At 51.2% G+C, this 57,671-nt stretch carries 50 protein-coding genes and 1 tRNA gene (1 of these 51 running past the window's edge); 23 read left to right on the top strand and 28 right to left on the bottom strand.

What is annotated here, in order from left to right:
• The 4 genes from AC1RVX_RS13760 to AC1RVX_RS13745 all read right to left on the bottom strand — a co-directional run.
• A protein-coding gene (locus tag AC1RVX_RS13760) for a DUF4347 domain-containing protein (RefSeq protein WP_493217171.1) crosses the window boundary here: on the bottom strand, nucleotides 1-6,461 show its 5' portion. 2,977 nt of this gene lie to the left of the window's left edge; the window shows 6,461 of its 9,438 coding nt (coding positions 1-6,461); its start codon is at nucleotides 6,459-6,461; the stop codon falls past the left edge of the window.
• 150 nt (nucleotides 6,462-6,611) lie between these two features.
• Nucleotides 6,612-7,457 (bottom strand): sulfotransferase, encoded by an 846-nt coding sequence (locus tag AC1RVX_RS13755; RefSeq protein ID WP_493217170.1) that lies wholly within the window; start codon nucleotides 7,455-7,457, stop codon nucleotides 6,612-6,614.
• Nucleotides 7,454-8,026, bottom strand: coding sequence for an adenylyl-sulfate kinase (gene cysC / locus AC1RVX_RS13750; protein ID WP_493217169.1), 573 nt, complete (start codon nucleotides 8,024-8,026; stop codon nucleotides 7,454-7,456). Before cysC ends, AC1RVX_RS13755 begins: the two co-directional genes overlap by 4 nt.
• Before the next feature lie 300 nt (nucleotides 8,027-8,326).
• Nucleotides 8,327-8,656, bottom strand: a complete 330-nt coding sequence (locus AC1RVX_RS13745) for a DUF6916 family protein (RefSeq protein WP_493217168.1) — start codon at nucleotides 8,654-8,656, stop codon at nucleotides 8,327-8,329.
• A gap of 89 nt (nucleotides 8,657-8,745) precedes the next feature.
• Here AC1RVX_RS13745 and AC1RVX_RS13740 point away from each other — a divergent pair, with 89 nt between their 5' ends.
• The 4 genes from AC1RVX_RS13740 to AC1RVX_RS13725 all read left to right on the top strand — a co-directional run bounded on the left by AC1RVX_RS13740 (nucleotide 8,746) and on the right by AC1RVX_RS13725 (nucleotide 11,904).
• A complete protein-coding gene (locus tag AC1RVX_RS13740; protein WP_493217167.1) occupies nucleotides 8,746-9,282 on the top strand; it encodes a GNAT family N-acetyltransferase in 537 nt (178 codons plus the stop codon).
• Nucleotides 9,269-9,976, top strand: a complete 708-nt coding sequence (locus AC1RVX_RS13735; RefSeq protein WP_493217166.1) for an aspartyl/asparaginyl beta-hydroxylase domain-containing protein — start codon at nucleotides 9,269-9,271, stop codon at nucleotides 9,974-9,976. The genes AC1RVX_RS13740 and AC1RVX_RS13735 overlap by 14 nt, the downstream gene beginning before the upstream one ends.
• 26 nt (nucleotides 9,977-10,002) lie before the next feature.
• Nucleotides 10,003-11,025 carry a sulfotransferase gene (locus tag AC1RVX_RS13730; protein ID WP_493217165.1) on the top strand — a complete coding sequence of 341 codons (1,023 nt, stop codon included), beginning with the start codon at nucleotides 10,003-10,005 and terminating at the stop codon, nucleotides 11,023-11,025.
• 201 nt (nucleotides 11,026-11,226) lie between these two features.
• Nucleotides 11,227-11,904, top strand: a complete 678-nt coding sequence (locus AC1RVX_RS13725; RefSeq protein WP_493217164.1) for a phage tail protein — start codon at nucleotides 11,227-11,229, stop codon at nucleotides 11,902-11,904.
• A gap of 77 nt (nucleotides 11,905-11,981) precedes the next feature.
• Here the strand turns inward: AC1RVX_RS13725 and prmC are convergent, their stop codons facing one another.
• The 10 genes from prmC to minC form a co-directional block, all read right to left on the bottom strand.
• On the bottom strand, nucleotides 11,982-12,821 hold the full coding sequence (gene prmC, locus AC1RVX_RS13720) for a peptide chain release factor N(5)-glutamine methyltransferase (protein WP_493217163.1): 840 nt from the start codon (nucleotides 12,819-12,821) through the stop codon (nucleotides 11,982-11,984).
• The gene (locus tag AC1RVX_RS13715; RefSeq protein ID WP_493217162.1) at nucleotides 12,821-13,327 is read right to left on the bottom strand and encodes a disulfide bond formation protein B; all 507 of its coding nucleotides are present in this window, start codon (nucleotides 13,325-13,327) and stop codon (nucleotides 12,821-12,823) included. The genes prmC and AC1RVX_RS13715 overlap by 1 nt, the downstream gene beginning before the upstream one ends.
• Before the next feature lie 203 nt (nucleotides 13,328-13,530).
• Complete coding sequence (prfA, locus tag AC1RVX_RS13710; protein ID WP_493217161.1) at nucleotides 13,531-14,616, bottom strand: peptide chain release factor 1; 1,086 nt, start codon at nucleotides 14,614-14,616, stop codon at nucleotides 13,531-13,533.
• A 101-nt stretch (nucleotides 14,617-14,717) separates the two neighbouring features.
• Nucleotides 14,718-16,004: a glutamyl-tRNA reductase gene (hemA, locus tag AC1RVX_RS13705; RefSeq protein ID WP_493217160.1), complete on the bottom strand. Its 1,287-nt coding sequence runs from the start codon at nucleotides 16,002-16,004 to the stop codon at nucleotides 14,718-14,720.
• Nucleotides 16,005-16,215: 211 nt separating this feature from the next.
• Nucleotides 16,216-18,636, bottom strand: a complete 2,421-nt coding sequence (locus AC1RVX_RS13700) for a CHASE2 domain-containing protein (protein WP_493217159.1) — start codon at nucleotides 18,634-18,636, stop codon at nucleotides 16,216-16,218.
• Between the two features lie 30 nt (nucleotides 18,637-18,666).
• On the bottom strand, nucleotides 18,667-20,376 hold the full coding sequence (locus AC1RVX_RS13695) for a FecR domain-containing protein (RefSeq protein ID WP_493217158.1): 1,710 nt from the start codon (nucleotides 20,374-20,376) through the stop codon (nucleotides 18,667-18,669).
• Between the two features lie 56 nt (nucleotides 20,377-20,432).
• A complete protein-coding gene (locus AC1RVX_RS13690; RefSeq protein ID WP_186950807.1) occupies nucleotides 20,433-21,125 on the bottom strand; it encodes a response regulator transcription factor in 693 nt (230 codons plus the stop codon).
• A gap of 256 nt (nucleotides 21,126-21,381) precedes the next feature.
• Entirely contained in the window at nucleotides 21,382-21,645 is a 264-nt protein-coding gene (gene minE, locus AC1RVX_RS13685; protein ID WP_423012226.1) for a cell division topological specificity factor MinE, read from the bottom strand.
• A 1-nt stretch (nucleotide 21,646) separates the two neighbouring features.
• Entirely contained in the window at nucleotides 21,647-22,462 is an 816-nt protein-coding gene (gene minD, locus AC1RVX_RS13680; RefSeq protein ID WP_493217157.1) for a septum site-determining protein MinD, read from the bottom strand.
• 69 nt (nucleotides 22,463-22,531) lie between these two features.
• Nucleotides 22,532-23,296 (bottom strand): septum site-determining protein MinC, encoded by a 765-nt coding sequence (gene minC, locus AC1RVX_RS13675; RefSeq protein WP_493217156.1) that lies wholly within the window; start codon nucleotides 23,294-23,296, stop codon nucleotides 22,532-22,534.
• A gap of 499 nt (nucleotides 23,297-23,795) precedes the next feature.
• Between minC and AC1RVX_RS13670 the strand changes: the two genes are divergently transcribed.
• A complete protein-coding gene (locus tag AC1RVX_RS13670; protein WP_493217155.1) occupies nucleotides 23,796-24,311 on the top strand; it encodes a cyclic nucleotide-binding domain-containing protein in 516 nt (171 codons plus the stop codon).
• Nucleotides 24,308-25,426 carry an AI-2E family transporter gene (locus AC1RVX_RS13665; RefSeq protein ID WP_493217154.1) on the top strand — a complete coding sequence of 373 codons (1,119 nt, stop codon included), beginning with the start codon at nucleotides 24,308-24,310 and terminating at the stop codon, nucleotides 25,424-25,426. Before AC1RVX_RS13670 ends, AC1RVX_RS13665 begins: the two co-directional genes overlap by 4 nt.
• 53 nt (nucleotides 25,427-25,479) lie before the next feature.
• Here the strand turns inward: AC1RVX_RS13665 and AC1RVX_RS13660 are convergent, their stop codons facing one another.
• Nucleotides 25,480-27,906 carry a penicillin acylase family protein gene (locus AC1RVX_RS13660; RefSeq protein WP_493217153.1) on the bottom strand — a complete coding sequence of 809 codons (2,427 nt, stop codon included), beginning with the start codon at nucleotides 27,904-27,906 and terminating at the stop codon, nucleotides 25,480-25,482.
• Between the two features lie 215 nt (nucleotides 27,907-28,121).
• Nucleotides 28,122-28,808 (bottom strand): peptide chain release factor H, encoded by a 687-nt coding sequence (prfH, locus tag AC1RVX_RS13655; protein ID WP_493217152.1) that lies wholly within the window; start codon nucleotides 28,806-28,808, stop codon nucleotides 28,122-28,124.
• Between the two features lie 411 nt (nucleotides 28,809-29,219).
• Between prfH and AC1RVX_RS13650 the strand changes: the two genes are divergently transcribed.
• The 7 genes from AC1RVX_RS13650 to AC1RVX_RS13620 all read left to right on the top strand — a co-directional run bounded on the left by AC1RVX_RS13650 (nucleotide 29,220) and on the right by AC1RVX_RS13620 (nucleotide 38,295).
• Nucleotides 29,220-30,713: a tetratricopeptide repeat protein gene (locus AC1RVX_RS13650; protein WP_493217151.1), complete on the top strand. Its 1,494-nt coding sequence runs from the start codon at nucleotides 29,220-29,222 to the stop codon at nucleotides 30,711-30,713.
• Between the two features lie 123 nt (nucleotides 30,714-30,836).
• Complete coding sequence (locus AC1RVX_RS13645; protein WP_493217150.1) at nucleotides 30,837-30,989, top strand: hypothetical protein; 153 nt, start codon at nucleotides 30,837-30,839, stop codon at nucleotides 30,987-30,989.
• 147 nt (nucleotides 30,990-31,136) lie between these two features.
• Entirely contained in the window at nucleotides 31,137-32,117 is a 981-nt protein-coding gene (locus AC1RVX_RS13640) for a hypothetical protein (protein ID WP_493217149.1), read from the top strand.
• 114 nt (nucleotides 32,118-32,231) lie between these two features.
• Nucleotides 32,232-33,383 (top strand): eCIS core domain-containing protein, encoded by a 1,152-nt coding sequence (locus AC1RVX_RS13635; protein ID WP_493217148.1) that lies wholly within the window; start codon nucleotides 32,232-32,234, stop codon nucleotides 33,381-33,383.
• Between the two features lie 134 nt (nucleotides 33,384-33,517).
• Entirely contained in the window at nucleotides 33,518-35,137 is a 1,620-nt protein-coding gene (locus AC1RVX_RS13630) for a tetratricopeptide repeat protein (protein WP_493217147.1), read from the top strand.
• A 275-nt stretch (nucleotides 35,138-35,412) separates the two neighbouring features.
• On the top strand, nucleotides 35,413-37,524 hold the full coding sequence (locus tag AC1RVX_RS13625) for an alkaline phosphatase family protein (RefSeq protein ID WP_493217146.1): 2,112 nt from the start codon (nucleotides 35,413-35,415) through the stop codon (nucleotides 37,522-37,524).
• Between the two features lie 84 nt (nucleotides 37,525-37,608).
• Nucleotides 37,609-38,295, top strand: coding sequence for a hypothetical protein (locus AC1RVX_RS13620; RefSeq protein ID WP_493217145.1), 687 nt, complete (start codon nucleotides 37,609-37,611; stop codon nucleotides 38,293-38,295).
• 122 nt (nucleotides 38,296-38,417) lie between these two features.
• Here AC1RVX_RS13620 and AC1RVX_RS13615 read toward each other — a convergent pair whose 3' ends face one another.
• Nucleotides 38,418-38,843, bottom strand: coding sequence for a DUF6130 family protein (locus AC1RVX_RS13615; protein WP_493217144.1), 426 nt, complete (start codon nucleotides 38,841-38,843; stop codon nucleotides 38,418-38,420).
• Nucleotides 38,844-38,946: 103 nt separating this feature from the next.
• Here AC1RVX_RS13615 and AC1RVX_RS13610 point away from each other — a divergent pair, with 103 nt between their 5' ends.
• Nucleotides 38,947-39,627: a TetR/AcrR family transcriptional regulator gene (locus tag AC1RVX_RS13610; protein ID WP_493217143.1), complete on the top strand. Its 681-nt coding sequence runs from the start codon at nucleotides 38,947-38,949 to the stop codon at nucleotides 39,625-39,627.
• Between the two features lie 174 nt (nucleotides 39,628-39,801).
• Here the strand turns inward: AC1RVX_RS13610 and AC1RVX_RS13605 are convergent, their stop codons facing one another.
• From AC1RVX_RS13605 to AC1RVX_RS13595, 3 genes are all read right to left on the bottom strand, one after another.
• Nucleotides 39,802-40,551, bottom strand: coding sequence for a hypothetical protein (locus AC1RVX_RS13605; protein ID WP_493217142.1), 750 nt, complete (start codon nucleotides 40,549-40,551; stop codon nucleotides 39,802-39,804).
• Nucleotides 40,552-40,869: 318 nt separating this feature from the next.
• Nucleotides 40,870-41,547: a hypothetical protein gene (locus tag AC1RVX_RS13600; RefSeq protein WP_493217141.1), complete on the bottom strand. Its 678-nt coding sequence runs from the start codon at nucleotides 41,545-41,547 to the stop codon at nucleotides 40,870-40,872.
• 112 nt (nucleotides 41,548-41,659) lie between these two features.
• Nucleotides 41,660-41,735, bottom strand: a tRNA-Phe gene (locus AC1RVX_RS13595).
• Between the two features lie 155 nt (nucleotides 41,736-41,890).
• On the opposite strand from AC1RVX_RS13595, the gene AC1RVX_RS13590 reads away from it, so the two are divergent.
• From AC1RVX_RS13590 to AC1RVX_RS13570, 5 genes are all read left to right on the top strand, one after another.
• Entirely contained in the window at nucleotides 41,891-43,111 is a 1,221-nt protein-coding gene (locus AC1RVX_RS13590) for an FAD-dependent monooxygenase (protein WP_493217140.1), read from the top strand.
• A gap of 105 nt (nucleotides 43,112-43,216) precedes the next feature.
• Nucleotides 43,217-43,960 carry a DsbC family protein gene (locus tag AC1RVX_RS13585; RefSeq protein WP_493217139.1) on the top strand — a complete coding sequence of 248 codons (744 nt, stop codon included), beginning with the start codon at nucleotides 43,217-43,219 and terminating at the stop codon, nucleotides 43,958-43,960.
• 48 nt (nucleotides 43,961-44,008) lie between these two features.
• The gene (locus AC1RVX_RS13580) at nucleotides 44,009-44,602 is read left to right on the top strand and encodes a nucleotidyltransferase family protein (RefSeq protein WP_493217138.1); all 594 of its coding nucleotides are present in this window, start codon (nucleotides 44,009-44,011) and stop codon (nucleotides 44,600-44,602) included.
• Between the two features lie 244 nt (nucleotides 44,603-44,846).
• Nucleotides 44,847-45,302: a DUF3429 domain-containing protein gene (locus tag AC1RVX_RS13575; RefSeq protein WP_186950784.1), complete on the top strand. Its 456-nt coding sequence runs from the start codon at nucleotides 44,847-44,849 to the stop codon at nucleotides 45,300-45,302.
• Between the two features lie 61 nt (nucleotides 45,303-45,363).
• The gene (locus AC1RVX_RS13570) at nucleotides 45,364-47,232 is read left to right on the top strand and encodes a M61 family metallopeptidase (RefSeq protein WP_493217137.1); all 1,869 of its coding nucleotides are present in this window, start codon (nucleotides 45,364-45,366) and stop codon (nucleotides 47,230-47,232) included.
• Between the two features lie 69 nt (nucleotides 47,233-47,301).
• On the opposite strand, the gene AC1RVX_RS13565 is transcribed toward AC1RVX_RS13570, so the two are convergent.
• Nucleotides 47,302-48,189: an aldo/keto reductase family oxidoreductase gene (locus tag AC1RVX_RS13565; protein ID WP_493217136.1), complete on the bottom strand. Its 888-nt coding sequence runs from the start codon at nucleotides 48,187-48,189 to the stop codon at nucleotides 47,302-47,304.
• 99 nt (nucleotides 48,190-48,288) lie between these two features.
• On the opposite strand from AC1RVX_RS13565, the gene AC1RVX_RS13560 reads away from it, so the two are divergent.
• Nucleotides 48,289-49,224 (top strand): LysR family transcriptional regulator, encoded by a 936-nt coding sequence (locus AC1RVX_RS13560; RefSeq protein WP_493217135.1) that lies wholly within the window; start codon nucleotides 48,289-48,291, stop codon nucleotides 49,222-49,224.
• A gap of 142 nt (nucleotides 49,225-49,366) precedes the next feature.
• On the top strand, nucleotides 49,367-49,993 hold the full coding sequence (locus tag AC1RVX_RS13555; RefSeq protein WP_493217134.1) for a hypothetical protein: 627 nt from the start codon (nucleotides 49,367-49,369) through the stop codon (nucleotides 49,991-49,993).
• Between the two features lie 75 nt (nucleotides 49,994-50,068).
• On the opposite strand, the gene trpC is transcribed toward AC1RVX_RS13555, so the two are convergent.
• From trpC to rpe, 6 genes are all read right to left on the bottom strand, one after another.
• Nucleotides 50,069-50,869: an indole-3-glycerol phosphate synthase TrpC gene (gene trpC / locus AC1RVX_RS13550; protein ID WP_493217133.1), complete on the bottom strand. Its 801-nt coding sequence runs from the start codon at nucleotides 50,867-50,869 to the stop codon at nucleotides 50,069-50,071.
• Nucleotides 50,870-50,873: 4 nt separating this feature from the next.
• Nucleotides 50,874-51,905 carry an anthranilate phosphoribosyltransferase gene (gene trpD, locus AC1RVX_RS13545; protein WP_493217132.1) on the bottom strand — a complete coding sequence of 344 codons (1,032 nt, stop codon included), beginning with the start codon at nucleotides 51,903-51,905 and terminating at the stop codon, nucleotides 50,874-50,876.
• Complete coding sequence (locus AC1RVX_RS13540; RefSeq protein WP_493217131.1) at nucleotides 51,902-52,474, bottom strand: anthranilate synthase component II; 573 nt, start codon at nucleotides 52,472-52,474, stop codon at nucleotides 51,902-51,904. Before AC1RVX_RS13540 ends, trpD begins: the two co-directional genes overlap by 4 nt.
• A 72-nt stretch (nucleotides 52,475-52,546) precedes the next feature.
• On the bottom strand, nucleotides 52,547-54,043 hold the full coding sequence (trpE, locus tag AC1RVX_RS13535) for an anthranilate synthase component I (RefSeq protein WP_493217130.1): 1,497 nt from the start codon (nucleotides 54,041-54,043) through the stop codon (nucleotides 52,547-52,549).
• A 269-nt stretch (nucleotides 54,044-54,312) separates the two neighbouring features.
• Nucleotides 54,313-55,032 (bottom strand): phosphoglycolate phosphatase, encoded by a 720-nt coding sequence (locus AC1RVX_RS13530; protein ID WP_493217129.1) that lies wholly within the window; start codon nucleotides 55,030-55,032, stop codon nucleotides 54,313-54,315.
• 32 nt (nucleotides 55,033-55,064) lie between these two features.
• Nucleotides 55,065-55,730, bottom strand: coding sequence for a ribulose-phosphate 3-epimerase (gene rpe, locus AC1RVX_RS13525; RefSeq protein ID WP_493217128.1), 666 nt, complete (start codon nucleotides 55,728-55,730; stop codon nucleotides 55,065-55,067).
• Between the two features lie 103 nt (nucleotides 55,731-55,833).
• Between rpe and apaG the strand changes: the two genes are divergently transcribed.
• Nucleotides 55,834-56,208 (top strand): Co2+/Mg2+ efflux protein ApaG, encoded by a 375-nt coding sequence (gene apaG / locus AC1RVX_RS13520; protein WP_493217127.1) that lies wholly within the window; start codon nucleotides 55,834-55,836, stop codon nucleotides 56,206-56,208.
• A gap of 16 nt (nucleotides 56,209-56,224) precedes the next feature.
• On the opposite strand, the gene AC1RVX_RS13515 is transcribed toward apaG, so the two are convergent.
• Complete coding sequence (locus AC1RVX_RS13515) at nucleotides 56,225-56,386, bottom strand: hypothetical protein (RefSeq protein WP_493217126.1); 162 nt, start codon at nucleotides 56,384-56,386, stop codon at nucleotides 56,225-56,227.
• A gap of 129 nt (nucleotides 56,387-56,515) precedes the next feature.
• Here AC1RVX_RS13515 and AC1RVX_RS13510 point away from each other — a divergent pair, with 129 nt between their 5' ends.
• Nucleotides 56,516-57,292 carry an enoyl-CoA hydratase gene (locus AC1RVX_RS13510; protein ID WP_493217125.1) on the top strand — a complete coding sequence of 259 codons (777 nt, stop codon included), beginning with the start codon at nucleotides 56,516-56,518 and terminating at the stop codon, nucleotides 57,290-57,292.
• Nucleotides 57,293-57,671 lie beyond the last annotated feature (379 nt).

Below are 57,671 nucleotides of genomic sequence, written 5' to 3'. Positions count from 1 at the left end.
TAGGTGGCGGAGGTGACGGTTGGCGCCACCACATTCGTGACAGTGATGCCATTGCCGGTCAGGTCGGCAATGACAACGGCGGCATCGGCACCGGCATCCCAGTCTTCGTTAGCCACCAGGTTATAGGTATTGACACTGGTGGAGCTGGTGCCATTCTTGTTCATGATGAGGTTGGCACCCAGCCTGTCGGCTGCACTCAGGGTCAGGGTGAAGGAGGTGGCCGACGTAATCTCAACATTGCTGGTGGTGGTCAGGGCGTAGCTGGCCCCGCCTTCGCCCTGCAGGCTGAATTTGTTGGCAATGATGTCGTTGGTGGCACCTGTCACACCAGTCATGCCCGTACCTGTCACGGTCAGTACGCCAGTATTGGCGTTGTAGATGGCGGAGGTGATGGTGGGGACGGCAACATTGGAGACGGTAATGGCGGCAGTGGTGACGGCGATGTTGCCGCCGGTGATGACACTGTCCCAATCGTCGGCTGCAGCCAGGTTGTAGGTGGTACCGCCAGTCGATGCGGTGCCGTTTTTATTGAACAGGGCTTCCACCGCTGTCTGGTCGGCACCGGCCAGGGTGACGGCAAAGCTGGTGGCGGAGGTGACTTCGACATTGCCAGTGGTGGACAAAGTGCGGGTAGCAGCGCCTTCGCCTTTGATGGTGAGGGCAGAAACGGTGATGTCATTGGTGGCACCGAGGGTGCTGACCAGGTTGGTGCCGGTGACGGTCAGGATGTGGGTGCTGACATCATAGGTGGCAGAGGTGATCGTTGGGGCATTGACATTCGATACGGTAACGGCATTGCCGGTCAGATCTGCACCAGAGGTAGTGGTCTGATCCCAGGAAGCCGCAGCGGCCAGGTTGAAGGTGGTGGCATCGACAGCGGTGGTACCGGTCTTATTCAAAAGACCATTGACGGCCAGTTTGTCGGCAGCGTTCAAGGTCACGGCAAAGGCAGTACTGCTGCTGGCGGTGACGTTGGCGGTGGTTAAAGTGTAAGAACCACCACCCTGGCCAACGACGGAGAGTTTGGTGACATCAATGGTGTCACCACCGACGATATTGACGGCTGACACACTCAGGATGCCGGTGCTGGCATCGTAGGTGGAGCTGATGATGCTGGGGGTGGCATTGGAGACGGTGATGCCGTTGCCGGTCAGGTCGGCGATGTTGCCACCGGTGATGACGCTGTCCCAGTCATCGGCTGCAGCCAGGTTGTAGGTGGTGCTGCTGACGGAGGCGGTGCCATTCTTGTTCAAGAGCGCATCGACACCAGCGATATCAGCGCCAGACAACGTAAAGGTAAAGCTGGTGGCGGAGGTGACTTCGACATTGCCGGTAGTCGACAGGGTGTAGGTCGCGCCACCTTCACCAGTGATGGTCAGTTTGGAAACAGTGACGTCGTTTGTTGCACCGATGGTTTTAACGAGGTTGGTGCCTGTGACGGTGAAGACATGGGTGGTGCCGTCGTAAGTCGCAGACGTAATCGTTGGGGCTGTGACGTTTGAGACGGTGACTGCATTGCCGGTCAAATCCGCACTCGATGTGGTGGTCTGATCCCAGGAAGCGGCAGCGGCTAAATTGAATGTGGTGGTATCAACAGCAGTGGTGCCATTGTTGTTCAATATGCCGTTGACGGCCAGTTTGTCAGCGGCGTTTAAAGTCACCGAGAAGGCAGTACTGCTGCTGGCGGTGACGTTGGCGGTGGTCAGGGTGTAGGAACCAGCCTGACCAGTCACAGACAACTTACTCACATCGATGGTGTCGCCACCGACGATGTTGACAGCAGACACGGATAAAATACCGGTGCTGGCATCATAGGTGGAGCTGATGATGCTTGGTGCGGCATTGGAGACGGTGATGCCGTTGCCGGTTAAATCCTGAATATTGCCACCGGTGATGACGCTGTCCCAGTCGTCGGCAGCGGCAAGGTTGTAGGTAGTACTGCTGACTGCTGAGGAGGTGCCGTTCTTGTTCAAGATCGCATCCACGGCTGCAATATCGGCACCGGCCAGGGTAAAGGTAAAGCTGGTGGCGCTGGTGACTTCGACATTGCCAGTAGTAGATAAAGTGCGTGTTGCGCCGCCATCACCAGTGATGGTCAGTTTGGAAATGGTGACATCGTTTGTTGCACCGATGGTTTTAACGAGATTGGTGCCAGTGACGGTAAACACATGGGTGGTGCCGTCGTAAGTCGCTGAAGTAATCGTTGGCGCTGTGACGTTGGAGACGGTGACTGCATTGCCGGTCAGGTCAGCACTCGATGTGGTGGTCTGATCCCAGGAGGCCGCAGCTGCTAAATTGAACGTCGTGGTATCAACGGCAGTGGTACCGTTGTTGTTCAATATGCCGTTGACGGCAATCTTGTCGGCAGCGTTCAAAGTCACCGAGAAGGCAGTACTGCTGCTGGCGGTGACGTTGGCGGTGGTCAGGGTGTAGGAACCAGCCTGGCCAGTCACAGACAACTTACTCACATCAATGGTGTCGCCACCGACGATGTTGACAGCAGACACACTCAGAATACCTGTTGCGGCATCGTAAGTAGAACTCAAAATGCTTGGAGCAGCATTGGAGACGGTGATGCCGTTGCCGGTCAGATCCTGGATATTGCCACCGGTGATGACACTGTCCCAGTCATCGGCAGCGGCGAGGTTGTAAGTGGTGCTGCTGACGGAAGATGTACCATTTTTATTCAACAAGGCATCGACTGCGGCGACATCGGCACCGGCCAGGGTAAAGCTAAAGCTGGTGGCAGAAGTCACTTCGACATTGCCAGTAGTAGATAAAGTGCGGGTTGCACCACCTTCGCCGGTAATGGTCAGGGTGGATATTGTGATGTCATTGGTGGCACCGATGGTCTTGACCAGGTTGGTGCCGGTGACGGTGAAGACATGGGTGGTGCCGTCGTAAGTCGCAGACGTAATCGTTGGGGCAGTGACATTCGATACTGTGACAGCATTGCCGGTCAAATCCGCACTTGATGTCGTTGTTTGGTCCCAGGAAGCCGCAGCGGCTAAATTGAATGTGGTGGTATCAACAGCTGTGGTGCCGTTGTTGTTCAAGATGCCGTTGACGGCAATCTTGTCGGCAGCGTTCAAAGTCACCGAGAAGGCAGTACTGCTGCTGGCGGTGACGTTGGCGGTGGTCAGGGTGTAAGAGCCAGCCTGACCAGTCACAGATAACTTACTCACATCGATGGTGTCACCACCGACGATGTTGACAGCAGAGACGGACAATATGCCAGTCGTCGCGTCGTAAGTAGAACTCAAAATACTTGGTGCCGCATTGGAGACGGTGATGCCATTGCCGGTCAGATCGGCGATGTTGCCACCAGTGATGACGCTGTCCCAGTCATCGGCTGCAGCCAGGTTGTAGGTGGTGCTGCTGACGGAGGCGGTGCCATTCTTGTTCAAGAGCGCATCGACACCAGCGATATCAGCGCCAGACAGCGTAAAGGTAAAGCTGGTGGCGGAGGTGACTTCGACATTACCGGTAGTCGACAGGGTGTAGGTCGCACCGCCTTCACCAGTGATGGTCAGTTTGGAAACGGTGACGTCATTGGTGGCACCGATGGTCTTGACCAGGTTGGTGCCAGTGACTGTGAAGACGTGCGTTGTGCCGTCGTAAGTCGCAGACGTAATCGTTGGGGCGGTGACATTCGATACGGTGACGGCATTGCCGGTCAGGTCGGCGCTAGCCGATGCCGTGACATCCCAGTTGGCCGATGCTGCCAGGTTGAAGGTAGTGGTATCGACAGCCGTAGTACCATTCTGATTCAATACGCCATTGACCGCAATTTTGTCAGCGGCATTAAGCGTGACAGAGAAGGCAGTGGCGCTGCTGGCAGTGACGTTGGCGGTAGTGAGGGTATAAGAACCTGCCTGGCCTGTTACGGCCAGTTTGCTGACATCTATAGTGCCACCATTGGTGATATTCAGGCCCGTAACAGAGATAATGCCTGTGCTCGCATCATAGGTGGCACTGGTAATGCTTGCAGGGGCATTGGATACTGTGATCGCATTGGTGGCGTCCGCAATATTGCCGCCAGTAATCACACTGTCCCAGTCGTCAGCGGCAGCCAGGTTGTAAGTGGTGCCACCGCTGGAAGTGCTACCATTTTTATTCAGCAAGGTATTGACTGCAGCAATATCTGCGCCTGCCAACGTGAATGTGAAACTGGTCGCGCTGGTTATCTCTACATTGCCGGTCGTGGATAAGGTTTGTGTTCCACCACCCTGACCGGTAATGGTCAGGGTAGAGATGGTAATGTCATTCGTTGCACCGACAGTCTTGACCAGATTGGTGCCGGTGACGGTGAAAACGTGGGTGCTGCCATCGTAAGTCGCTGAGGTGATGGTTGGTGCCGCGACACTCGATACAGTGACAGCATTACTGGTCAGGTCCGCAGCTGCATTCGCAGACCAGCTTGCGGCAGCGGCCAGATTAAACACTGTAGTGTCAACAGCCGATGTGCCATTGTTATTGAGTATGCCGTTAATGGCCAGTTTATCTGCTGCATTCAGGGTAATGGTGAACGATGTTGTGGTACTGGTGGTACTGGCGACCGTTGTCAGTGTGTAAGACCCGCCCTGACCTGTCAGTGAGAGCTTGGTTTCATCAATGGCACCACCGTTGATCATGTCCAGGCCAGTGACAACCAAAACACCGGTGCTGGCGTTATAAGTGGCGCTGGTGATGGTGGCGGGGTTATAGTTGACGTCTAAAGTACCGCCGTTATTGTAGATTTTGGCGACCCCTGCTGGAGATGATCCGACAATGGTGCCACCATTGACTACGGTCCCTATTGCACCACTGACGCCAGCGTTGCCAGTCATTGCAGTGTAGTCAGTGCTGGTAATCTTGACGGTACCACCCTGGTTCCAGATTGCACCAACACCTTTGCCGCCGAGGCCTTCACTATTTCCAGCACCACCACCGCCACCGCCGCCACCACCTGCACCTATATTGTTGGTGATTGCTGATGTGCCTATGATGAACATGGTACCAGTGTTATAAATTGCACCAGCCGCCGCACCACCCGTACCACCATTGGCATCCCAGCCGGAGCCACCACCACCGCCGCCTATCGTGACACTATTCGCTGTACCAGTTGCGCCTGCGCCGCCATTGCTGTAGCCACTGGAGCCTACGCCACCTGCGCCCCCACCGACATTGGTGCCGCCGATACCGCCCATGTTGGTGGGATGGCCGAAGCCGCCGCCATTACCACCGCTGCCACTACCGCCAGCATCGCCGTTATATGCACCACCGCCGTTGCCAGCATTGCCGCCGTTGCCGCCGCCTATGCCACCAGCGCCACTGCCGCCGCCGCCGCCGCCGCCAACAGAGGGGTTGGCCGCACCACCACCACCACCGCCACCGGTTGCAAAGTTACCTGTAACAGTCGTATTTTTAAGTGTTAATGTGCCAGCATTCAGGATCGCACCACCATTACTGGAACCGCCCGCGGTCACAGTGTAACTGGTACCACCATTACCAGAAACCAGGCCATGAGTGATGGTCAGCCCGTCCAGCGTGACGGTGCCAGTCGTTACATTGATCGCGCGGCTACTATAGTTAGCATCAATCACGACATCAGGCGTGCCGTTGGAATCCAGATCACCTTCAATTGTCAGGTTTTTGTTGATTACTAGTTGACCAGAACTCAGGGTGACTGTTCTACTTGCATCAAAAGTGACGGTATCACCAACACCGGCTACAGCAATGGCGTTGCGCAGAGAGCCAGCCCCTGTATCAGCGCCATTGGTAACCGTGACGGTCGCCAGCGAATGATCATAGTGACTTTCTGCATCTTTGGACAAAACTGATGTGGCTTCAATCTTGCCGGTAGTTACCTCCAGATCCCAATCGCCACCTGCGCCAGTACGGTTGCTGGAAGCAGCCACATCAGCACCAGTCAGGGTAGCCAGATTGGCGACAAAACTCGCGCCGTCATTGCCAGCGGCCAGATTACATGAATACACCAGAATATCGCCACCAGGTACCAGCGCCTTACCGATTTTGGCCAAAGCATCGCTATGAGTATTGATGGTGTTATTGTCGAGAAAAGTTTTGCCTAACCAAAGCTGGCCTTCAAAGCCATGCGCAACGATTTGTACGGAATTGACCTGGTGTCCGGCCAGGTAGTCAGCCATTTGTTGCACGCCATCGCTATTGCTTTGCAGGACGACCACTTCGGTATTCGCTGCGAGCCCTTTGAGCAGGCTACTGGCGTCTGCAACCCGGCTATCGATAAATACGACATCATGGGCAATGGGATTGCTTGCAGTGGCAACCGGAGCAGGTGCTGCAGGAGCCGCTATCGCTGGTGCCGCCGCGGGGGCCGAAATAGTCAGTGCCTGTGGTGCGATGGGTGGGGTCGCTACCTGAATTTCGTGGGCTTGAACAGGCGCATCGTCGTGTTCAGACAGTGTGTCTTGTGAGCGAGGGAAATTGGACGTATTCATAATCATCGGGCCTGGCTAAAGTGTGGACGGTAACTTCTGGTACAAATTACGGTTGGATTGCAAAAAAATTAAATAGTATGTTTCTATAATGTAAGCAGATCGTAAGAGCGCATTCTGATTTGTTGAAAATGATGATGTACATTCACAGATTTATGCCTCTGCACCAGTTGGTACCTTGGTCGTAATGACATTGCAGCGACTGTTGCTGGTGTCAGTCCAAAATGACAAAGAAGCAAATTTTTCAAACAGGTCTGGCGGCAAAATAGTTTTGCGCTTTTCAAAGCTCACGTATTTTCGTACTTTGTGTAATCCATGCATACCAAGTGGCGCGTCAAATTCCGGTGCGTCATAACTGACATTGTTATAGTCGTGCACAAATTCAGGTTCGCCCAAAAATTGATAAATCAAGGGCATTACCTTTTCCGGCACCTGAGCCAGGAGGTCATAGTCGACCACAAGCAAAGAGTCTGCGTGTTCGCCATAAAACGCTTCCTTGAGCGCAGTCCAGGGGTAGCCGACAAGGCGATTTGCCTGGGCCAGGGTTTCCACACGGCTATACACGGTATTGCGTTCCATGTCGTCATTAAACAGACGGGTGATTTCGTAGGGGTTGGCGCGATATCGCCTCTCCAGACTGTCCATGACCCATGCCACATTGCGGACACAGGCAATGACTTTGGAATCAGGGAACTGGTCCATCAGCACCGGCATATGGGCGCTCCACATGCGATTGGTATCAAAGATGATTTCTTTGTCTGCTTGGTCGGCGTAATAAGATTCAAAGATGCCACGCGTCAGTCGGCGTCTTTGCTGTTTACTGACAACAGTACCAAATTCACTGCCTGCACCCAATTGATTCAGCATGCCACGAAACAGGCTGCCGACAGGACTGGTCATGCCAGCATGAAAACGCGGGTTTTGCAGCAACAGTGCTGCCAGCAGGGTAGAGCCTGAGCGTGGCAAGCCAGAAATGAAATGATATTTTGCTGCTGTCATAAAATGCTGGATTCTTTAGCGAAGGAAAAAAGTTGATTGATGGAATCTGGTAGCGCTGTCTGGTTGGTATCTATCAGGCAATCAGGCGAAACTGGCGCTTCGTAGGGGGCAGAAATACCGGTCAATTGCAAAGCCGGATCATCTTTTGCCCTGGCATACCAACCTTTGGGGTCGCGTTGCTGACAGATGTGTAAAGGTGTGGCGACATAGGTTTCAATAAACCGGTGTGTGCCTACAATTTCCCTGGCCAGTGTCCTGCCACTGATGGTGGGGGATACCAGCGCGACTATCGCATGGATGTCATTGTTGTTGAGCAGTTTGGCCATTTCTGCGGTACGGCGACATTGTTCTTCGCGGTCAGCAGGGCTAAAACCCAAATCATGTGACAGACCCTTGCGTAATTCGTCACCATCGAGCACGCAAACTGGCAAGACATGCTCGCGCAAGCGATCTGCCAGTCCTAGTGCCAGTGTAGTTTTACCCGCGCCTGGCAGGCCACTTAACCACCAGGTTTTTGCTTTCACCTTGGAATAGTTAGAACTAGTTTTTGTTTGTACTTGATCAAGCATCCGGCCACCACCGATAAGCATAAAAAACATCGGGAGTATTTGATGCCCGATACGAGATACTGCAAAATCAAAAGCTGACCAATACTCAAGCCGTCAAGCAAACTATCTTTCCAATCATGTTTTTTTGATAGCAAGCATGTAAAGGGACTTGATGTCAGCAAATTTGCAGACATCAAGCACTTTCATAGTGAAAGTATCAAAAGGATAACTGCAATACTATCATTGAAATAATTGAAAATGGCAAGAAACACGTGTTTCCTGCCATTTATCTGAGCAACAGTTTCCTTGTGGTAAGTTTGCTTAATTAAAGAACACCTGATAAAAAAAACAAATACTTCCGTCTTCATGTTTCTGCTTGTCTTGCCCTTTATTGTAATCAGGCATGACTGGTGCCATCACCCATGCATTTCGTCCCATTTCAGGATGATGGAAGACATAGCTATCCTGTGCTAACCAGACGGTGCCAGTCGCGGAAAATATCAGTAATAAAGGTGTGGAGAAATGCTCTGGTAAACCACGGCGAGACCGTTCATCGACTTCTTCGAGCTTAAGTTCGATTTCACCAATGGCTGTTTCAACGCGAAAGATGTCGCCAATGAAAGAGTTGAGTTGATCTATGGAAATTGTCATGGGTCTACTTGGTTAAAGTTTTACTTGCAAGAACGTACAAGCATAGGCAGGATGATAATCATGTTATTTTAATCATCTTGGGAGTGCTTGTGTACAATTTAACTGGCGAGCGTCATTTAAGACTGGCTAGCGGGGACGATCAGAATTTTCTGGATGCACTGTACGCGAGCCGCCGCCCTGATTTGCAGCAACTGCCTTTGGACCCAGTTGCCGTAGCGCAAATGATCAAGATGCAGCAGCATGTGCAGATGGCAGGTATTCGGCAACATTTCCCTGAAGCACACCATTACATTGTGGAGCAAGCTGGAAAGTCTGTCGGGCGCGTGATTATTGATACCGGTGCAAACGATTTACGTCTGGTGGATATTTCCATTGCACCGGAAGCACAGCGTAATGGTATTGCCAGGTCAATATTGCTTGCTATGCAGAAACAGGCACTGGAAAAAAATCGGAGCATCAGCCTTGCGGTAGAGTTGAGCAATCAGGCGGCAAGGGCGCTATATCTGCAAATGGGGTTTTGGGTGCAGAGTAGTGACGGACTGTTTGAACAAATGTGCTGGCATGGCAGTTCTGGTTCGCTCAATAAGGCCGGTATGCAAATGGAGCAGCGCGATGTTACAGCCTAGCCGTTATCTGAAGTTACCGTTCTCTTTTGACCTGATACGGCTACGTGCGGAATTGACCCAACTGGAAGGGTCGCAATGGATCAGTCATTTCAACACCAATGCTTATGAGAATAACTGGCTGTGTTTGCCATTGCGCTCAGTTGATGGACGCATTGATCACATCATACCGGTCAACGAAGGGCATTTTCAGGATACGGTACTGTTGCAAACCTGTCCATACATGCAGGAAGTGATAGATATCTTCCGGTGTGAAAAAACATCCATACGCCTGATGTCGCTGGAAGCGGGTGGCATCATCAAGGAACACAGGGATGATGCAACATCTCTGGAGGATGGCATTACGCGTTTGCACATACCCATTCACACCACGCCCGATGTACTGTTTCGCATAGACGGGGAAGACGTGCATTTTTCTGCCGGGGATACCTGGTATCTGAATGCCAGTTGCCTGCATGCTGTGACCAACCCGAGTAAGCGGGCGCGGGTGCATCTGATGCTTGATTGTGTCAGCAATGCTTGGCTGGAGCAGGTGTTTCTTGATGCAGGCTGGGTCGCCAGGCCGAAATCAAAATACCCAGATCCATCCATCAATGATGGCAACGTCCTGACCGTGATTGAGCAATTGCGTGCGACTGGCCAGGCGGCTGGCATCAGGATTGCTGATGAACTGGATACCATCAGATTAGCAGATTAGCTTGGACGATCGTTTAAAAAATGAATATGAAGCACAGCTTTGCAGCCGAAGAACGCGCCTTGTTGCGTGGCCAGCAAATTGATGCCGTACATCTGTCGTCGATGTTGGGCTGGTACCCTGTCGCAATTGATGAAGCAAGCAGTACCTTATGCTGGCGTTATATCGGAGAGTCCCGGTTCCTGGAGTCGTTTTTTATTGATACCCTGAACCAGCAAAGTCGCGAGCAAAGGCAGCTTTGCCTGACCCCACTGACAAGTTTGCCAGAACAACTTGCCAGCATGTCGCAGGTGCCACCGACAGCTTTTATCTTTCATGTGTCGCGCTGTGGTTCTACTCTGCTGACGCAAATGCTGGCATCGTTGCCCCAATGCGTAGTCATGTCTGAGCCGCCAGTCATTGATGCCTTTTTTCGCTACTATCATGCACATCCTGAATTGCAGAATGCGACAAGTATTTTTCAGAATTTGATTGCTGCATTGGGACAAAAACGTTTGCCAGAAGAAAGTCATTTCTTTATTAAATTTGATAGCTGGCATTTACCCTGGCTGCCGTTTGTGCGCGAAGCCTTTCCAGATATTCCCATCATTTTTTTATACCGTGAGCCGCAAGCCGTGCTGGCTTCGCATCAGCGCCAGCGAGGGCCGCAGATGATACCCGGCTTGCTTAATACCTCACGCCTGAAACCGGATGTATCAGGTATTCCTGCAGCAGATTTTGATGCATACGCCGCGAGCGTGCTCATTAGCATGTTTTGTGCTGGTCTTGAACATGCAGTCACTGAGGATTTGATACTGTTGAATTATCAACAATTACCAGACGTATTATGGGAGGATTTGCTGCACCTGTTTCAACTGGAATGTGATGCTCAGGAGCTGTTGAAACTGAAAGTACGCTCAGGTCTGCATTCCAAGCACCGACACGTCAGTTTTGTTGGTGACCCCCAATCCAGTCAGGAGCAAGCAGCGAAGACCAGTTCAACTTTTGTGCGGCTCTGTGAGGAAAAGTATAGTCAACTAGAGCATTTACGCCTAAAAGTTAAAATTTGTTAAGTGCTGTGATGATGAAAAATTTGAAGTGTATTTTTTGTACAAGGGTTGTAGAATTGGTTTGCTTTTTTTGAAATTGCTTATTTGTTTATATATGAAAGCCATTGATGGAAGCGCTGAATTCAGACCCGTGTTTGGGGATGGATACAGAAGAGACTAGATAGCACTGTCCCTGTTAAACAATTACTTGAATGGGAGTATGCAATGGATGCATTTATGGGTACCGTATTGGCTGTAGGCTTTAATTATCCACCACGTGGCTGGCTGTTCTGCAATGGACAAACTGTGCCAATTCAGCAAAATTCAGCCATGTTTGCCTTGCTGGGTACGATGTATGGTGGCGATGGGCAAAACACGTTTGGTATACCTGATTTGCGTGGTCGTGTAGTTGTCGGTTCGCAAGGACAGGGCCCAGGTTTGGCCAATGTGGTACAAGGCGAGAAAGCTGGCTCAAATAACGTAACTGTTATTTCTAACGGTACAGCCAATGTCACATTGACAACGGCGAACATGCCTTCACATACCCACACTGGAACTGTAAGTCTGAGTGGTTTGACTGCGAGTACAACGGTCAATGTTGGTACTGGGACGAATGGTGGCCTTGCTGCGGTACTAAATAATGGTGGCTTGACCAGTACACTTGGTGGACCATCTGGTGCAGCTATATACCTGCCTGCTGGTACCGCACCAACCTCTCCAGTGGCCTTGGGTGGTGTTACAACAACCGTAACAGGTAGTGGCAGTGTCACTAACTCAAATACTGGTAGTGGTACGCCATTGGCTGTACCTGTCGTATCGAGTTCGACTGTCTCCATCATGCAACCATATCTGGGTTTGAACTACATCATCGCGATGGAAGGCATTTTCCCATCCAGGAACTAAGTAAACTAGGCATTAACTGCAGTAAAAAAAATGGCGCTTCATGCGCCATTTTTTATTCTTGTATTGCCTTAATTGACTTACATAAGTTTCAACTTGCCACCAGATACCCGTTCTATCCCTGCCAGATCCCGCCAGCTTTGCACCTGCTCAAAGCCCGCCAGTAGCAACATGTCACGTACTGCAAAGGCCTGGTCATAGCCGTGCTCCAGCAACATCCAGCCATTAGGCAGCAAATGCTGATGGGCTGCACCGATCAACTTGCGATAGGCTGACAGACCATCGGCGTGATCTGTCAGTGCATCTGCCGGTTCAAAGCGCAAGTCACCTTGTTGCAAATGACTATCACCAGCGACGATGTAAGGTGGGTTGCTGACGATGGTCTGGAATTGCCTGCCTGTGACAGCCTGATACCAATCACTTTGCAATAATTCCAATTTGCCGGATGTTAAATGACGATGGGCATTTCCTTGTGCCACGGCCAGGGCTGCTGCGCTGATATCCAGTGCAGTGACCGTCAGGTCGGGTCTTTGATGGGCGACACTGATGGCAATCGCACCGGAACCCGTACCCAGATCCAGCAGACTGGAATGGGCGGGTGCGTGCTGGATAGCCAGCTCCACCAGCAATTCTGTATCCGGGCGGGGAATCAGTACATCGGGGGTGACATGAAAGCTGAGGCCAAAAAATTCCCGTTCCTGCACGATGTAAGCGACCGGCTCCCCATTAAGGCGGCGTTGGAACAAGGCGCTGATTTGCGCCAGGTGTTCCGCGCTTAATACCTGTTCTGATTGTGTGATCAACTGCGTGCGTGATAAACCAAGGCCATGCATGAGCAAGATGCGGGTATCAATACGGTCCAGCGGGCTGGCTTGCTCACAGGCGGCAATGGTGATGCCTGGGTAAAGCCAATTCAGCATTAGCGTGAAGGGCCAAACATGCCGCGTTGGGTTTTTTGATTGCGGATCAGTACGTACAGGAGAGTAATAGTAAAGATGCCGAAAAAGATCGCTGCCCATGCTGGCAACGACAGGCCCAGAGTTGGTGGATAAGGGGTTTCACATAAGCCATCTGCCCTGAACATCGCTGGCCAGACCTGTGCCATCAACATTTTGTTTAAACTGGTTTCCAGTGGGTCTATGCCGCAGGACAGGGACGGATTGGATAATATCCACACGTGCTTGCCAGCGGCGGCCAGACCAACCAGGGCGGAGACTAGTGCCATGCCAGTTGCCAGGCGCTGTCCGGTACCTTGAAGTCCCACGGCCACGATACAGAAGACGGCGATCAGGGCAAAGGCATAGCGCTGAAAAACGCAATAGGGGCAAGGCAGCATTTTTTCAACGATTTGCAAGTACAGGGCGGCACCCAGCAAGGCGATACAAATGGCGGCAATCGACAACAAGATTTTTTTCGACAGATTCATGGTGTGTACTATGAAAGAATTGGTGTTGGATGTCGGCTATGGATTTTAGTTCGGCATCCCTGACGCAAAGCACCACTTATACCGGTGCCTTGCCTATATTGCTAGCGAGTATCTGACAGATTCAGGCTCCAAGGCAATAAAAACCTGTGAAGAGCCAGTTAATAACCTGTAAATCAAACTGCAAATACTGCCTGGGTGGCAGATCAAATACCGTCTTCCCCCAGCTCTGCCAGTAATTCCGCCTGATGTTCTGCCACCAGGGCATTCGTCAGTTCGGTAAGATCACCATCCATGATGAAGTCCAGCTTGTACAAAGTCAGGTTGATGCGGTGATCTGTCATGCGCCCCTGGGGGTAATTGTAAGTGCGTATGCGCTCACTGCGGTCACCGGAACCGATCAGGCTTTTGCGCGTTGCTGCTTCCTTGGCTTGTTTTTCGCGTAACTGGCCGTCCATGATGCGGGTAGCCAGCACACGCATGGCTTGTGCCTTGTTTTGATGCTGGCTGCGACCATCCTGGCATTCGACGACGATGCCAGTAGGAAGATGTGTCAGACGGACCGCCGAGTCGGTCTTGTTAATATGCTGACCACCGGCACCGCTGGCGCGGAAGGTATCAATACGTAAATCGGCATTGTTGATGACCACGTCGGCCAGTTCATCGGCTTCCGGCATGACGGCGACTGTGCAGGCCGAGGTATGGATACGGCCCTGGGTTTCAGTTGCCGGTACCCGTTGTACGCGGTGACCACCTGATTCAAATTTCAGCTTGGAATACACGCCCAAGCCCGCCAGCCGCACAATCACCTCTTTGTAACCTCCCAATTCAGATGGCGATTCCGACATGATTTCGGTTTGCCAGCGATTGCGTTCGGCAAAGCGCATGTACATACGCAGCAAATCACCAGCAAACAGGGCGGCTTCGTCGCCACCTGTACCAGCGCGGATTTCCATTAATATATTGCGCTCGTCATTCGGGTCTTTCGGCAGCAGCATTTTTTGCAGATCACTTTCCAGTGTTTGCATGGTGTTTTTCGCTGCTTCGATTTCATCCTGGGCAAAAGCCTTCATGTCAGGATCATTGAGCATCTCCTGGGCTTCGGCGATATCTGCCTGCGCTTGCTTGTAGTTGTTGTACAGGGCAACCAGCGGATCAAGTTCGGCATGCTCACGGTTGAGCTTGCGGTAGGCATCCATATCATTGGTGGCCCCTTCCTGCATCAGGAGATGGCTGACTTCATCCAGGCGTTCTGCCAGTTGATCCAGCTTGGTAAGCATTGATGGTTTCATAGTAGTGCTCTATAGCGAATGATGGGTGCGGGCCGGACTGGCCCAGAATACAGAGATGCCTGACCACGTATTAACGGGCAGGCTAACGGCGCTGCAAGTCGCTAACGCTTGGTGCGGAAAAGTTGGGGGAGTAAAGTTGCCAGGCGAGCACGTTCGTCGCCGCTGGCTTGATGCAGGGCCTGTTGCGGGCCATGCAGGAACTTGGCAGTAATGCCTTTTGACAGGGCTTCCAGCACGGTGTCGATATCTTCACCACGGGCCAGCATCTTGCGGGCGCGTTCCAGTTCAATCAGGCGCAGTTGCTCGCTGCTTTCATGCAGGTCTTGTATTACGGGGACAACAGCACGGCCATCTATCCAGTGCATGAAAGACTGAACACGGGTTTCAATAATCGCTTCAGCCTGTGCAACGGCGGCCTGGCGATTTTCCATTCCAGATTGTACGACGGTGCCAAGATCATCAACGGTGTACAGGAAAACATCATCCAGCTTGGCCACTTCTGCTTCGATATCACGTGGGACGGCCAGATCAACCATGAAGATGGGGCGATGCTTGCGGGCCTTGACCACACGCTCCACCAGGCCCAGGCCAATAATCGGCAGTGAAGACGCAGTACAAGATACGATGATGTCAAATTGTGCCAGTTGCTGTGGCAAATCCGCCAGGCGTATGGCTTTGCCGTTAAAGCGGTGCGCCAAAGTTTCACCGCGTTCCAGCGTGCGATTGGCGATGGTCAGGGATTTTGGGTTTTGTGCCGCAAAATGGGTAGCGCACAGTTCTATCATTTCGCCAGCACCAATAAACAACACATGCTGGTCAGCTATTTTGTCGAAAATGCGCTGGGACAGGCGCACGGCAGCGGCGGCCATCGATACGCTGTGTGCCCCAATTTCTGTAGTGCTGCGGACTTCCTTGGCGACTGCAAAGGTACGCTGGAACATCTGGTGCAGATAAGTGCCCAGGCCACCAGCTGCATCAGCCTGGCGGACCGCATCTTTCATTTGTCCCAGGATTTGCGGTTCACCCAATACCATGGAATCCAGGCCAGACGCGACGCGGAAGGCATGTCTTACCGCATTGTCTTGCGGCAGGGTATACAAATGCGGGCGCAGGTCAGCATACGGTAACTGATGAAAATCTGCCAGAAAATGGGCGGCTGCATCAACAGGATTGGCAGCGCTGCTGGCAGCGTACAGTTCGGTGCGGTTGCAGGTGGATAAAATCGCTGCCTCATTGCCATGCACCAGCTTGCTGCCATTGTCGTGCCGGGCGAACCAGCCACGGGCAGCCACCACCGCCTGAGCAATTTGCTCAGGAGGGAAGGCGACCTTTTCGCGCAAAGACAGCGGCGCGGTCGTGTGGTTGAGGCCAACGGCTGACAGTTGCATGCAATAAACCGGGGGAAGATGTCAGCCTCCATTATAGCGCGTTGGCTGGGCATTTTCCCGGGCAGCACTGTTTGATCCACATCAACAGCATCAACATCTGTTAAATTATGTTATTTTTACAACAAATAGCCATATGCCAGGCACATGTTATTGAATTTGCCGTGATGTTTCGTATGTCGATTGTTACTAATGGGTGTTAATTTGGTGGTCACTAATCCAGATCAGCCGGTACCCTGATGTAGAAAGTCGTACCTTCATTGGGCGTGCTGGTGAAATCGATTTTTGCCTGGTGGCGGTCAAGCACGGCCTTGACGAATACCATGCCCAGACCCACACCGTCATTTTTGGGCTGTTCATTGGTTTTGAAACGCTGGAAACGCTGGAACAGTTTGTGCTGATCCGCCCTGGTAATGCCATAACCCTGGTCGGCAATGGAACACACAATGGTGGCATCGGCCAGATGCTCGTCTTTTGTCAGCGAGCAGGTAATGGTGGTATCTCTTGGACTGTACTTGATGGCATTCGATAACAAATTGGTCAGAACCCGGGTCATGAGTGAGCGGTCTACCAGTACAGGGAATTCTTCGTCCTGAATCTGGGTGACGATGCGGATATTCTTGTTTTTTGATAAAGTCCACATTTCTTCTGTGGCGACGAGCAAGATGTCCTGGAAATCGGCTTCTTCATAGCGGTAATCCTGGGATTCTGCCCGCGCCAGCTGGACAAAATTGTCTGCCAACCCCAGAGTTGAGCGCGAGGCTCTTTCTATTCTTGACATGAATTCGTCAACAGGCAGGGCAGTTGCGCTGTCTTTTTGTAATTCCAACAGGGCAAGGATGGATGCCTGCGGTGCCCGCATGTCATGCGAGATAAAGTGCAGGGTTTCGTCACGGCTGCGTTCTGCGGCCCGTATGCTGGTGATATCAATCAGACTGACTATCCAGCCAACCAGCCGTTTTTCGCCGTTATAGCAAGGGGCACTTTTAATCAGCAAATCCTTGCCCAGCGGGTCACGTACTTCTATGCCTTGTGACATGGATTTGGTGTGTTTGATGTCCAGGATATTCCACCAACTGAAACTGTCTTCACTGCCCTGCTCAGAATACTGGGGGGCTGCCATCTTGGCAAACAAATACGGCACCAGGGCATCATTCACTTTGGGCATACCTATGCTGGCAAAATAATCGATTGCTGGCTGGTTGGACAGCAGCACATTGCCATCGGTAGTGGTGACCAGGGTGGCATCTGGCAAGCTGACCAGGCTGTCACTGACAAACTGACGCAAATCCCTGACCCTGTCCACTGCTTCGCGCATGGCATTGATACTTTGTTCCAGCGTATCAGTGAGGGCGCGTACGGGTTGGGTTTCATCTGCATCGACAAATTCTGGCAGCAAATGTGGTTCCTGGTCCAGTACCCGGAACTCTTCCCCCAGAAAGCGAATGGCCGCTTCCAGCCGCCGCCAGCTCCATAGGGGGTAAGCAATGATCAGGACCAATAAGGTTGCCGTCGGTGGCACCCAATAACCCAGGTAGCGCAGGCTTATCCAACTGCCCGCCATAGCCAGCAAAGCTATTGCTGCAGTTGCCAGCAAGGCTTTTCGGGGTGATAGCAATTGATAGGCAGACATTGCCATAGCCACCCCAAGCAGACTAAAAATCAGGCTATAGGTCAGTGGTGCCGGGACTATGCTGCGATTATCCAGTAAAGCTGCGAGAATGTTGGCATTGATTTCCACTCCTGAAATCATGCCCTCGTTGCCAGACACAGGAGTGGGGAATGAGTCAGCCATGGCGCTGGCGGTGGGCCCTACCAGTACATATTTATTTTTGAAGAACGCTGGTGGCACTTCACCTCGCAGGACTGACACATAAGGTACGGTCCGGAAATGCCCGCTGCTACCTGAGAAGGGGATGTGCATCTGGTAATCGCGTTGCCACGTACCTGGCTCTGCCGGCGCATTGCGCAACGAAGCCGCAAGTCTGTTGCCAGGCAAGCTGGGTTCGGTACCCGGAGTGATATTTTTGCCTATATCTGCCAGTGCCAATGAAAAATGCGGCCACCATTCACCATTCATGCCTTCGCGCAGGAAGATGCTGCGTACTACGCCGTCCTTGTCCAGCTCCAGATTAATATGGGCCAACTGGCGGGCAGCACTGGCCAGCACAGGGACGGGGCGTACCGTCATTAAGCCCTTGCCAGCATTTTCTGAAATCAGCGGCAAGACCACCTTATTGCTTTGAGCGATGGCTTCAGCAAATGTGTGGTCGCCATTGGCTACCTGTTCAGGGGCACTATCTTCTGCTTCAGTGAACACGAAATCCATGCCGATTGCCAGTGGTTGGGCGGCATTGATTTGTTTGATCAGCTCTGCATGCCTCGATCTGGGCCAGGGCCATTTGCCAAGCTCGCTAAGGCTGTGACTGTCTATGCCGACGATGATGATATCGTCCCTCGCTGGCCGGGTATTGACCTGCATTAGCCTGTCGTACAACACCAGATCAGCACGTTCGAGTGTCTTGTAAAACAACAGGCCTGCGGTAAGCAAGAGCATCAGCACGCTGAGAACCAGCCATTCCCGCAGGGCGATACGCTCCACCCTGAATTGGCTGTTTGATTGATCGCTTGTCATATGCCGCTAACCTGGCGCTGCAATAGCGAATTAAAAATTCGTACCAACAGCGCCCCCGCCACTGTTGATGGGCGAACCATCACCACTGGTCCAGCGTGGCAAAAGAGTGATCTTCTGCGTGGACGAAAAAGCACTGACATAGCCATCCGGGTCGGTTGACCGCACTCGAATGAAATAAGTGCCTGCTTGTGGACGGTCAATTTTCAGCTCAGCCTTGTCAAGTTCACGGGACAAATACAGTTTTGAGAATCCTGCATCAGTGCTGATTTGTATCAGGAATTTTTGTCCTGGTTCAGATGCCCAGTTGAAAGACAACTGATTGCCATTGGATTCGTCAGGTGGTGCCAGGCTGGTAACGGGCAAAACCATGAACTTTTGCACGTCACTGAACGGCCCATGATCGGCTTTGCCATCTTTTTGGGTGATAGTGGCTATGCGCCAGTAGTAATTGCCGTCGGCTGGTCTGTCGGCGCTGAACTGTACTTCTTTGAGCTCATTTTTTTCTATCAGCAGGTTTTTGAATTCGGCATCCCTGGCTACTTGCAGATGATAGGCTATCGCATTGCTAGCCTCAGTCCAGGCAAAATCCAGGCGCTCGGCTCTTAGCTTGTTTTTTGGCTGTACTGTGAAAGGTGGTTCAGGACGGGCCTTCAGCGTCACAGCTTTTACCAAAGGAAAACCTTCCAACCCAGCTTTGTCGATTGCCGTGATGCGGACAAAATAATTGCCGTCAGCAAAACCGTCAAACTTGAAGCGATTGTCTTTGAAGCGGTTTTCAGTCAATACATTCAACATCTCGGCATCTTTGGCAATCTGTACGCGGTAGCCGGTAGCGTCGGGATTAGTCTCAACCTGGAATTGGAGGGTAGGGCGTTCCTGCAATACATATAGTTCACTCATTACAGGGGCGGGTAGCAGGTCAATTGCCTTGCCAACGCCACTGGTGCTGATAATGTTGCCCTTACCGGCAGTCAGCAATAACTCGTCCGGTTTTTTACTATTGGTGTTGGCAACTGCCACACCGCCGGACAAGACTTCATTGGCAATACCATCTTCATTCACACCAACACGGAAGTTGGTACCACGAACACCTGCCACTGCCAGATTGGTGCGGACTTCAAAGCGCCCCTTGTTGCTGACCAAAGAAGTTACGCGCGATTCAAGCTTGCCCTGCAACAAGGCAACTTCGGTACGTGGACTGGAGGTATATTTTGTCTTGCGCAATTTGGCCAGGCTTATCTGGCTGTTTGAGGGAATTGAAATGCGCGATTCGTCTATCAGTGACAAGGTAAGAAAGCCATTCTTGTCCGTGGTGATCTGCGTACCTTCCTTGACGACTGCACCCAGAACCAGATTACCGGTGCTGCCATCCTTAGCCTTAAAGCTGGGGTTGCCGGTCATGGCGATGACCTTTGCCTCGCTGTCTTCTTCAGGCAATAGCTCAAGCGGGATAAGGATGGCGGTACCTATAGGTATGGCCCTGTCGTTGCCAATCTTGTTGCGTTTGCCCAGAATGGTCCAGTTCAGGGTTTTATTGGTATAGCGCTTGGCAATGGCAGACAGGGTATCGCCCTGTACTGCAAAATAAGTCATGTCTGGAGGTGTGCTGATAAAGCTGCCTGGCTCACCGCTCATGTCTGCGGTTTGTGCCGCTATGGATACCATAGGTAATGCCAGGGTCAGGCTAAAAACGAAACTCAGGGATATTTGTCGCAGGAGTAGGGGGCGGGTTAGTCTCATGCGGGACTCCTCGTTGGGTCATGCTGCCCGGGCCGATACACTGCAGGCCCGGGGGATTATTCTGGTGTCATTTGTTCCAGGCGATAGCCGTAGCTGTAGACCGGTGCCAGGCGATAGCCATTTTCGGGACGCAATTCCAGCTTGCTGCGTACCCGGGAAATGTGGGTATCCATGGTGCGGGAGGGGATGTCGACATCGCGCGACCATACTGCTTCCAGTATGTAGGCGCGAGAAAGCGGGCGACCAAGATTGCGGAACAATAACAGGGCCAGATCAAATTCTTTTTGTGTCATTTCTACCGGCACATCATTCACGCTGACACGACCGGCACGGGTTTCAAACTTATAGATGCCAAACTGTAAATGTTCTGATGTCGTCTGGGTAGGGTAGGCGCGGCGCAACAATGCCTGTACCCGTGCCACCATTTCGCTGCGGCGTATGGGCTTGATCATGTAATCATCTGCACCGGCTGCCAGACCAGCGACGATGTCATCTTCACCAGAACGGCTGGTCATGAACAGCACAGGCAGAGTAGGCGAGAGTTTCTCGCGCACCCAGTGCAAAATTTCTGTTCCACTCAGGTCGGGTACTTGCCAGTCCAGTATCAGCATGTCGTAACTTTCACGACGTAACTGATGCAACATCTCTTTCCCGCTCAGGAAGGGATGGGTAGTGTGCCCGGCAGCATTTAAAATGGTGCAGACCAGTTCGAGCAAATTATTGTCGTCGTCAAGTACAGCGATTCTCATGGAGTGTTACCGTTGATGGCCGGCAAATAAAGTGGAATATCTTCCATTATATCGAAAGCAAGTGAAAAAATAAGTAATTGTGAAGAAATGTGAATATTTCACGAATACAATTGTTGGGTCCGTGCTTGCACAGACGCTTCTACTAGCATTTTTCATGCCTATGAGAAACAAATCTGGCCATACAAAGACAGGCAAGCACATGGCAATACCAGCTTATGACCTGTGTTGACAGGTTATAAGATGAAATGCCCAATATTTAACTACGTAATTCCAATTCCGGTAATACGACGTTGACATCCAGCACTTCCAGGTTGCCCTGTTTGTCCAGAGATACCTTGATGTCTTCCGGGTTGACCTTGGTATATTTCGAGATGACAGCGATCAGTTCTTCCCGCAATGCGGGCAAAAAATCATAGCCGTCACGGCCAGAGCGTTCGCGTGCAATGATAATTTGCAGGCGTTCTTTCGCCATATTGGCGGTTTTTGGTTTGGTATTGAATAAAAAAGAAAGCAGAGCCATATTATTTGCCTCCGAAAATGCGTTGCAGCAGCCCCGGTTTTTCATAATTAATAAAACGCAAGGGAACTTCTGTGCCCAGGAAGCGGGAAACCACGTCTTCATAAGCTTCCGACACATCACTACCCTTCATGTGGATGGCCGGATTGCCCTGATTGGAAGCATGCAGTACAGCTTCTGATTCAGGAATAACACCAATCAGGGGGATACGCAAGATTTCTTGCACATCGGTATAAGACAGCATTTCGCCGGCTTCTACCCGTTTTGGTGAATAACGGGTGATCAACAAGTGTTCCTTTACTGGCTCACCACCTGCTTGCGCACGTTTTGACTTGGCCTGAATGATACCCAGAATACGGTCAGAATCCCTGACTGAGGACACTTCAGGATTGGTGACGACAATGGCTTCATCGGCAAAGGTCAGTGCCATGACGGCACCGCGCTCGATACCGGCAGGTGAATCGCAGACGATAAATTCAAAATCCATCTTGATCAGATCATTCAGTACGCGTTCTACACCTTCTTCGGTCAGCGCATCCTTGTCGCGGGTTTGCGATGCAGGCAGGATGAACAGGTTGTCGCAGTGTTTGTCCTTGATCAGTGCCTGGTTCAGGCTTGCTTCGCCACTGATGACATTCACCAGATCATACACAACGCGACGCTCGCAACCCATGATCAGGTCAAGATTACGCAGGCCGACGTCAAAATCCAGCACGGCTGTTTTATGACCACGCATGGCCAGACCAGAGGCAAAACTCGCGCTGGATGTGGTTTTGCCCACGCCGCCCTTACCGGATGTTACAACGATGATTCTTGCCACAAAAAACTCCTTTAATCTATCCGAAAATACTGAAAATTGAGGCGGCTAATCTCCAGTTTAACCTGCAGATTAGCCTGCTGATTTTACAGATGATACTTCAATACTGTCCCCGTTCAGCTTAACTTGAGCTGGGTGGTGTGCCTGCAAGGGGGGAAAACCATTTTCAAAAGTACGGTAAATACCGGCGATGGAAACCAGTTCCGGTTCCATCGTCAGGGCAAAAATCCTTGCTTCAGTGTTGCCAGTGGCACCCGCCAGGGCACGTCCGCGCAAGGGCGCGTAGACATGGATGCTGCCATCTGCAATTACTTCGGCTCCGTTATTGACTGAAGCAGTAATGATCAGGTCCGCACCACGAGCATAAATGCGCTGCCCGGCCCGTACTGGTGTATCAATCACCATGGCTGGCATATTGCGGATAATGACCTGAGGCTCGGCGGCAACCGGTGCAGCGACTGCTGCCGCTTGCACTGGCACCTGAACCTGGCTGGCCTGTATTTCTGGTTCTGCCCTTGGCTTGCTGACAACATCGATACTGAGGCCGTGGGAACGAATGGTGGCATGATCCTCTTCCCGTGCATGTCTGACAGCGACCGGGTTCAGGCCATGTGCCTTGAACAGGGGGATCAGCGCATTCCAGTCCAGTTCCTGTTCGGTGATGGCTTCGACATCAATAACGGCAAATTCATCATCAAAAAAATCGGGTGAGCCTGCTGTCATTTCCTTCAGCGCCGCTTCGACGGCAGGGAAAGACGATTCATTGAGTAAAATTGCAACAGCAACAACAGTAGAAATCTTGATCTCAATTGGCTTGCGCGTCGTACTGTTTTGCATGGCATCCAGTGAAAATTAGTGGTAAATCTGCTTACGGCCCAAATCATTCATGTCGCAGGGGAAACTTTTTATTACTTTATTTGTTACTTTAGTAACGGCAAACTAATCGTGTATTTTTGTTGGCCTGCACAAAAATGCTAATAAAGGACTAATCCTACCAATAGGCGCGCCGGATTGCAAAAATATGCAAGGCTTTCGGGCAGAAATCTTACTGCACAGTCAATTCTTGTTGGTTGTTGCTTGTCTTTTTGATCATTGTCCACTGATAAGTGGACAATGGGGTGAAAAATTACCCCGGATAAATTCATTTGATTGATGATCTCACCCTTAAATTCCTGATTTGAGCTTGTGAATAGCTTAAATTTTCATGGGCAATTATTGTGCCTTCCCGCATAATCTGGTTACAAAATTGCCAAATTGGTGGGAAGCATGCCAAATAATAGTTATCGGGCTATTTTCCTGACTAATTTTGTGCCATATCAGTAGCAAACACACATCATTGATCATTATCGGGGGCATAGTGGCACTTGGCTGGATAAAACAACCACAACAATCTGATCGCCTGCGGCGTTTGTCAGGTGTGGCGCTCTTTTCTACCCTCAGTCCGCGTGAATTGAAGATTATTGATGGCATGCTGCACGACCGCCACTATCTTGCCAATGAAGTCATTTTTGATGAGGGTGAAGAGGGGCAGGCTTTGTATATTCTGCTATCTGGCAAGATACATATTTGCCGAACCCGTGAGCAAGACAGTGGGGTTGTTACTGAAGTTATTGCTGAACTGGCTGCAGGTAATTTCTTTGGTGATGTCGCCCTGCTGGATAATTCACCGCGTAGTGCCCAGGCACGTGCTGCCGAAAACTGTGATGTGGCTGTGTTTTTCCGGGCCGACTTCAGCTCCCTGCTGGAAACCAATGCTGTCATCGGTTACAAGATATCGCTGGAACTGGCGCGTCTGATCAGTCGTCGTCTGCGTGATTCCATGGCAGGCTCTACCCGTATTGAGGAACTGTGAATCAACGCGAATCTGGTCCCGTGGTCTGGCTGGGTGTGCTCACTGCCACCTGCCTGTTGCTTTTTTTGCTGCCCAAAGTGTTGTGGCTGGTCGTCCCCTTCCTGCTCGCCATGATTTTGTATTACATCCTGATACCGGCAGTATCACGTCTGACCTTGTTTGGCATCCCGCGTGAAACGGCGGCCATGCTGGTGGGAGGAATTTTTTTCATCGTCATGGTAGTGGTACTTAGTTACGCGATTACCACTTTTACTACCCGCATGGGGTCGTTGCAAGAACTGGTGACGCATTATGTGGAAGGTGGGCTACAGTTTGTGCGCAACACCATGCACACCTTGGAAGGCAATTTCTCGATTTTGCGCAAAGCACATGCCAGCGATACCGTGAATGCCTGGATGATGGCTAACACGGATAACTTCGCCCAGCAATACGCGGCAAATATCCTGATGTCTGTGGCGAGTTTTTTGCCGGTTATTTTCCTGACTCCTTTCCTGACCTTTTTCTTTTTGCGCGATGGCCGCAAGTTCAAGCATTTCCTGGCCCGTGCCGTACCGAACGCATTTTTTGAAGAAACCCTGTACCTGATGTATGAAGTCGACCAGACCGCACGCCGCTATTTCCAGGGCTTGTTGAAGCTGACGGTTATTGACACGGTTATCCTGGCACTGGGTTTGTGGATGATAGGCATGTCTTCACCACTGCTTCTGGCTTTGATATCGGCTATCCTGGCCTGGGTGCCCTTTGTCGGCTCTGTCATGGGGTGCATCATGGTGGTGCTGGTGGCCGCCACTGATGCGCCTGATTTGCCTTTACTGGCCTATGGCGCGATAGCTGTCTTCGTCATGGTGCGTTTGCTGGACGATTTCATCTTCATGCCATTGACACTGGGGCGCAGCCTGCACATGCACCCGCTGATTTCTGTGCTGATGATTTTTGTCGGCGGCGAACTGGCCGGGGTACCTGGCCTGATGCTGGTCCTGCCACTGTTGGGTGTCGCCATGGTCATAGGTGAGACCGTCGGCCATGTTGTCACCAACCCGCGTTTGCGGGCGCGGCATCGCCATGCCAAAGCGTTAAAGGCACGTCAGGTGAGTGCGGATTTGGTCGGGAATTAGAAGCGCTGCATTACCAGCTTTTCCAGCTCCTTCAACTTATCCAACTCCTTTGATTATGGCACCAGTGTCTGCCGGTTCCTGGCATGGGCTTCCACCTGTTTGCTGGCAAACCACCAAGGACGATACTGGTTTTGTGCCCATAGTTTTGCCATGTCGTTTTGATGTGGCTGGAAATGTCTCTCACTGACACCACCGGCCAGGGCAGCTTCAATTTTTTCGTTATCGCCAAAATCTACGATGACTTGCATGGAGGCGAAAAAATTTGCTTCGTACGGCTTCTGGAAATCGTAGACGCCCCGGCTCACGGTTTCGCCGCTACCCGACCTTTCCACCGTAAAGCCACCCAGTAATTCTTGCCCTGTGCCGTTGCGACGCAAGGGACTGACGAAGCGCACGGTATGGACCTTGCCCCAACGCCAACTGGCGGGGTCTTTACCTTGCAGGGTTTCCAGTGCCGCACGTGCACGAGGTGCTGCGGCCCGAATCACATCGGCCAGCGTTTCGCGCTTGTTGGGGGTACGCACGTCATCGAACCAGATCGAATCTGGGGTAGCCAGCAAGGCGTCAAAACGCTGCTGCCAGAAATACCAGGTGGACAACATGTCTTTTGCCACGTCTTCACCCAGCTCATCGGTGAAGGTACCTATGACGGTTTCACGATACAGCGCTTGATAAACCAGTGGTGCTGCCAGGTCTGCATTGTCCCGGCCATCCCAGTTTTTCAGAATCAAAGCCAGGTCTTTGTTTGCCGGGTCATTTTCCAGTGCAGCAATCAGGGCAGGGCGCAACGCATCTGATTGCAAATTGCGGTCGTCATGCATGAGTTTCCAGTGGTCTTCCACCGTCATTTTGTTTGCTGCACCCAGCACTTGTCCAATGCGGGTATAGCGATAATTCGGTGATACATAGTTGGTGTAATACCAGGGGAAACCTTCGGGACGCGTATCGTGATTGGCCGTGCCCACCCATGCGCGTTCAGGATTGAACATACCGGGCATCTTGTCTTTGGGAATGAACGCGGTCCAGTCATCGCTGCCATCTGCCGGCGGCAGGCGCGGGAATCCGCCATCGGCCCCGCTGCGTATTGGTACTGCACCGGTCGCTCTGTGAGCAATGTTGCCCTGATCATCACCAAACACAAAATTGAACATCATCAGGTCTATCTTTTGCACTTCCTTGTCAAAGTCCTTGGCATTGGCCGCAGTCAACAAACCTTCAATGCCGATTTGTGGCCCGAGAACTTCGGCGTCGGTCGAGCGCAAGACCAGCAATTTGTCACCCTTGGGACCAAGGCCGGGATGATCAGTAATGACTGGCCCTCGCTTGGTAAAGCGTATTCTCAAAGCCTGTTCGATAAATCCATCTGGCCCATTTTTATCCTTGATGCGTATGCTTTCGTTGATGACGGTGAAGGGTACACTGCGCCCGCCATCCATGTAATGATCTTTGTTGGCCGGATCTATGGTTTCCACGTACAAATCCTGCACATCACCATAGGCATTGGTCACACCAAATGCCACATGCTTGTTGCGCCCCACCAAAATCCCCGGCATACCGGGCAGGGCTGCACCCACAGCCTGTATCTCCGGGGTAAACAAACCCACAGGGTGCCAGGTGCCGGGCAAAATGCGGTTGTCCAGATGCGGGTCATTGGCAACCATGGCTTTGCCAGATTGTGAACGTGAAGGCCCGACTGCCCAGTTATTTGATCCTAGTCCCTGATGGTTCAGCGTTTCTGGTGCGATGTTCAAATCTTTCCAGGCCAGGTTCAGGTGCGCTGACTGGGCTTGTGCATTGGTGTTGTCCGTTTTCGGAGCAGGCACCGGGTTTTTCCAGTCAGGATTGATGGTCAGCGGAAATATCTCGCGGGCGCGTTCCATGCCCAGGTGGTCTATCAGTTTTTGTGCTACCACTTCGGCCTTGAAATTGGTCGAATGCGTGTAATGCACATAATGCACAAGCGCGATCAGATCAGCCACGTTCCAGGGTTGCGGCACCAGGCCGACGGCTTTCAGTTCTATCGGATGTTCATCGGGATAAGCCTTGATATAAGCGTTGATGCCATCCACGTAATACTGGAAGAAAGCTCTTGATTCAGCGCTCAGTTTTTCGGCATGGCGTTCGCCATTGCGGCGTATACCCAACACACGCATGCGGATGTCGCTGGGCAGGGTTTCGGCACCAAGGCTGGCGGACAGTTCACCGCGCCAGGTGGCGCGGAACAATTCCATCTGCATGAGCCGGTTTTGCGCAGTGACAAAACCCTGCGCCCGCAACAGGTCAGGAGTATTGGCAGCAAAAATATACGGGATACCCAGTTCATCGCGCAGCACTTTAACCGGTGCTGTCAATCCGGGCAACTTCATTTCCCCATCAATTTGTGGATGTCCAGAACTTTGTATTTTAAGGAAGGCTGCAGTGCCGCCCAGGGCGATCAGCACCAGCAGGCTGACGGCAGTGCGTTTTAGAATCTTGTTCATCGATTCTCCAGGGAAGATGAAATACAAGCTGTCTCATTATGGTTCAATGGCGTATCATTGAACACGATCGGTCTGATCGTCAAGCATCAGTGAAAGTGAGGCAGTCGTCAATACCTGACAAAACACCGCCACCCACACGGGTAGTGGTGCTTCTCTGGAGTTGAGGTGCCAGACCTTTGGCACAGGCGCTGGTCACAACAGTTAATAAAGCAACTTCATCGTGTTTGCTCCTTGAAGTCGGTACCAACAAAGACCCTGCTGGCGTTGCCCCTTTCGGTCGTGTGATGCTGCATGCGCCTTTCCGCTTTACTGTCGCGTTCTTTTGCCTGTTGCAGTTCAACCAGCTTCAGGCGAAGCAATTGTGTCGCCAGCCGCTTGTTGGCAAATTGGCTGCGCTCGCTCTGTACTTTGACCGATATGCCAGTGGCGATATGGGTGGCACGGATAGCGCTATCCGTTTTGTTGACATGCTGCCCGCCCGGGCCGGATGCCCGTGTCGCTTCATATCTGATGTCGCTGTCCGACAGGTCCCCGCCCGACTGATCGCGACCCAGCATGAATAGGCTGCCGCCCACAAACCAGTTCTTGCGACGGTGTCCAGGTCGGTAAGGGCTGTCACAAATCCATAGTAAGCTGCCTTGCCACAGAGTAGCAAAAGCCTGTGCTGCATCCGCCTGTGACGTATGACTCAATTCCAGCAATACTGACCTAAAAGTCCCAGCGTACGGCCCGGGTACTTGCTCCAGTATTCTGATTTGTACGCCTGCCTTGTCTGCATCTTTCAGGAGACGCGTCAACACCTTGGCCACCGCCAGGCAACATTCTGCCGGACCAGTGTTTGCAGTTATTTGTAGATACTCCTCAAACCTTGTGGCATTGAAGAGAGGGATAAAATTGCCCATAAAAAATTCCAAAAATGAAGTCAGGAACAGGGCGCTGGTACACAAATGTATACAGATCTGGCATAACGCCAACCAGTATAAACATTTGATTTGAATGACAAAGATGTCAGGCAGACTTGCCTGAAGACGCTAAAACAGTCTTATGACAAGCAGCAGAAAACCAGGCCCATGGAAGGAGAGTGGCGATTAGAATGATGCATGTTTTCTCCTTTCGATAATGGGTGGTGAGCTAGACGGATAATGCATAGTAGCCTAGCTATTTTGTGGCTGGCAAGTTATTTTCATACTAAAGCGGATGTCTGTTTCAAGAAGTCCGAACTTATGGGTACAATCTGTAGCTTATCTCATAAAAAGTAACCAAGAAATTTTCGTGGCTTTAACTTTTAAACTTGCTGGCAGGTGAAATACGACATGTTGAACTGGCTAAAAAATATTTTCTCTCCACCGGCAGCATTACCAAAAAAAGAGATTTCCAAACCCATCGTTCGTGCTGACCCGGCACCTGTGGTCCAGGCCGAAGCCGCTGAGAGTTTCAAGAGTCGCGGCGATACCCATCTGGATGAGGGAGATTGGGCGCGTGCAGCAGCACAATATAGAAAAGCACTGGAGCTGACGCCCGACTATGCAGAGGTACACAATAATCTGGGCCTGGCCCTGATGAGACAAGGTGCGAATGACGAAGCAAAACACCATTTGCAGCAAGCAGTCCGCATCAAGCCAGACATGTTCAACACCTATTACGTACTTGGCATGCTGGCGCAACAACTGGGGCAGTTTGTTGAGGCTGCGGATCATTTCGCCAAAGTCATTGCCATTCGCCCTGATTTCAAGGAAGGATATATCGCGCACGCTGGGACATTAAGTGACGCCCGCCTGTTTGACGCTGCGCTTGCCAGTTATGAACGCGCAATTGCGCTCGACCCTGCTGACCCATCCGCCAACTGGGGCAAATCACTGGTGCAGCTTGCCGTGGGGGATTATGAGAACGGCTGGCGGCAATATGAATGGCGCTGGAAAGACTTTGCCAAGGACGTGGCAAGACATTACCCGCAGCCACGCTGGTTGGGTGATTTATCCATCAAAGACAAGACAGTACTGATTTATCCAGAGCAGGGCTATGGCGATGTCTTTCAGTTTTGCCGCTACATTCCCATGCTGGATACGCTTGGCGCACGGGTTGTACTGGAAACTCCCAAAGAAATCATGGACCTGCTGTCTACATTGAAGGGAAACTTCACCATCGTGGAAATGGGCAAGCCATTGCCGCCTTTTGATTTCCATTGCCCCATGATGAGCCTGCCATTGGCATTCAAGACCACGCTGGCAAATATTCCGGTGGCAATTCCTTACTTGCATTCACTGCCAGCCAAACGCGAGGTCTGGTCAGAAAAACTGGGGCAAAAAAATAACTTGAGAGTTGGCCTGGTATGGTCCGGCGGATTCAGGGCAGATCAGCCAGATACCTGGGGCGTGAATGAACGCCGCAATATGCCTCTGGCCAAGCTGGCGCAACTGAACATACCAGGTATCGATTTTTACAGCCTGCAAAAGGGAAGCGTGGGTGAAATGCAGCTCAAGGCTGTGCAGGGCACATCCTGGAACGGTCCTGTCATCATTGATTACACCAGCGAAATTAAAGATTTTTCCGATACTGCCGCCCTGGTAGACAACCTGGACATCATTATTTCCGTCGATACTTCCATGGTGCATCTGGCTGGTGCCATGGGCAAGCCCACCTGGGTTTTGAACAGGTTTGATTCATGTTGGCGATGGCTGTCAAATAGATCCGATAGCCCTTGGTACCCGTCAGTCTGCTTGATCACGCAAACCCGCGCAGGTGATTGGGATAGCGTGATCACTGAAGTCAAACACAAACTGGAAGCGGTGGTGAATACGGCGAGCTGACTTTGTTTGAGTCAACCTGGCGTAAGTCCTGCATATGTTGAAGCCGTTTTCCTTCTTGAGGCGTATCTGAAGTATTGGTCTGGCAGACTGATACTTCATTTCACCTATAAGAAGGGGCCTGCTATGAAACTGTCCAAACGCACTGGTGCACATATTGCGGCCCTGTCCGCCATACTGACAAGCGCTCTCCAGGCAGAATGCGGGTCCATGACACTTATGGCCGCCACTTGCTCGCAAGATACCCTGCCAGACACAATCAATGTGCTTAATTATTAATCATATGGGAAAATAATGAATCTTTTAGTAAGATCGGATAGTTACTGCGGTGCCACCCGGTTCTAGAATCTGATCTTACAAATTCATTAGCCACCAATTGCGGCTATGCCGTTGGTGATTGCCACTTTTTCAACTCTGAGGTGAGGCATGGCATACCGTTCGGAATCAGGCCAAAATGCGGCGCAGCAAACAGCTGTTTCATCCAGCAGTCTGGCTACAGGGTACAAAGTTGAAACTACAGTTGTCGACAAGCGCGCATCAACTGCAGCGCAACTGCAATTGAAGGCGGTCATGGATGCCAGCCCACGTCATGACAATTTGCGTAACTTAAAGCAATTGATGGCGAATCAGGCAGCGACCACAACAAAACCAGTACAAAGATTGGGAAATGAAGAGTTGATGCAAGGAAAAATTTCTTCGATTGATTCCACGCAATTGCATACGGAATCGAATTTGCAGAACCGGAGTCGGCCAGTGTTGCAAATGAAGGGGGCGGCGGTAGATGCTGATGTGAATTTGACGGCAGAGACGAATGTTGCGAAAGGGAAGTCCATCACGAAAGGTGTGGGCGTGTTGCAGGGGGCCGTGAAAAAGAATATCGCAAATTGGGGGCTGAGTTCTTCAAGCCAGCTTTCTGCAAACCCGACAGCAATATTGCAACGCAAGGTGAGTTCTGTCAAAGGTGGGTGGGAGTCCGATGCTCTTCCTGGGCGGGTGTTCAATAAAAAGAAAGAGGCCGAAGATGCTGAAATGACAGCTAAAATGGGGATGAAAGTAGTAGCAAAACCTGTCGCCGCCGCAGCGGCCGGTGGTGGTGCGGGTGCTGCTGGCGCAGGCGGTGCCGCTCCCGCCGCGCCTGCTGCTGGTGCTGGTGCGCAGAATCTGCTCGGTCAGTCACCTGTCGGTAGCCATCTGACTACCATTGCTGCCGAACACTATCGTAGTATTGTTTGCTTTACATTGCGTGATAATCCTGGATATAAAGAGGTGCATGTGCATTATCGTCATGATGGAACAACGCAAGTCACCATGGCCGAAGGTGATGGTGCTCCGGGAAGGGCTCCTGCATCGGCCGCATTAGCCGCGCAGGCGGTGGCGGAAGCAGCATCTAAAGGCTTATCTCCATAGGTGTCTTGATTTTCCATTGAGGGGGTTGAATATGCAATGCTGAATGGTACTTGAGATTTCACCTGTCTAGCATTGATATACCAATGCTCATCTCTCCTGTTGAATGAGGTTTATATGGCACATAGTTCAAAACCCAGACAAGGTACTGTGCAAAAAAAGGATGAAACATCCCCCCTAACATTTGCACAAGCTAAATCTGAGACATCTTTCGCTGATAAGCGTGCCTCTGCTACATCCCAGCGCCAGCTCAAAGCCATGATGGATGCGAGCCCTCGCCATGATAATTTACGCAACTTAAAACAATTGATGGCGAATCATGCGAAAACAGGTGCGACTTCAGTGCAAAGACAGGTCAATGAAGAATTAGTACAAGGGCAATTTGCCGTATCGGCTATGACTCAATTGCAAGAGGCCCCGGCCATGGCCAACAGGACCGGCCTTCCTAACCAGTTAAAGACGGGTGTGGAAACCTTGTCTGGCATGAGCCTGGACAATGTCAGGGTGCATTACAACTCATCCCAGCCAGCGCAATTGAATGCCCACGCCTATGCCCAGGGTAATGACATTCATCTTGCACCTGGCCAGGAACAGCACTTGCCACACGAAGCCTGGCATGTGGTGCAGCAGGCACAAGGTCGCGTCAAACCCACTTTACAAATGAAGGGCACGGCAGTGAATGATGACGTAGGGCTGGAGTCGGAAGCTGATGTGATGGGGGCGAAGGCCCAGGCAGTTGGTATGCAGCACATTGCTACACAGAGCGTAGCGACAAAGCAATTTAAACCTGCTGCATATCTTCCGTCTTCCCCACCTGTCCAGCGCCTGTACAACTCGTTAGAACGTGATGCGTCTACAAATAAGGCGCCACAGATTGACAAGGGCGATATTAATCTGTCAGCCGCATTCAAGCAAAAGCATGTTGCTTCAAGTATTGAAGATGCAAAGAAAAATACGGAAGCAAGGGTCGCCAGTGGATCGCCTGCCGTGATTGTAAATGGCACGAAGCCCAATACATGCGCCCCAGAGCATGAATGGCTGAATGCTATCCATGAAACCAAGGAAGAAATTGCGCTTTCTGGAAAGTACACGGGATATATTCCCGTCGTCCTGAGTTCTGGTTGGACGACTACGCATAATGCCGGCACGTACACCCAGGCAGCGCTGGACAACGCAAAATATAGTGTTGGTGCAATCGGTAAGGAAGTGGCGCTAAGAAAAAACGAAATTAAGAATAAAGTGGAAGTAACCCATGTCGGCGACGCTTAGGTTTATTTGACGCGAGGTCAATCTCGGTCAAGGGTTTTATCTTGTGAGAACCAACACTGCATTCACCACATAACGCGTGTACAGAGATTAAATTATTGGTCAATTCTTATCGCCACACAGGAGCACCAACAACGATGACGGACGCTTCAAATACTGCAACAAACGAGAGCGACGACGAAGAACTTTGGTACATACTGGAAGAAAGACAGCCCTTTGCCCAATCCTTATTATGGGATATACAGCGTCACTATTTCAACCAGCGCGGCGCCGATGCCTGGCGTAATGAAGAAGTACCGCATTATGTGACCAGCAACCCCACCATGGCACAAGCCTATGCAGAAACCGTGTTCGCGTTTTATCAGGACCGGCAGCGCCTGCAGACGCAGCCCGGGCAATTGCAGACTGAAGCACTGGCCATATGCGAGCTGGGTGCAGGTTCGGGGCGCTTTGCCTTCTATTTCTTGCGCCATTTGCTGACCTTGTGTGCAGAATATGCTGTGCCATCCACTGCATTTCTCTATGTGCTGACTGACTTCACGCAAAGTAACCTCGATGCCTGGCGCAGGCATACACATTTTCAGGACTGGTTCGCCAGTGGCTTGCTGGACATCGCCCTGTTCGATGTCAACCAAACAGACAAATTGCACCTGCAAATCAGCGGAGCCGTCGTCAGTAAGGCTGCATTGCAAAACCCACTGGTGGTGTTGGCCAATTATGTGTTCGACGGCGTGCCGCAGGATTTACTCTATTTTAAAAACGGCATTGCTCACCATGCGCTGGTCTCGCTGGCCTGTCCCGAAAAGCCAGATGAACTTGATGCAGCCAGCTTGCTGATGCAACTACAAATCCATTATGAATACCAGGTCTGCGACCAGCAGTTTTATGCAGAACCAGCGTTACAGGCAGAGCTGGAACAATATTGCCGCTGCATCGTCGACCCTGGTGGCGCACATGTGCTGTTTCCTGCGGCCAGCCTGCGTTGTTTGGCGCGTTTGCAGGCATTGTCACAGGCAGGCATGTTGTTGCTGTCATCAGATAAAGGTAATTGCCAACTGAACGAAGTGGTCTACGCTGATGCCCCTGGCCTGATATTACATGGATCATTTTCTCTCAGCGTGAACTACCATGCCTTCGCTGCCTGGTGTGAAGCATCAGGTGGTTTGGCCTTGCTACCGCAAAAATCACATCATAGTATCGCAGTGATCGGCCTGCTATTGCTGGAAGACGCTGATGCACATAGCAGCACCCGACGTACCTATCGCCAACAAATAAGCAACTTCGGTCCCGACGATTTTTATACACTAAGCAAATGCCTGAATCAGCAAGCCGCAGAAATGAATGTTAACGAAATATTCGCCTACATGCGCTTCAATCGTAACGATACCTACCAATTGGTACGGCTGATACCGCGCATGGTGGAACTGATTCCGACCTTAAGCGAAGCACAAATCATTGAACTGAAACAATTGCTGCATGATTGCTGGCATGCCTATTTCCCCATGGGTGAAGAGCGCGATCTGGCATTCGATATCGGCGGCCTGTTTTATACCCTGAATGATTTCCCCGCTGCCCTGCATTATTTCCAACACACCCAAAACATTTACGGCAACCACACTGGTACCTTGTTCAACATGGCGGCCTGCCATGAGCAAATGGGGCAATACGAGCAGGCACGACCATTACTGGAAAAGTTGCTGCAAGTTGCGCCGGACAATGAGGCTGCGAAAGCGTTGTTGTTGCAATTGCCTACCTGATTTCTTACCAGTCATGGCAAGTACGCATCGCCAATGCCCGGAGTCTGCTCGTTCCTTCCTGAAACTGTCATTACCTTGTCATTTCCCCTGACTATTATCCGAGTTGAACCGGATATCGTCACCGTTTGCATGTGTTATTTGCAATGAATGCAATTGGAAAATAGCAAAGTTTGAATGTTGATCATTCTTACGTTTCTTCCACGATCCACACAACAATTTTAACGAGGCCAGCCTGAGTGCCGGTTGTTTATTTACTTCATCTTTACTGACTAATTATGCGCCAATCTGCCTTAGTTCTCGCTTTAAGCGTGGCACTTGCCGGCTTGTCTGCTTGCGGTGGTTCCAGCTCCGTCGCGACCGCACAACCACAAGTTGTTACGACAACGCCAGTCCAGACACGTACCATCGTCATGGTATGGGATGGCTTGCGCCCTGATGCCGTCAATGCGACCGATACCCCCAATTTGTATGCGCTGCGTCAACAGGGTGTCAATTTTGCTGATCATCATTCGACGTACCCAACATTCACGATGATGAATGGTTCTTCGTTTGCGACTGGGTCATTCCCCAAGACCAGCGGCTTTTATGGCAACACCTTCTGGACACCACCGCAAGCGACTGCGACTACCCCTATACCTGTAGGCAAGTCTGCTGCCGGTACTAATCAGGATTACAACGCACCGGTATTCACCGAAGATTACGCTGTCCTCAGCACGCTCAATGATTATTACGGTGGTCAGTTGCTGCTGGTAAAAACCTTGTTCAAAACTGCACAGGATGCCGGTCTGAAAACGGCTACGATAGGTAAATCAGGTGCAGCCTACATCCAGGATCTTGGTCGTGGCGGCGTTTTCCTTGATGAAAACACAGTCTTGCCGCAATCACTGGCAACTGATTTGCAAGCTGCCAATTACGCACTGCCACTGAATGCCCCATTTGCCTATCCGGCTGGTGCAGTGACTTTGACTGCCAGCAATGGCAACCCAACGGCGCGTGCCGGTGCTTTGACATTTGCCTTGCCTAATGGCTTGCAAGTCAGGGATGCCAGCGACACCACTCAGGGGCCACCAGAAGATGCTGCCAACAAATACATGTTGAAGCTCTACACAGATTTCATCTTGCCAAAAAAATTGCCTGACCTGTCGCTGATCTGGTTCCGTACACCAGACAATACAGAACATGCCTATGGCCCTGGATCGGCCAATTACCGCAAGGCACTGGCTTCGCAAGATGCACGTTTGGGTGAATTGCAGGCAGCCTTGAAAGCGGCTGGCATGGACAGCACCACCAATATCATCATCGTATCTGACCATGCACACAGCAATGTGTCAGGCCCAACCAGTTTGTATCCGCTGCGCACCATCAATGCCAGCACATCAGTAACCAGCGGCATCACCAATGCCACTTTGGGTGACAAAGACCCGGTCGGCGGTTTCTCTGTCTCTGGTGATGTACGTACGGCAGACTTGCTGACCTTTGCCGGCTTCAAGGCATTTGACGGTGCTGGTTGCAGCACCAGTGGCATGTACGGTATCAAGGCTGACGGCAGCAACACCTATAACATCGGTACTGACACCACAGGCACGCTGTGTGGTACTGCCAACACCAAATACCAGGCCATCAGCGCCACCTTGCCGACGCCTGTGGCCAGCTTCAAGGTACCTGCCAGCTTGCCAGCCAATGGCATCGTCGTTGCTGCCAATGGCGGTTCTGACTACCTCTACCTGCCAGACCACGATGCAACAACAGTTGCTAATACAGTGCGCTTCTTGCAGTCACGTGAAGAATACGGTGCCATCTTCGTTGACAGCCGCTACGGTGCCATTCCTGGTACCTTGCCTATGTCCATGATCAACCTGGAAAACGCTGTCCGTTCGGGTAAAGGCCAGCCAGATATCGTCGTCAGTTTTACCTGGGATTCACAGCAACTGGTGAATGGTTTGCCAGGTATCGAGTTTGAAAGCACAGGCGGCAATCGCGGCATGCATGGCAGCTTCAGCCCCATCGATGTACACAACACATTGATCGCCAGTGGCCCGGCTTTCCGCAGCGGCGTCACCATCAGTAACCCGACTGGCAACGTAGACGTGGCACCGACCATCGCTTACCTGCTTGGTCAATCCATGCCGCAGGCAGATGGCCGCGTTTTGAACGAAGCCTTGCTCAAGCCAGCGACGACCAGTGCGCCTGTGGTCAAGTCAGCGGTGTTGAACCCAACTGCTCCATCAACTGGCCTGGTGTTCAAGCTGCCAACTGACCCTAGCGGTGCTGCAGTGGATGCAGCGCTCAGCAATGGCAGCTATTCCATCAACCTGGTGGTCAAGGACCTGACTGTCGATGGCAAGACTTATCGCTATTTCGATTATGCGCAAGCTGTGCGTAACTGAACAGGCATGACATTTTGATTCACATGATCCGGTGTAGGCTTAACTGCCTACCCCGGATCAATTCGTTCCAGGCAAGTAAGTAATATGAGATTTTTTGCATTTAATTCCAGCCCGCGCATTTCGCGGGTCATTTTTTTAATGGCTGCCACGCTATGTGCTACCGCTACCGCCGTCAGCAGCCAGCCCAGCAACCTCGATTTTGACAAAGTCTTTAACGACAAGGCAGAACCGGCACAGGTCCATTTTCAGGCCAGTTATCAATTGGGTGCTGACAAACATGAGGTGCAAGTCTGGCGTGACCGCAACCAGCGTTTAAAGCGCCGCACTGACGATGCACTGGAGACTTTCGTCTTCAAGCAGCCCAGGGAAGTTGAATGGAGCATGGTTGTGCTGGACCTCAAGCGCAAGATACGCACCGACATTGATCGTACCAACCTATACCGGATTGGCCATTTCACCGACTGGTTCAGCATGTCGCACGCGCTTAACAGGCCAACTGCGGCATACCAGCTGACCACGGCGAACAAGCCTTTGCCTGAAGAAAAAGCCATCGACAATTGCATCTGGTACAGCCTGACACGCAATGGTGTTGAAAGCAAAATCTGCTGGAGTAAAAAATACCGCCTGCCCTTGCTGATCACTGACAGCGAGGCCCACGTACAATGGCGCGTGACCAGTGTCAGCAACAAGGCAATTGCGGCATCGAATTTTGATATCCAGGACCAACACTTCGTGCGCAATAATGCCAACGAAGATATTCACGCAGACTGAGTTTGTTGCAACATAAGTGAAACGTATTGCGATACGTTTCATTGCCCAATGCAGAGCCTATCGACATCTGCCATCGGCTTAAGCGGACAGCGACAAGTGTCACCGTCCGCTTCATGCCTTCATCAAGGCACAACAAACTCTAGCTTACGACTGGTAAGGATGTGATGTGCCGCATCGGCTAATTCGAGCGTGAGTTGGTGCCGCCCGCTGGATAAACCTTGTATAACGACTGGTCCTTCGTCGGCATGTACCCAGTGCCAGGAAGCGCCATCCAGCGTGACATGCAAATGTCCCACGCGCGGGACAACTTGTGCCGCAGCGTCACCATAGACCGGCGCGATTTTGACATCATTCGACTTAACGGGAATCACCACGACACCCTTCGCCAGCAAGGGTGCAATCGGACTACTTACCGACAGATCAACCGATGTCGAAGTCTGCTCTGTCACTACATGCTCAGCATGATCAGCAGCCAGCGCCGCTGTTGAGCCGCAAAGCGAAAATATAAGACCGAAGTAAAACCAGACTGGATTCATGCGAATTTTCATACGACTCCTTAAAAGATTGATTAATGTAATCGTTGATTACATTTGGATTATAACGATTCTGGCTTAGAATGTAAGCAGCAATTACATTTTTAAAAAATAGCGAATGAACCAGCCCACCAAAAACAACTCACGCAAGCCTGCTGGCAAAGAAGCACCAGCCCGTGCCTATCATCACGGCGATCTACGGAAAGCACTCGTAGATGCCTGTGTACAATTGATCGAAGATAAGGGACTAGAAGCTGTCAGCGTGCGCGAAGTGGCAAAACTGGTCGGCGTTTCGCCTGCGGCACCGTTCCGTCACTTTGCTACCCGCACGGCACTACTCACTGCCGTTGCCGAAGAGGCCCAGGAACGGCTTGGCGCTTCCGTAGCAGACACATTACGTGCCGCAGCTCAAGAGAACCCACTCATGCAATTCCGCGCTATTGGTGTCGGCTTTCTACAGTGGTCATTTACCAACCCCACGCATTTTCAAGTCATCTCGTCACGCTCGGTGATTGACTATGAAGGCTCCAAATTGAGAGGCAGCAACGATTTGATTCGCGCCAGAATGAATGAACTGATGTGTGACGCTGCCTCCCAGGGTTTGCTTCGCCCCGGCGACATCCAGCGATATCAAATTGCCGCACGCGCCCTGGTCTATGGCTTGGCACGCATGTACATTGACGGCCAATTCCCAAGCTGGGGTTTGCCGCTAGAAGGCGCGCTGGCAGAAAGCATTAAAATCTTGGACCTGTTTATTGTCAGTATCTCGACGGCAGCGGAACCTGATGGGAACCTGTAAGGATTTTTGTGCGGCGTCCAAGTGATTTGAGTTTTCTGGGCATCTGCTCGCATCAGCGGTTGGCGGCTCGGATTTCACGGAGTTTGCGGAGTTGGGTGAGGTGCCTTCCATTGATGCGGCTGAGTTTTTGTTTGCTTATAAAGCTTTACTGTTAGCGCAAATTTTTCTGATGTTTTATTTTGATTGGGCAGGAGCAGCTTTCTGATCTTCGACATTTTTATTTGCCTCTTCAATATGCGAATTTATAACGTGTCTCTTGCAACGATATTTAGAGGAGTTATACATTTTATGTATTTCCGCTTCAATTTTCTTGTTTTCCAACTCCGTTTTCGTCTTTGTTAAGTCGGTAATCTTGACTCTAGTCTCAGCTTCTTGAATTTCTAGTGTCAGTTTTCTTTGCTGATCTTCTTTTAATTTCAAAGAAAGCAAAATGTCTTTATCGTAAGGAACTTGAACTTTTTTCCACCACCGTGTAAATCCGATGTAGCAAAAAAAGAAACTAAGGCTGGCTAATGCCGCCATTGTTTCAGCAAGATGGGAGTCGTAAAAGCCAGATAAAATGCGTTGGTAGCCAAAGTAGTTAGCACCCTTGGTCCTATCGGCTGAATCTTGATAATCGTCGAATAGCTCAGTGAGATACTTATTTTGTGCAATTGGATCGTTTTTTAGTTTTTCCGGAAGCCAATCAATCTGATTTTCTTGCAACTTGCCAGCTTTTATCGACTCAATTCTTGCCAAAATTATTCGCTGGTGTTTGATTGCGAACGAGTGTTGGTTAGTTAACTCCCTCTCGTAGTTCATTTTTTTTTCTAGGTAAATTAATACAAGTACAACAGACAAAAATACAGCGAAAAGCCATACGCCAACGATAGAAAAGAACTTGTATAGGTTGTCAGTCGGAACTGTGGGTAAAATTTGATGCATATATCCTTTTAATTTTTTTTTGCAAAAATGGAAAGACAGAAATTGTGTGTCTCTTGTCCGTTTTGGTTGGCTTGGCTAATGCATAAATAATTGCCGTTGTAGTAAAATATTTGTTCCAATGGAAAGCATATTTATTCATATACGTGCAAACCTAGCTCGAAAGGTAGTCACAATTTGCCGAGGTTGGTTGCATTTTGGATCACCCTGCACGCAAGGAAGGTAGGGAAACCGTCGAAATCGGTCGCAGACTTTACGCTTGCACGGCGTAAGGGGAGGTCCCCTTATACACGTGATCGCAAGGGGGATTTGGTCAAGCCCTTAAATAGATGTCGAGTTATTCAGAGATAAGCCAGCTTGTTTTGCATATCTGTAGAGCATCGCATTGTTTAGATCCAAAACGGCTTGACGGAATGGTGCCAAATGAGTTTTTTCGAATTCCATAATTTCACCGTAACTTGTACTCGGAGCGCTAGTGTTTTTTTGGGCTTCAGCTAAGTCAAATAGGACGCTTGAATTCCAAGATTGCATTGCTTTAAACCTAGCTTTAAGTTCAGTCATTTCAGGGGTTAAATCTGGAAAATAAATCATCTGAAACGTGGAAAGTTTGGGCAACGGTGAACTATTTGATTCGGTGGTTATGCCTCGAAGCATTTCGTCGTTCCGACTTTTTTCAAGCCACAGCTCTATACTAAAAGCTGTTTCAATGAAAGTTTCCATTTTTTCGCGCATTACAGCTCTTAGCGTGGCTGCATCAGAAGCAGCCGTTGAAATGTCTGTTTTTGCCCTTTCTGTTGCCACAATTTGCCGCAACAATTCAGCCCAGTCTGTTTTTGTGGCTAAAATTTCACCGCGTTTGTTTGTGTATGAACTTATTAGGCCACGAAAATAAGTGAAAAGCACCGATCCGAGCACAACTAAAATATAGAAAGCCCAGTTGTTCCAGATGTTGGCGGAGGTGAAATCTGCCAATAAATTTTTGAAGAAATCACTGGGCATTTGCAGAGCTCCTACAGAAAATTGTAGAACGGGAGTGGTTTTTGTAGAACGAATGGAAGAACGAAATAAGGGCTTACATCGCTGTAAGCCCTTATTTTTATTACATATTCCTTGGTGGCCCGGGGCGGAATCGAACCACCGACACAAGGATTTTCAATCCTCTGCTCTACCGACTGAGCTACCAGGCCAAGACCAAGAATTATAGACATGTTGGGTGCTGATTGCAAGCTTTTTCTGAAAAAAGGCGTGCGGCGCTCTATGACGGTGCTTTGATTTGGCGCATCTGGCAGGTGGGTGGGCTTACCGTATAATGGGGTGATTATCGGGTTTTGGTGGTGGGCTTATGTCAACTCAGATTTACGACACAGATATTTGCATCGTCGGCAATGGGGCGGTGGGCAAGGCGGCGGCGCTGGGTTTTGCGCAGGCGGGTTTGCGGGTGAGTTTGTTGAGTGCGGGTGGTGCGCCAGTGTCGGTGGCACCGACTGTAGCTTCGGTGTCAGCGTCTGCTGACTGGGATGTGCGTGTGTATGCGCTGAACCATGTTGCTCATGATTTGCTGTCTTCATTAAAAGTGTGGGATGCGCTGGATTTGTCGCGGGTGGCACCTGTGACTGCCATGCAGGTGCATGGCGGTGGCGAGGTCGATGCGGGCAAGCTGGGTTTTGATGCCTATGGCGCACATGCGAATGAACTGGCATGGATAGTCGAAGACAAGAATTTAAACCAGGCATTGGATACGGCTTTGCGCTTTGCCCAGAACCTGACGCAGGTACAGGGGCGTGCAAAGCAATTAGTGCAGGAAGCGGATAGCGCGCATATCGTGCTGGAAGATGGCAGTATCTTGCGCGCGGCCTTGATTGTCGGCGCTGATGGTGCGCAGTCCTGGGTGCGGGGTGCTTGCGATATCGGGCTGGATTATCGTTCCTACAATCAGCAGGGTGTAGTGACGAATTTTGAATGTGAAAAACCGCACCATGGCATCGCGCGACAATGGTTTGTGCAAGAGCAAGGCATCATCGCCTTGTTGCCTTTGCCGGGTAATCGTGTTTCGCTGGTGTGGTCGGCACCAGATGTGTTGACCCAGACTTTGGTGAACGAGCCTTTGTCTGCCCTGGTTGAGCGTTTAGCGCCGTATTGTGCCGATGCTCTTGGTACTTTGCGCCCGGTTTTGCCTGAAGTGATACGGGCCTTCCCCCTGAAGCTGATACGGCCTCACAGTGCGATAGCGCAGCGTGTGGCCTTGATCGGTGACGCCGCCCATGCGGTGCACCCGCTGGCCGGGCATGGCATGAACCTGGGTTTTGCGGATGTGCGTGATTTGCTGAAGATAGTCAAAGAGCGTGAAGCCCATCGCGATTGCGGTGATGCCCGCCTGCTGGGACGTTATCAGCGAGCGCGCAAGGAAGAAGTCTTATTAATGCAATTGACAACCGATAGCCTGGCGCGCCTGTTTGAGTCTGATCTGACGCCATTGCGGGTGATGCGTGATTTGGGATTGAACTTGTTAGATAAATTGCCAGTCATAAAAGGCAGACTGATTGCCCATGCCATGGGCAAGTAAATGTCTTAGTGCAGATGTGTTCAGCAGGTGTGCTCAAGCTCGCATACAATAGTAGTTATTAACATGCCGATCGTTGGCAGGCCACGAATTGAAAGATAGACAGTGATGAATAAATTGAAACAAGCCTTGCTGATGCTGGCACTTGGTATTGCCGGGTTGGCCAATGCGGCAACAGAAACCGCAATGGAAGCCAGCGTGCGCAAATTGGTGGAACCGCGCCTTGGTGAAGGTGCAAAGGTGGATTCTGTCGTCAAGACGCCGTATGCAGGCATGTATGAAGTACGCATAGGCTCTGACATTATCTATACCGATGAAAAAGCCCAGTACCTGTTTATCGGTAATGTGCTGGATTCCAAGAGTGGCATCAACTACACCAAACAACGTACCGATGATTTGAGCAAGATAAAGTTCTCTGATCTGCCGCTGGAATCTGCCCTGAAAATGGTCAAGGGCGATGGCAAGCGTGTGATTGCGGTGTTTGAAGACCCTAATTGTGGCTATTGCAAACAGTTCCGCAAAACCTTGACGAACCTGGATAACGTCACGGTCTATACCTTCATGTATAACATTCTGGCCGATGATTCCAAGGTCAAGTCAAAAAATATCTGGTGTTCGGCAGACCGTAACAAGGCTTGGGATGAATGGATGTTGCATGGCAAAGCCGCACCAGAGGCGCCAGCCAATTGCAATACACCCCACGAAAAGATTTATGCGTTGGGCCAAAAATTGCGTGTTACTGGTACGCCATCGGTATTCTTTGTGGATGGCACCCGTGTACCAGGTGCGATGGATGTAAAAGTCCTGGAAGCGCGTATGGCCGCGGCTGCTACTGCAACCAAAGCAAATTGATCTGCATTAGTCAGTCATCTAAGTCAGTTCTCACTTAATCTTCATCCCATGTCGTCGCCCGCTATCTGGACCGGAATTTTACTGGCAGCAGGGCGCGGACGGCGTTTTGATGCCAGCGGTGTCGAAAATAAATTATTGCAAACGCTGGACATTGGCCACACTGTGGCCAGCCAAAGCGCACTGAATCTATTGGCTGTCATGCCAAAGGTCGTGGCTGTACTGCGCCCCAGTAGCGATATCTTGTCCGGACAACTGCAGGCATTGGGTGTGCAATGCGTGTGTTGTGATGACGCCGATGCGGGTATGGCGCATTCGTTGCAAGCAGCATTGCGTGCCAGTGCCGATAGTGCAGGGTGGTTGATAGCTCTGGCTGATATGCCTTTCGTGCAACCGGATACCATGCAAAAACTATTGCAGGCTTTGCAAAACGGTAAAGATATGGTGGCCCCGGTACATGCTGGCTGCAGGGGTAATCCGGTCGGGTTTACCAGAAAATACCTGCCGCAGCTATTGGCTTTGCAAGGCGATACTGGTGCCCGCCAGTTACTGCAAACGCCAGATCTGCATCAGATCGAGGTAGCCGATGCCGGTATTCACCACGATATTGACCTTCCGCAGGATTTGCTTAGCGTGCGCTTGTAGTGGACTGGTTTTAATCTGGTGCACTTGTGGTTAGTGGCTGCATCCACTATTGATGCAAATAAAATATCTCATACGTATGGGTGTGACAAAATGCGCATCGTTTTGCCACAATGTTTTACCTTTGCGCTTGCACTTACCGGAGTGAAATCTGCACCTGATATATCTATGTGGCCAATTTAGCCCTAGAATAGCGTTTTTCTTCGACCTGATTTAATGCAGGGCGGTTATGTGACTGCTCAACTCTATGAATAATCTCAATCAGAAACTGGTGATACGTCTGGGCTTTTTGGGCCTGGTGCCTTTTGTTTTGCTGACTTTGGCATGCTGGGTCGTGCATCCTGACTGGTTGGGTTATTTCATCAAGGCGCAGCTCTATTACGGCATTGTGATTTTGTCCTTCCTCGGCGGCTTGCATTGGGGTGTGACCATCATGGCGGGCGGCAGTGATCATGAAGAAACCAAAAAAGCCTTGATCTGGGGCGTCATCCCCACCCTGATTGCCTGGTGTTCGATGATTAACATGCTGTTTGGCTTTGTGGTGCAGGTGGCAGGTTTTATTGCTGCTTACCTCATCGATAAGCGTCTGTACCAGAGTTATGGTGTGCCGCAGTGGTTTATTGACCTGCGCCTGCAACTGACCCGTGTGGTCGTGGGCGCGCAGATATTTACCTTTATTGCCGCGAATGTGCGTAGCTACTAAGTTACGTGAGTTCAAATAAGTCAGAAAACCAATTAATAAAGATTCGGAAAGATCGTTCAGGATGAAAAAAACGATAACGACAAAGAAGCAAGGGACAATCACCACCGCATCTGCGCATGGCTTACTGTACTCTATCGTGCCCAAGGATCTGGCGGGCCATCTGTATCAGGTCACGCTGGATATAGCCGCGCCAGACGCTGAAGGACAAGTGCTGAGTCTGCCTGTGTGGATACCGGGTAGCTATATGGTGCGCGAATTTTCTCGCAACATCATACAGATCAAGGCCAGTTCAGATGGTAAAAAAGTCGCACTGAAAAAGCTGAATAAAAATACCTGGCAGGCTGCCCCATGCAAGGGGGCATTGCGCATCACTTATGAAGTGTATGCCTGGGACTTGTCGGTACGTGCTGCACACCTGGATCAAAGTCACGGCTTCTTCAACGGTACCAGCGTCTTTTTGAGTGTGCATGGCCAGGAAATGCGCCCGCATGTGGTGGATATCCAGCGCGCTGATGTGACCGCCTGTAAGACCTGGCGCGTCGCTACTTCCTTGCCTGAACTGAAAGCAAAACGCTATGGCTTTGGCACCTATGTAGCTGCTAATTACGATGCGCTGATTGATCACCCGGTTGAGATGGGTGATTTTGTCATGGCCACCTTTGAGGCACATGGCGTGCCGCATGACTTTGTCGTGACCGGCAAAGTACCGAACATGGATATGGACCGCATCGTTGCTGATGTGAAAAAAATCTGCGAAACACAGATTGCCCTGTTTGAACCACGCACCAAAAAAGCGCCGATGGACCGCTATGTGTTCATGACCATGGTTGTCGGTGAAGGCTATGGCGGTCTGGAACATCGCGCATCAACTGCGCTGATTTGCAACCGCACCGATTTGCCGCTCAAGCATCAGGCTGAAATGAGCGATGGGTACCGAGGCTTTTTGGGCTTGTGCAGTCACGAATATTTCCATACCTGGAATGTGAAGCGCATCAAACCGGCAGCGTTTGCTCACTATGACTTGCAGCAAGAAAATTACACCAGTCTGTTGTGGTTGTTTGAAGGCTTCACCAGTTATTACGATGATTTGATGCTGGTGCGAGCTGGTGTGATTGATGAAGCAGCGTATCTGAAACTGATCACCAAAACCATCAATATGGTGACACGTGGCAGTGGTCGCCTGAAACAAAGCGTGGCCGACTCCAGTTTTGATGCCTGGACCAAGTATTACCGTCAGGATGAAAATTCACCGAATGCCATCGTCAGCTACTACACCAAAGGTTCACTGGTGGGGCTGGGGCTGGATTTGATGATACGCGCAGAAAGTGCTGGCAAGAAATCGCTGGACGACGTTATGCGCGTGCTGTGGCAAAAATTTGGCCGTGATTTCTATGATCGCGTACTGACTGGCAAGCAACAGGGGTTGGCCGAAACTGAATTTGAAGGTCTGGTCGAGGTAACAACCGGCGTGAATGTACGCCGCTTCCTGGACAAGCATGTACGTGGTACAGAAGATGTGCCGCTGGCAGCCATGTACGCTGATTTTGCTGTGTTGACCAATGATGGCAATGCGAACAAAAAAGCCAGCCTGGGTGTACGTGTGGTACGCGACGGTAATGACTGCAAGATCGCCAATGCCCACGAAGGCCGTGCTGCCCATCTGGCTGGTTTGTCAGCCAATGATGTGCTGATGGCGGTCAATGGTATTAGAGTGACCGCAGCAGATGCGGCGGACAGCTTGGCAACGGCATTGGGCAGGTATCGTGTTGGTGAAACAGTGCAGATTCATGCCTTCCGTCGTGACGAGCTGTTGACCGTACAAGCCAAATTACAGGTAGATGACGCACCGGCACTGTCGCTGTCCATACAAGCAGCTGCCAAAGGCGGTAGTTTTGTCAGACCAAGTTATCAAAAGCCCGGCAAACGGTAAACCCTTCAGGTAAACACCAAGTGGCAATTCAGCGAACCGCAATGCAGACATTCTGTATTGCGGTTTTTTTCACGACGACGCGCTGCCAGCGGTTGCCGCTATGCCGTTGAGCGCCAACATCACATCAGCCGGCAGGTTGATCTCTGCGGTCGCAAGGTTTTCACGCAGATGTGTGACGGAAGAGGTGCCGGGAATCAGAAGGATGTTCGGTGCGCGTCGCAACAACCAGGCGAGCGCCACCTGCATGGGCGTGGCACCAAGGCGGGCAGCAACATCCGACAGAATAGATGACTGCAACGGGTTGAACCCACCCAGCGGGAAAAACGGTACATAGGCGATACCTGCATTGGCCAGGTCATCGATCAGGGCATCGTCTGCCCGGTGCGCCAGATTGTAGTGGTTTTGTACGCAAACAATTTCGCAGATACCGCGCCCTTGCGCTACTTGGGTAGAGGTGACATTGCTTAGTCCTATATGACGCACCAGGCCCTGCCGTTGAAGGTCCGCCAGTGCAGTGAGTTGAGCTTCAATCGAACCTTCGGCAGGGCCATGCGTGTCGAACATGACCCTGAGGTTGACTACATCGAGTACATCCAGTCCGAGGTTGCGCAGATTGTCGTGGACTGCCTGGGTCAGCTCCGCAGTGGATGTTGCCGGAAGCCACGAGCCATCCGCCCCTCGCCGTGCTCCAATCTTGGTGACGATCACTAGCTCGTCAGAGTAGGGTGCTAGCGCCTCGCGGATCAGTTGGTTGGTCACATGGGGGCCATAGAAGTCGCTGGTGTCGATGTGATTCACCCCGGATGTGATGGCCTCACGCAGCACGGCCAGTGCTGCATCGCGGTCTTTGGGTGGGCCGAATACACCAGGGCCGGCAAGCTGCATGGCACCGTAGCCAAGGCGTTTTACGGTACGACTACCCAGGGTAAAAGTATCTGGCTGACTGATTTTTGACATGCTCTATCTCCTTCAAGGTTTTAAAGTGATCATGGTAGCCATTGTCGACGTTGCTGATAAGTCAGTATAATCGGTACGGGCTGTACGATATTACGCACAATGAATATTGACCTGAATGACCTGAACGCCTTTGTGGCAGTGGCACGTGCCGGCGGCTTCCGCGATGCCGCACGGGCGAGTGGCGTCAGCGCGTCGGGTCTGAGCGAGGCGGTGCGCCGTCTTGAAACTCAACTCGGAGTCAGGCTGCTCCATCGCACGACGCGCAGCGTGGCACCGACCGAGGCTGGCAGAGGCTTGCTGACACGACTGGCACCAGCCTTAAACGAAGTGGAAGCGGCGCTCGATATAGTGAATGGCTTTCGCGACAAGCCTGCGGGCACATTGAAATTGAATGTTCCTGTCAGTGTGGCCAGACTGGTGTTGCCTGCCATCGTGCCCGCGTTTCTTGCGGCCTATCCAGATATCAAACTAGAGGTGGTCGCCGAGGAAAGCTTTGTCGATGTGTTGGCTGCAGGATGTGATGCGGGTATTCGTTACGGCGAACGGTTGGAACAGGACATGATTGCTGTGCCGATCGGACCTCGTTTCCAACGCATGGCCGTCGCTGCAGCACCGGCTTACTTTGATCATCATGGTCGCCCAGAGCATCCGCGTGAACTGGTCGACCACGCCTGCCTGAGCGGGCGCTTTCCCAGCGGGACGATACCGGCATGGGAATTCGAGCGTAATGATGAGCTGGTGCAGGTCACACCGGCAGGGCCGCTGATCGTGCGTATCGGCGGTGCCGTTGATCTTCTGGTTGATGCGGCAATCGCTGGAAGCGGCATCATCTATCTTTTTGAGGACTGGTTGCGCCCGCATCTTGATAGGGGCGCATTGGAGGCTGTGCTTGAGCCCTGGTGGCTGCGCTTTCCCGGCCCATTCCTGTATTACCCGGGACGTCGTCTTATGCCCGCACCGCTCAAGGCTTTTGTCGATTTCATCAAGGCATCGGCTGATCCTACATTTCCTCATACGGTGATCAAGCCCACCTGATCGGCGTTGGCCGTTATAGTGCCGCGAGTTCCGTTGCGGAAAACATCAGTGCACGTTGCTGTCTTGCGGCGGAAATCTTGAAGCTGAACTTTCTGACGTATGATTTTGTCATAGACCATCATTACTTCAACTCATCGCCTGCATGACCGCATCGCATTTCTATTTGTCGAAACCGGGATGGCAAAAACCTGCTTATTTGGCAGGCATCGTGCTCTTGCATGTGTTGCTGCTGCTTTTTGTACGCCAGGCTTTACAAAGAACTTCGGGGCAACAAGACATATTCAAATATCTGGATGTCAGTTTCGTCACCACACTACCCAAGGTGCAGCCTCAGACACCGCAAGTTCCTGCGAATGTGGCGACATCGCAGCCCATCACACAACTGCCACAGCGATTGCGCGATAACAGAACCCAGACATCCATAGCGGCACCGGCGATGAACAATCAGATGCTTGAACCTAATGCGTCAAACGTGGCCCCATCGGCACCAGCGGATGCGAGTGCATTGGACCTGGACGGTTTGCGAAAAACTGCATTGGCAGAAGATAAAAAACACAGGCGACCTGAGTTTGGCCGGGTACCTATACCAGCAACTACTGATCTGAAATTGGAAGAAAAATTCGGCAAAGACGTGCAGGATGCCAAAAGGAAGGATTGCCTGAATGCGTATTCGAATGGTGCACGCGTAGGCAATGTGACGCTGGCGGGTTTGCTGGTAGCCGGGGTGATTGTGGCAGATACGGTGACGGGTAAGGGCTGTAAATGGTAAAAAGGGTTTTGTAAAATATGTTTTGCAAAACCCCCGATAGCATCCCCTTGAAAGGATGCTTTGAAAAGCAGTTAATTACCCAAACACTTTCGCCAGTTCTGCCCCTGGGTTTTCTGCCCGCATAAAAGCTTCACCCACCAGAAAGCCGTGCACGTTCGCTTCGCGTATGCGGGCGACATCTGCTGCTGACATGATACCGGACTCGGTTATCACCAGTTTGTCAGGGGTGATGCGTGGCAGCAAGCCTATTGTCGTATCCAGCGATACTTCAAACGTGCGCAGGTTGCGGTTATTGATGCCCAGCATGGCTGTCTTGAGTTTCAAGGCGGCATCAAGCTCTTCACCATTGTGCACTTCCACCAGTACCCCCATGCCCAGTTCATGTGCGCAGGCTTCCAGTTCTGCCATCAAACCATGGTCAAGTGCGGCGACGATCAGCAATATACAATCTGCACCCCAATGCCTGGCTTGATAAACCTGGTAAGGATCAATCATGAAATCCTTGCGCAAGGCAGGCAAGGTGCAGGCTGCACGTGCCTGTTGCAGGTATTCAGGCGCACCCTGGAAGAATTGCACGTCAGTCAGCACAGACAAACAGGCGGCACCATGTTCAGCATAGCTTTGTGCAATGTCTGCCGGGCGAAAATCGGCTCGTAATACGCCTTTTGAAGGGGATGCTTTTTTAACTTCGGCTATCACAGCTGCCTTGCCTGCCGTGATTTTTCCTCGCAAGCCACCTTCAAAATCACGTAGGTCTGCGCGTGCTTCTTTATTGGATTCAACTTCAGCACGCAGGCTGGCAAAGGATTGGTATTTCCTGGCGGCCGCCACTTCATCGGCTTTGACGGCCAGGATTTTATTCAAGATATCAGACATGAGCTTACTTCCCTAATTGCTGGGTGACTTCAATAAACTGTTCCAGCTTGGCCTTGGCCGCACCGGATGCAATGACGGACTGCGCCAGTTTAACACCATCTGCAATTGAAGCTGCAATGCCTGCGCCGTACAGCGCAGCACCCGCATTCAGGGCGACGATATCGTTCGCCGGACCAGCGACATTGTTCATGATCTCCAGGATTTTTTCGCGTGATTCATCCGCGCCAGATACGCGCAAATTGCGGTTCGATACCATTTGCAGACCAAAATCTTCGGGGTGGATATCGTATTCACGGATCTCACCATTCACCAGTTCACCCACCATCGTCGGTGCGCCGAGTGAAACTTCATCCATATTGTCACGCCCCCACACCACCAGTGCATGTTGTGCACCAAGGCGTTGCAAGACACGTATTTGTATACCGACCAAATCAGGGTGAAACACACCCATCAAAATATTCGGTGCGCCAGCAGGGTTGGTCAATGGCCCCAGGATATTGAAGATGGTACGCACACCCAGTTCACGACGTACCGGTGCGGCATGTTTCATCGCCGCATGGTGATTAGGTGCAAACATGAAACCTATGCCGGTTTGTGCAATCGACTGGGCAATCTGCTCAGGCTTGAGATTGATATTCACACCCAGCGATTCCAATACGTCGGCACTGCCCGAAGAAGAAGATACGCTGCGACCACCATGCTTGGCCACGCGTGCACCCGCAGCAGCAGTGACAAACATCGATGCAGTAGAAATATTAAAGGTATGCGCGCCGTCACCACCCGTGCCAACAATGTCGATCATGTTGTCGGTATTTGCCAGCGGCACCTTGGTCGAAAATTCACGCATGACCTGGGCGGCGGCAGTGATTTCGCCTATGCTTTCTTTCTTGACGCGCAAGCCCATGGTCAGCGCAGTGATCATGACTGGCGACATTTCGCCACCCATTAACTTGCGAAACAGGAACAGCATTTCGTCGTGAAAAATTTCACGGTGTTCAATCAGACGTGTCAGTGCTTCTTGTTGTGAGATGGTCATGATGCTGTTCCAGTCAAAAAGTTTTTCAGCAGGGCGTGGCCATGCTCGGACAAGATGGATTCGGGATGGAATTGCACGCCTTCAAGATTGAATTCCTTATGGCGTACCCCCATGATTTCACCGTCATCTGTCCATGCTGTCACTTCCAGACAATCCGGCAGGCTGGCGCGTTCTATCGCCAGGGAGTGGTAACGGGTAATCGTGTAAGGGCTGGGCAAATTCCTGAAGACGCCGACACCAGTGTGGGCAATGGCTGAAGTTTTGCCATGCATGACTTGCTTGGCACGGATGACCTTGCCGCCAAAGGCTGCGCCTATGGCCTGATGTCCAAGGCAGACACCGAGGATAGGTGTCTTACCGGCAAAGCGTTCTATCACCGCGATGGAAATTCCGGCTTCTGCTGGCGTGCAGGGCCCGGGTGAAATACAGATATGATCAGGCTTCATCGCCTCGATTTCGGCAATCGTAATTTCATCATTGCGGTAGGTACGCACATCTTCACCCAGCTCGGCAAAATACTGCACCAGGTTGTAAGTGAAGGAATCGTAGTTGTCTATCATCAGTAGCATAAGTAAGACCTCTTAAAACAGCGTAAGGGATGACTGGGTGGCAATCAGGTGAGATTTTTGGTCTGGCACTTTTCAAATCTCCCCATCCAGGCCATCTTGCACTTGTTCTGCTGCACGTAATACTGCACGTGCCTTGTTTTCAGTTTCCTGCCATTCCATTTCGGGAACGGAATCTGCCACTACGCCAGCTGCTGCCTGCACATACAGCATGCCGTCTTTTAATACGCCGGTGCGTATGGAAATGGCCAGATCCATTTCGCCACCGAAGGACAGGTAACCACAGGCTCCGCCATAAATGCCGCGTTTGACAGGTTCCAGTTCGTCAATCAACTCCATGGCTCTGACCTTGGGTGCGCCAGACAGTGTGCCTGCCGGGAAGGTGGCTTTCAATACATCGAGGTTGGACAGGTTGGTTTGCAGGACACCTTCTACATTCGAGACGATGTGTTGTACATGTGAATATTTTTCAATGACCATCTGGTCAGTGACTTTGACTGTGCCAGTCTGGGCGATGCGACCTATGTCATTACGGGCCAGGTCGATCAGCATCACGTGTTCGGCGATTTCTTTCGGGTCGGCTAATAATTCTTTTGCCAGTTCTGCATCGCGTTCTGGTGTCGAGCCGCGTGGACGCGTACCTGCCAGCGGGCGTATGGTGACTTTCTTGTTGCCATCATTCAGGTTTTCATTGCGCACCAAAATTTCTGGTGATGCACCGATGATTTGCATGTCACCGAAATTGTAGAAGTACATGTACGGTGAAGGATTCAGCGAACGCAGAGCACGGTACAGTGACAGCGGAGAATCTACATAAGGTTTCTTGATACGCTGGCCAACCTGCACCTGCATCAGGTCACCTGCCATGATGTATTCCTTGGCTTTTTCTACGGCCTTCAGATAATCTTCCTTGGCAAAGTCGCGTATCGATTCTGTACGTACTGACGCCGATGTGACAGGGGCATCAACACTACGGCGCAGCATGGCACGCAATTCTTTCAGACGCTGACGCGCTTTGGACCAGGCTTCTGGCTGTGTTGGGTCGGCATACACGATGAGGTAAAGTTTACCTGACACATTGTCGATGACAGCCAGTTCTTCAGTCAGCAGTAACTGGATTTCGGGCAGGCCCAGATCATCTTTCGGTGCCTTGCCAGCCAGGCGTTTTTCTACATAACGTACGGCATCGTAGCCAAAATAACCGGCCAGACCACCGCAAAAACGCGGCAGGCCAGGGCGTAGGGCAACCTTGAAACGTGACTGGAATTCGGCAATGAAATCCAGCGGATTCATGTCATGGCTTTCTATGACCTGGCCATTTTTCAGGACTTCGACTTTTTCACCAAAGCTACGCAACAGGGTGTTGGCAGGCAGGCCGATGAAGGAATAGCGGCCAAAGCGTTCGCCACCCATGACGGATTCCAGCAAGAAGGTGTTCTTGCCGGCATTCTGGGTCTGGGCGAGTTTCAAATACAGAGTGAGTGGGGTTTCCAGATCAGCGAAGGCTTCCGCAATCATGGGAATACGGTTGTAGCCTTGCGCGGCCAACGATTTGAATTCGAGTTCGGTCATGGTTTTCTTTCAACCGTCTGCCTGTTCCTGAAGCTTATGCACGCGTCTACGACAGTAACGCACGCAAATTCGCTCAAGACCAGAGTAAGGACGGATAAGACAGATTGATATAACAAGCAAGAAGATGTGCTGGGGATGTGCACAACCACTCGCGGCATTCGTGGTTTAACAGAATTGCCAGCGTCGCCATAGCCAGGCCTCAAAAGTGCCTGGAGTGATCATGGAACGTTTGTTATCGGGAAACATTCGTTATGTGAATGGTTTGAAAGTCAATGAGAGTTTTTCGCTGACAGCAATTGTGCTGCTATCAACAGGGTTTCGACTATACCATCACTTTGAATATTTTGTACAGCTTCGCCGTGGTTATATCCATACGGCACTGTCAGGACCGGGCAACCGGCTGCACGGGCGGCAATGGCATCATTGCTGGAATCCCCAATGGCCAGCACGTGCTCAGGTAGCAAGCCTAACGCCTTGCAGGCTTCTTGCATGGGTAAAGGATCAGGTTTCTTTTTTGCAAAACTGTCGCCGCCATAGACATGCTCGAAATAGTGATGGATTTCTTTCTTTTGCATCAGTGGCAAGGCAAATGCCAGTGGTTTATTGGTGACGCAGACCAGCCGCAGTCCAAGATCATGTAAGGCTTGCAAGCCTTGCATCACTTGCGGGTAAAGCTGGCTGTGGTCGCCATTAATCATCAGATAATGGCGTTGATAGGCGGCAAGTGCCTCATCAAAACGTGCTGCCACGCCTTCGGCATCAAAATCCACTGACAAAACTTTATGAATAAGGTTCTCAGAACCTTTGCCTACCATGGTTTTGATGACATCCAGCGTGAGTGGCGTCAGAGCAAAATCCTCTCGCATACGGTTGATGGCGACCAGAAAATCCGGGGCGGTATCGATCATGGTGCCATCGAGGTCAATGATGGCGGCTTTGATGTGGCTGAACATGGCTGGGGCGATCAGAAGAAGGCTTTTCGCACGCATGGCGAAAAGCCTGAAGATGAAATGTTATGGGATTACACGTTGGCCAGCTCGTTGCGCATGGCGTCAATGATGGCTTTGTAGTCTGGCTTGCCAAAAATGGCAGAACCGGCAACAAAGGTATCGGCACCGGCGCGGGCGATTTCTGCGATGTTTTCAATTTTGACACCGCCATCCACTTCCAGCATGATGTCGCGACCTGATTCATCAATGATCCTGCGGGCTTGCGCAATTTTTTTCAGTGTATGCGGGATAAAGGTTTGGCCGCCGAAACCGGGGTTGATCGACATGATCAGGACGATATCGATTTTGTCGATGACGTTTTCCAGCACATTCAGCGGTGTGGCAGGGTTAAATACCAGGCCAGCCTTGCAGCCATGGTCACGTATGGTTTGCAGGCTGCGGTCGATATGCTCTGACGCTTCCGGGTGAAAAGTGATGATATTGGCACCAGCCTTGGCAAAGTCAGGGATGATACGGTCCACGGGTTTGACCATCAGATGCACATCGATAGGCACCTGCACATGGGGGCGTATTGCCTCACAGACCATGGGGCCTATTGTCAGGTTAGGTACATAGTGATTGTCCATGACATCAAAATGGATCATGTCAGCGCCAGCGGCGACGACATTGCGGACTTCTTCCCCCAGTCGGGCGAAATCGGCGGACAATATACTGGGAGCAATGCGGAAAGTGGTCATGATGGAATCGTGCTTGAGAAAGATGTGCTATTTTACCTTGTGAGGGCAAGCGGCTGTTGCCTTCGTCTGGCACAATGACCGTAATTCATCAAGAAAGTAAATTATGGCAGCGTATGAAATGAGTGTATCGGTGGTCACGCAATACCTGAAAGACCAGTCCGATCCAGAGCAAAATAATTTCGTTTTTGCTTATACCATCACTATCAAGAACACTGGTACCGTGGCAGCGCAGGTGATTTCCCGTCACTGGATCATCACCGACAGCACCAACCATGTAGAAGAAGTCAAGGGCTTGGGTGTTGTCGGCCATCAACCTTTTCTGGCGCCAGGGCAAAGCTTTGAATACACCAGCGGCAGTTCCCTGAAAACCCCGCAGGGCAGCATGAAGGGTATTTACTTCTGCGTGGCAGAAGATGCGCATCGCTTTGAAGCAGATATCCCGGAATTTGTTTTATCCTTGCCGCGTACCCTGCATTAATTCCGCTCATCCAGGTTTATTGTGGATTGTTGCTATCCTGGATTTGCTGATTTTGTTCTTTAGGCTTTTTATCTTCTTTGGGTGGTGTTTCTGGCGTCTGGCCTTGAAACATCGTCCACCAGACGATAAAAACCAGTATAAACATTGCACCGCACGCTTCCAGCGCTAATAACCACATTGCAATCACCTCGTTAAATAAATTAGGTGCATTGTACCTGCTTCACAGCAAGCCATAGTCTGGCGCATTACAATAGAACCATCGGCATTCATGCTGCATGTCCCTACACAATATATATCAGGAGCAACTATGACTTACGAATGTATTTTGACTGAAACCCGCGACAAGGTTGGCTTGATTACCCTGAACCGCCCCAAGGCCATGAATGCGCTGAACGATCAGCTCATGGACGAACTGGGTCTGGCGCTCAAGGCTTTCGACAAGGATGAAAACATCCACTGCATTATCCTGACAGGCAGTGAAAAAGCTTTCGCCGCTGGTGCCGACATCGCTGCCATGGTGGGCTACAGCTTCATGGATGCCTATAAGGGGGACTACATCACCCGCAACTGGGAAACCATGCGCCAGATCCGCAAGCCCGTCATTGCTGCAGTTGCAGGCTATGCCCTCGGTGGCGGTTGCGAAGTCGCCATGATGTGTGACTTCATCATTGCCGCAGAAAATGCGAAATTCGGTCAGCCAGAAATCAAGCTCGGTACTTTGCCTGGCGCTGGTGGTACGCAACGTTTGCCACGTGCCATCTCTAAATCCAAAGCCATGGACATGTGTCTGACTGCACGCATGATGGACGTGGTTGAGGCTGAGCGCGCTGGTTTGGTATCCCGTGTCGTGCCATTGGATAAGTTGATGGAAGAAGCGTTTGCTGCAGCGAACACTATCGCCTCCATGTCTTTGCCCATCATCATGATGGCGAAGGAATCCGTCAACCGTGCTTATGAAACTACGCTGTCAGAGGGCATACAGTATGAGCGCCGTCTTTTCCAGGCCAGCTTTGGTACGGAAGATCAGAAAGAAGGTATGCAGGCTTTTCTGGAGAAACGTCCGGCTGTATTTAAGAATAAGTAATTTCGTCTCTGATTCCATATTAGATGCTTCATATATGACCGAGCTTCTATAAATGTTAGTCGCATCTGTATAGTTTTAAAAATCCCATCCGTGTCGCAGCGTGACGAAACCCTTCCCCTTCAAGGGGGGGCGATAAGCGAAATGCTATTCATATAGATACCGCCAAAAATCGTCGCTCCTGCGAAGGCAGGAGCCCAGCGTCGTCTGTTGATAGGTGGCGATGCAAGCTACAGAGTCATACGACAAACACCCAAGTCCGGTGCGCGCAGCGCGCCCTACAAAGCCAATGCTCCCGGGAACCGGCTAAATAATTTAGCCCAGGCACTTGCAAAGGAAGGGAGAAGTTTGCTATAGTTCGCCTCCCGCAGAAGAGCGGGGC

The organism is Undibacterium sp. GW821-FHT11B02 (genome assembly GCF_058808955.1).
This window is presented reverse-complemented; position numbering and strand designations above follow the sequence as displayed.

Bases quoted from the DNA above. Each gene is read 5' to 3' on its own strand.
- AC1RVX_RS13755 (WP_493217170.1), bottom strand. From the start codon at position 7,457: ATGACAGCAGCAAAATATCATTTCATTTCTGGCTTGCCACGCTCAGGC.
- cysC (WP_493217169.1), bottom strand. From the start codon at position 8,026: ATGCTTGATCAAGTACAAACAAAAACTAGTTCTAACTATTCCAAGGTG.
- AC1RVX_RS13745 (WP_493217168.1), bottom strand. From the start codon at position 8,656: ATGACAATTTCCATAGATCAACTCAACTCTTTCATTGGCGACATCTTT.
- AC1RVX_RS13735 (WP_493217166.1), top strand. From the start codon at position 9,269: ATGTTACAGCCTAGCCGTTATCTGAAGTTACCGTTCTCTTTTGACCTG.
- AC1RVX_RS13730 (WP_493217165.1), top strand. From the start codon at position 10,003: ATGAAGCACAGCTTTGCAGCCGAAGAACGCGCCTTGTTGCGTGGCCAG.
- AC1RVX_RS13725 (WP_493217164.1), top strand. From the start codon at position 11,227: ATGGATGCATTTATGGGTACCGTATTGGCTGTAGGCTTTAATTATCCA.
- prmC (WP_493217163.1), bottom strand. From the start codon at position 12,821: ATGCTGAATTGGCTTTACCCAGGCATCACCATTGCCGCCTGTGAGCAA.
- AC1RVX_RS13715 (WP_493217162.1), bottom strand. From the start codon at position 13,327: ATGAATCTGTCGAAAAAAATCTTGTTGTCGATTGCCGCCATTTGTATC.
- prfA (WP_493217161.1), bottom strand. From the start codon at position 14,616: ATGAAACCATCAATGCTTACCAAGCTGGATCAACTGGCAGAACGCCTG.
- hemA (WP_493217160.1), bottom strand. From the start codon at position 16,004: ATGCAACTGTCAGCCGTTGGCCTCAACCACACGACCGCGCCGCTGTCT.
- AC1RVX_RS13700 (WP_493217159.1), bottom strand. From the start codon at position 18,636: ATGACAAGCGATCAATCAAACAGCCAATTCAGGGTGGAGCGTATCGCC.
- AC1RVX_RS13695 (WP_493217158.1), bottom strand. From the start codon at position 20,376: ATGAGACTAACCCGCCCCCTACTCCTGCGACAAATATCCCTGAGTTTC.
- AC1RVX_RS13690 (WP_186950807.1), bottom strand. From the start codon at position 21,125: ATGAGAATCGCTGTACTTGACGACGACAATAATTTGCTCGAACTGGTC.
- minE (WP_423012226.1), bottom strand. From the start codon at position 21,645: ATGGCTCTGCTTTCTTTTTTATTCAATACCAAACCAAAAACCGCCAAT.
- minC (WP_493217156.1), bottom strand. From the start codon at position 23,296: ATGCAAAACAGTACGACGCGCAAGCCAATTGAGATCAAGATTTCTACT.
- AC1RVX_RS13660 (WP_493217153.1), bottom strand. From the start codon at position 27,906: ATGAACAAGATTCTAAAACGCACTGCCGTCAGCCTGCTGGTGCTGATC.
- prfH (WP_493217152.1), bottom strand. From the start codon at position 28,808: ATGGGCAATTTTATCCCTCTCTTCAATGCCACAAGGTTTGAGGAGTAT.
- AC1RVX_RS13650 (WP_493217151.1), top strand. From the start codon at position 29,220: ATGTTGAACTGGCTAAAAAATATTTTCTCTCCACCGGCAGCATTACCA.
- AC1RVX_RS13645 (WP_493217150.1), top strand. From the start codon at position 30,837: ATGAAACTGTCCAAACGCACTGGTGCACATATTGCGGCCCTGTCCGCC.
- AC1RVX_RS13640 (WP_493217149.1), top strand. From the start codon at position 31,137: ATGGCATACCGTTCGGAATCAGGCCAAAATGCGGCGCAGCAAACAGCT.
- AC1RVX_RS13635 (WP_493217148.1), top strand. From the start codon at position 32,232: ATGGCACATAGTTCAAAACCCAGACAAGGTACTGTGCAAAAAAAGGAT.
- AC1RVX_RS13630 (WP_493217147.1), top strand. From the start codon at position 33,518: ATGACGGACGCTTCAAATACTGCAACAAACGAGAGCGACGACGAAGAA.
- AC1RVX_RS13625 (WP_493217146.1), top strand. From the start codon at position 35,413: ATGCGCCAATCTGCCTTAGTTCTCGCTTTAAGCGTGGCACTTGCCGGC.
- AC1RVX_RS13620 (WP_493217145.1), top strand. From the start codon at position 37,609: ATGAGATTTTTTGCATTTAATTCCAGCCCGCGCATTTCGCGGGTCATT.
- AC1RVX_RS13615 (WP_493217144.1), bottom strand. From the start codon at position 38,843: ATGAAAATTCGCATGAATCCAGTCTGGTTTTACTTCGGTCTTATATTT.
- AC1RVX_RS13610 (WP_493217143.1), top strand. From the start codon at position 38,947: ATGAACCAGCCCACCAAAAACAACTCACGCAAGCCTGCTGGCAAAGAA.
- AC1RVX_RS13605 (WP_493217142.1), bottom strand. From the start codon at position 40,551: ATGCATCAAATTTTACCCACAGTTCCGACTGACAACCTATACAAGTTC.
- AC1RVX_RS13600 (WP_493217141.1), bottom strand. From the start codon at position 41,547: ATGCCCAGTGATTTCTTCAAAAATTTATTGGCAGATTTCACCTCCGCC.
- AC1RVX_RS13590 (WP_493217140.1), top strand. From the start codon at position 41,891: ATGTCAACTCAGATTTACGACACAGATATTTGCATCGTCGGCAATGGG.
- AC1RVX_RS13585 (WP_493217139.1), top strand. From the start codon at position 43,217: ATGAATAAATTGAAACAAGCCTTGCTGATGCTGGCACTTGGTATTGCC.
- AC1RVX_RS13580 (WP_493217138.1), top strand. From the start codon at position 44,009: ATGTCGTCGCCCGCTATCTGGACCGGAATTTTACTGGCAGCAGGGCGC.
- AC1RVX_RS13575 (WP_186950784.1), top strand. From the start codon at position 44,847: ATGAATAATCTCAATCAGAAACTGGTGATACGTCTGGGCTTTTTGGGC.
- AC1RVX_RS13570 (WP_493217137.1), top strand. From the start codon at position 45,364: ATGAAAAAAACGATAACGACAAAGAAGCAAGGGACAATCACCACCGCA.
- AC1RVX_RS13565 (WP_493217136.1), bottom strand. From the start codon at position 48,189: ATGTCAAAAATCAGTCAGCCAGATACTTTTACCCTGGGTAGTCGTACC.
- AC1RVX_RS13560 (WP_493217135.1), top strand. From the start codon at position 48,289: ATGAATATTGACCTGAATGACCTGAACGCCTTTGTGGCAGTGGCACGT.
- AC1RVX_RS13555 (WP_493217134.1), top strand. From the start codon at position 49,367: ATGACCGCATCGCATTTCTATTTGTCGAAACCGGGATGGCAAAAACCT.
- trpC (WP_493217133.1), bottom strand. From the start codon at position 50,869: ATGTCTGATATCTTGAATAAAATCCTGGCCGTCAAAGCCGATGAAGTG.
- trpD (WP_493217132.1), bottom strand. From the start codon at position 51,905: ATGACCATCTCACAACAAGAAGCACTGACACGTCTGATTGAACACCGT.
- AC1RVX_RS13540 (WP_493217131.1), bottom strand. From the start codon at position 52,474: ATGCTACTGATGATAGACAACTACGATTCCTTCACTTACAACCTGGTG.
- trpE (WP_493217130.1), bottom strand. From the start codon at position 54,043: ATGACCGAACTCGAATTCAAATCGTTGGCCGCGCAAGGCTACAACCGT.
- AC1RVX_RS13530 (WP_493217129.1), bottom strand. From the start codon at position 55,032: ATGCGTGCGAAAAGCCTTCTTCTGATCGCCCCAGCCATGTTCAGCCAC.
- rpe (WP_493217128.1), bottom strand. From the start codon at position 55,730: ATGACCACTTTCCGCATTGCTCCCAGTATATTGTCCGCCGATTTCGCC.
- apaG (WP_493217127.1), top strand. From the start codon at position 55,834: ATGGCAGCGTATGAAATGAGTGTATCGGTGGTCACGCAATACCTGAAA.
- AC1RVX_RS13515 (WP_493217126.1), bottom strand. From the start codon at position 56,386: ATGTGGTTATTAGCGCTGGAAGCGTGCGGTGCAATGTTTATACTGGTT.
- AC1RVX_RS13510 (WP_493217125.1), top strand. From the start codon at position 56,516: ATGACTTACGAATGTATTTTGACTGAAACCCGCGACAAGGTTGGCTTG.